General features: G+C 49.5%; 51 protein-coding genes (1 of these 51 cut by a window edge). 14 read left to right on the plus strand and 37 right to left on the minus strand.

Going from position 1 to position 57,671, the window contains the following annotated elements:
* Positions 1-109: 109 nt before the first annotated feature.
* Positions 110-1,000, minus strand: a complete 891-nt coding sequence (locus tag EHT25_RS00550) for a bestrophin family protein (protein WP_124869056.1) — start codon at positions 998-1,000, stop codon at positions 110-112.
* 443 nt (positions 1,001-1,443) lie between these two features.
* Here EHT25_RS00550 and EHT25_RS00555 point away from each other — a divergent pair, with 443 nt between their 5' ends.
* Positions 1,444-2,310 carry a hypothetical protein gene (locus tag EHT25_RS00555; RefSeq protein WP_124869059.1) on the plus strand — a complete coding sequence of 289 codons (867 nt, stop codon included), beginning with the start codon at positions 1,444-1,446 and terminating at the stop codon, positions 2,308-2,310.
* Positions 2,311-2,389: 79 nt separating this feature from the next.
* Here EHT25_RS00555 and EHT25_RS00560 read toward each other — a convergent pair whose 3' ends face one another.
* Positions 2,390-2,599, minus strand: a complete 210-nt coding sequence (locus EHT25_RS00560) for a hypothetical protein (protein WP_124869063.1) — start codon at positions 2,597-2,599, stop codon at positions 2,390-2,392.
* A gap of 401 nt (positions 2,600-3,000) precedes the next feature.
* On the opposite strand from EHT25_RS00560, the gene EHT25_RS00565 reads away from it, so the two are divergent.
* Together EHT25_RS00565 and msrA are read left to right on the plus strand one after the other, a co-directional pair.
* Positions 3,001-3,261, plus strand: coding sequence for a hypothetical protein (locus EHT25_RS00565; protein WP_124869066.1), 261 nt, complete (start codon positions 3,001-3,003; stop codon positions 3,259-3,261).
* A gap of 212 nt (positions 3,262-3,473) precedes the next feature.
* Positions 3,474-4,124 carry a peptide-methionine (S)-S-oxide reductase MsrA gene (gene msrA / locus EHT25_RS00570; RefSeq protein WP_124869069.1) on the plus strand — a complete coding sequence of 217 codons (651 nt, stop codon included), beginning with the start codon at positions 3,474-3,476 and terminating at the stop codon, positions 4,122-4,124.
* A gap of 79 nt (positions 4,125-4,203) precedes the next feature.
* Here msrA and EHT25_RS00575 read toward each other — a convergent pair whose 3' ends face one another.
* The 22 genes from EHT25_RS00575 to EHT25_RS00680 form a co-directional block, all read right to left on the minus strand.
* Positions 4,204-4,509, minus strand: coding sequence for a hypothetical protein (locus EHT25_RS00575; protein WP_124869072.1), 306 nt, complete (start codon positions 4,507-4,509; stop codon positions 4,204-4,206).
* 76 nt (positions 4,510-4,585) lie between these two features.
* On the minus strand, positions 4,586-5,794 hold the full coding sequence (locus tag EHT25_RS00580) for a glycosyltransferase family 4 protein (RefSeq protein WP_124869075.1): 1,209 nt from the start codon (positions 5,792-5,794) through the stop codon (positions 4,586-4,588).
* A 138-nt stretch (positions 5,795-5,932) separates the two neighbouring features.
* A complete protein-coding gene (locus EHT25_RS00585) occupies positions 5,933-6,685 on the minus strand; it encodes a glycosyltransferase family 2 protein (protein ID WP_124869078.1) in 753 nt (250 codons plus the stop codon).
* On the minus strand, positions 6,682-7,257 hold the full coding sequence (locus tag EHT25_RS00590; protein ID WP_124869081.1) for a WcaF family extracellular polysaccharide biosynthesis acetyltransferase: 576 nt from the start codon (positions 7,255-7,257) through the stop codon (positions 6,682-6,684). Before EHT25_RS00590 ends, EHT25_RS00585 begins: the two co-directional genes overlap by 4 nt.
* On the minus strand, positions 7,217-8,140 hold the full coding sequence (locus tag EHT25_RS00595) for a glycosyltransferase family 2 protein (RefSeq protein WP_124869084.1): 924 nt from the start codon (positions 8,138-8,140) through the stop codon (positions 7,217-7,219). The genes EHT25_RS00590 and EHT25_RS00595 overlap by 41 nt, the downstream gene beginning before the upstream one ends.
* Positions 8,137-9,288 carry a glycosyltransferase gene (locus EHT25_RS00600; protein WP_124869087.1) on the minus strand — a complete coding sequence of 384 codons (1,152 nt, stop codon included), beginning with the start codon at positions 9,286-9,288 and terminating at the stop codon, positions 8,137-8,139. Before EHT25_RS00600 ends, EHT25_RS00595 begins: the two co-directional genes overlap by 4 nt.
* On the minus strand, positions 9,285-10,466 hold the full coding sequence (locus tag EHT25_RS00605) for a glycosyltransferase family 4 protein (RefSeq protein ID WP_124869090.1): 1,182 nt from the start codon (positions 10,464-10,466) through the stop codon (positions 9,285-9,287). Before EHT25_RS00605 ends, EHT25_RS00600 begins: the two co-directional genes overlap by 4 nt.
* 61 nt (positions 10,467-10,527) lie before the next feature.
* On the minus strand, positions 10,528-11,883 hold the full coding sequence (locus tag EHT25_RS00610; protein WP_124869093.1) for a hypothetical protein: 1,356 nt from the start codon (positions 11,881-11,883) through the stop codon (positions 10,528-10,530).
* Between the two features lie 294 nt (positions 11,884-12,177).
* Positions 12,178-13,140: a hypothetical protein gene (locus EHT25_RS00615; protein WP_124869097.1), complete on the minus strand. Its 963-nt coding sequence runs from the start codon at positions 13,138-13,140 to the stop codon at positions 12,178-12,180.
* 8 nt (positions 13,141-13,148) lie between these two features.
* Positions 13,149-14,177, minus strand: a complete 1,029-nt coding sequence (locus EHT25_RS00620; RefSeq protein WP_124869100.1) for a glycosyltransferase family 2 protein — start codon at positions 14,175-14,177, stop codon at positions 13,149-13,151.
* Positions 14,161-14,994 carry a DUF5672 family protein gene (locus EHT25_RS00625; RefSeq protein WP_124869103.1) on the minus strand — a complete coding sequence of 278 codons (834 nt, stop codon included), beginning with the start codon at positions 14,992-14,994 and terminating at the stop codon, positions 14,161-14,163. The genes EHT25_RS00620 and EHT25_RS00625 overlap by 17 nt, the downstream gene beginning before the upstream one ends.
* Positions 14,995-15,095: 101 nt before the next feature.
* Entirely contained in the window at positions 15,096-16,079 is a 984-nt protein-coding gene (locus tag EHT25_RS00630; RefSeq protein WP_124869106.1) for a glycosyltransferase family protein, read from the minus strand.
* Positions 16,076-17,170 (minus strand): acyltransferase family protein, encoded by a 1,095-nt coding sequence (locus tag EHT25_RS00635; RefSeq protein WP_229311385.1) that lies wholly within the window; start codon positions 17,168-17,170, stop codon positions 16,076-16,078. The genes EHT25_RS00630 and EHT25_RS00635 overlap by 4 nt, the downstream gene beginning before the upstream one ends.
* Position 17,171: 1 nt before the next feature.
* A complete protein-coding gene (locus EHT25_RS00640; protein ID WP_124869109.1) occupies positions 17,172-18,371 on the minus strand; it encodes a glycosyltransferase in 1,200 nt (399 codons plus the stop codon).
* Positions 18,368-19,021: an acetyltransferase gene (locus EHT25_RS00645; protein ID WP_124869112.1), complete on the minus strand. Its 654-nt coding sequence runs from the start codon at positions 19,019-19,021 to the stop codon at positions 18,368-18,370. Before EHT25_RS00645 ends, EHT25_RS00640 begins: the two co-directional genes overlap by 4 nt.
* 72 nt (positions 19,022-19,093) lie before the next feature.
* Entirely contained in the window at positions 19,094-19,792 is a 699-nt protein-coding gene (locus EHT25_RS00650; protein WP_124869115.1) for a WbqC family protein, read from the minus strand.
* 13 nt (positions 19,793-19,805) lie between these two features.
* Positions 19,806-21,833 (minus strand): glycosyltransferase family 39 protein, encoded by a 2,028-nt coding sequence (locus EHT25_RS00655; protein WP_124869117.1) that lies wholly within the window; start codon positions 21,831-21,833, stop codon positions 19,806-19,808.
* 108 nt (positions 21,834-21,941) lie between these two features.
* A complete protein-coding gene (locus tag EHT25_RS00660; protein WP_124869120.1) occupies positions 21,942-23,015 on the minus strand; it encodes a DegT/DnrJ/EryC1/StrS family aminotransferase in 1,074 nt (357 codons plus the stop codon).
* Positions 23,008-24,279 (minus strand): ABC transporter ATP-binding protein, encoded by a 1,272-nt coding sequence (locus EHT25_RS00665; RefSeq protein ID WP_124869123.1) that lies wholly within the window; start codon positions 24,277-24,279, stop codon positions 23,008-23,010. The genes EHT25_RS00660 and EHT25_RS00665 overlap by 8 nt, the downstream gene beginning before the upstream one ends.
* Positions 24,280-24,382: 103 nt before the next feature.
* Positions 24,383-25,222 (minus strand): ABC transporter permease, encoded by an 840-nt coding sequence (locus EHT25_RS00670; protein WP_124869126.1) that lies wholly within the window; start codon positions 25,220-25,222, stop codon positions 24,383-24,385.
* Between the two features lie 140 nt (positions 25,223-25,362).
* The gene (locus tag EHT25_RS00675) at positions 25,363-26,490 is read right to left on the minus strand and encodes a hypothetical protein (RefSeq protein ID WP_124869129.1); all 1,128 of its coding nucleotides are present in this window, start codon (positions 26,488-26,490) and stop codon (positions 25,363-25,365) included.
* 36 nt (positions 26,491-26,526) lie between these two features.
* Positions 26,527-29,106 carry a polysaccharide biosynthesis/export family protein gene (locus EHT25_RS00680; protein WP_229311386.1) on the minus strand — a complete coding sequence of 860 codons (2,580 nt, stop codon included), beginning with the start codon at positions 29,104-29,106 and terminating at the stop codon, positions 26,527-26,529.
* A 319-nt stretch (positions 29,107-29,425) separates the two neighbouring features.
* On the opposite strand from EHT25_RS00680, the gene EHT25_RS00685 reads away from it, so the two are divergent.
* Together EHT25_RS00685 and pheA are read left to right on the plus strand one after the other, a co-directional pair.
* Positions 29,426-31,324, plus strand: a complete 1,899-nt coding sequence (locus tag EHT25_RS00685; RefSeq protein WP_124869135.1) for a DNA topoisomerase IV subunit B — start codon at positions 29,426-29,428, stop codon at positions 31,322-31,324.
* Positions 31,325-31,441: 117 nt separating this feature from the next.
* Positions 31,442-32,518 (plus strand): prephenate dehydratase, encoded by a 1,077-nt coding sequence (gene pheA, locus EHT25_RS00690; protein WP_124869139.1) that lies wholly within the window; start codon positions 31,442-31,444, stop codon positions 32,516-32,518.
* Positions 32,519-32,588: 70 nt separating this feature from the next.
* On the opposite strand, the gene EHT25_RS00695 is transcribed toward pheA, so the two are convergent.
* From EHT25_RS00695 to EHT25_RS00715, 5 genes are all read right to left on the minus strand, one after another.
* Positions 32,589-33,533, minus strand: a complete 945-nt coding sequence (locus tag EHT25_RS00695) for a bifunctional riboflavin kinase/FAD synthetase (protein WP_124869142.1) — start codon at positions 33,531-33,533, stop codon at positions 32,589-32,591.
* Positions 33,530-34,219, minus strand: a complete 690-nt coding sequence (gene truB, locus EHT25_RS00700; RefSeq protein ID WP_124869145.1) for a tRNA pseudouridine(55) synthase TruB — start codon at positions 34,217-34,219, stop codon at positions 33,530-33,532. The genes EHT25_RS00695 and truB overlap by 4 nt, the downstream gene beginning before the upstream one ends.
* 87 nt (positions 34,220-34,306) lie before the next feature.
* Positions 34,307-35,086 (minus strand): undecaprenyl-diphosphate phosphatase, encoded by a 780-nt coding sequence (locus tag EHT25_RS00705; protein ID WP_124869148.1) that lies wholly within the window; start codon positions 35,084-35,086, stop codon positions 34,307-34,309.
* Complete coding sequence (locus EHT25_RS00710) at positions 35,083-35,286, minus strand: DUF3098 domain-containing protein (RefSeq protein WP_124869151.1); 204 nt, start codon at positions 35,284-35,286, stop codon at positions 35,083-35,085. The genes EHT25_RS00705 and EHT25_RS00710 overlap by 4 nt, the downstream gene beginning before the upstream one ends.
* 76 nt (positions 35,287-35,362) lie before the next feature.
* Positions 35,363-36,238: a cell division protein FtsX gene (locus EHT25_RS00715; protein WP_124869154.1), complete on the minus strand. Its 876-nt coding sequence runs from the start codon at positions 36,236-36,238 to the stop codon at positions 35,363-35,365.
* A gap of 278 nt (positions 36,239-36,516) precedes the next feature.
* Here EHT25_RS00715 and EHT25_RS00720 point away from each other — a divergent pair, with 278 nt between their 5' ends.
* Positions 36,517-37,545, plus strand: coding sequence for a ligand-binding sensor domain-containing protein (locus EHT25_RS00720; protein WP_229311387.1), 1,029 nt, complete (start codon positions 36,517-36,519; stop codon positions 37,543-37,545).
* Between the two features lie 175 nt (positions 37,546-37,720).
* Here EHT25_RS00720 and EHT25_RS00725 read toward each other — a convergent pair whose 3' ends face one another.
* Positions 37,721-38,104 (minus strand): DUF779 domain-containing protein, encoded by a 384-nt coding sequence (locus EHT25_RS00725; protein WP_124869157.1) that lies wholly within the window; start codon positions 38,102-38,104, stop codon positions 37,721-37,723.
* 57 nt (positions 38,105-38,161) lie between these two features.
* Entirely contained in the window at positions 38,162-39,700 is a 1,539-nt protein-coding gene (locus EHT25_RS00730; RefSeq protein ID WP_124869160.1) for an aldehyde dehydrogenase family protein, read from the minus strand.
* A 250-nt stretch (positions 39,701-39,950) separates the two neighbouring features.
* Between EHT25_RS00730 and EHT25_RS00735 the strand changes: the two genes are divergently transcribed.
* Positions 39,951-40,859 carry an AraC family transcriptional regulator gene (locus EHT25_RS00735; RefSeq protein WP_124873414.1) on the plus strand — a complete coding sequence of 303 codons (909 nt, stop codon included), beginning with the start codon at positions 39,951-39,953 and terminating at the stop codon, positions 40,857-40,859.
* A gap of 6 nt (positions 40,860-40,865) precedes the next feature.
* On the opposite strand, the gene EHT25_RS00740 is transcribed toward EHT25_RS00735, so the two are convergent.
* From EHT25_RS00740 to EHT25_RS00765, 6 genes are all read right to left on the minus strand, one after another.
* Positions 40,866-41,300: a DoxX family protein gene (locus tag EHT25_RS00740; protein ID WP_124869163.1), complete on the minus strand. Its 435-nt coding sequence runs from the start codon at positions 41,298-41,300 to the stop codon at positions 40,866-40,868.
* A gap of 181 nt (positions 41,301-41,481) precedes the next feature.
* Positions 41,482-43,527, minus strand: coding sequence for a tetratricopeptide repeat protein (locus tag EHT25_RS00745; RefSeq protein WP_221622228.1), 2,046 nt, complete (start codon positions 43,525-43,527; stop codon positions 41,482-41,484).
* Positions 43,528-43,938: 411 nt separating this feature from the next.
* Positions 43,939-46,632, minus strand: coding sequence for an MGH1-like glycoside hydrolase domain-containing protein (locus tag EHT25_RS00750; protein WP_229311388.1), 2,694 nt, complete (start codon positions 46,630-46,632; stop codon positions 43,939-43,941).
* A 382-nt stretch (positions 46,633-47,014) separates the two neighbouring features.
* The gene (locus EHT25_RS00755; RefSeq protein ID WP_310588707.1) at positions 47,015-48,340 is read right to left on the minus strand and encodes a RagB/SusD family nutrient uptake outer membrane protein; all 1,326 of its coding nucleotides are present in this window, start codon (positions 48,338-48,340) and stop codon (positions 47,015-47,017) included.
* A 51-nt stretch (positions 48,341-48,391) separates the two neighbouring features.
* Positions 48,392-51,553, minus strand: coding sequence for a SusC/RagA family TonB-linked outer membrane protein (locus EHT25_RS00760; RefSeq protein ID WP_124869168.1), 3,162 nt, complete (start codon positions 51,551-51,553; stop codon positions 48,392-48,394).
* Between the two features lie 298 nt (positions 51,554-51,851).
* Positions 51,852-52,097 carry a hypothetical protein gene (locus EHT25_RS00765; RefSeq protein ID WP_124869171.1) on the minus strand — a complete coding sequence of 82 codons (246 nt, stop codon included), beginning with the start codon at positions 52,095-52,097 and terminating at the stop codon, positions 51,852-51,854.
* A 139-nt stretch (positions 52,098-52,236) separates the two neighbouring features.
* Between EHT25_RS00765 and EHT25_RS00770 the strand changes: the two genes are divergently transcribed.
* The 7 genes from EHT25_RS00770 to EHT25_RS00800 all read left to right on the plus strand — a co-directional run.
* Complete coding sequence (locus EHT25_RS00770) at positions 52,237-53,091, plus strand: fumarylacetoacetate hydrolase family protein (protein ID WP_124869174.1); 855 nt, start codon at positions 52,237-52,239, stop codon at positions 53,089-53,091.
* An 85-nt stretch (positions 53,092-53,176) separates the two neighbouring features.
* Entirely contained in the window at positions 53,177-54,001 is an 825-nt protein-coding gene (locus EHT25_RS00775; protein WP_124869176.1) for an amidohydrolase family protein, read from the plus strand.
* Between the two features lie 95 nt (positions 54,002-54,096).
* Positions 54,097-54,879: an L-fucose dehydrogenase gene (locus EHT25_RS00780; protein WP_124869180.1), complete on the plus strand. Its 783-nt coding sequence runs from the start codon at positions 54,097-54,099 to the stop codon at positions 54,877-54,879.
* Between the two features lie 79 nt (positions 54,880-54,958).
* Positions 54,959-56,233, plus strand: coding sequence for an L-fucose:H+ symporter permease (gene fucP / locus EHT25_RS00785; RefSeq protein WP_124869184.1), 1,275 nt, complete (start codon positions 54,959-54,961; stop codon positions 56,231-56,233).
* A gap of 35 nt (positions 56,234-56,268) precedes the next feature.
* Positions 56,269-56,595, plus strand: a complete 327-nt coding sequence (locus EHT25_RS00790; RefSeq protein ID WP_124869187.1) for an L-rhamnose mutarotase — start codon at positions 56,269-56,271, stop codon at positions 56,593-56,595.
* 76 nt (positions 56,596-56,671) lie between these two features.
* Positions 56,672-57,454: an endonuclease/exonuclease/phosphatase family protein gene (locus EHT25_RS00795; RefSeq protein WP_124869190.1), complete on the plus strand. Its 783-nt coding sequence runs from the start codon at positions 56,672-56,674 to the stop codon at positions 57,452-57,454.
* 76 nt (positions 57,455-57,530) lie between these two features.
* On the plus strand, positions 57,531-57,671 hold the 5' portion of the coding sequence (locus tag EHT25_RS00800; RefSeq protein WP_124869194.1) for a (Fe-S)-binding protein. Its footprint extends 597 nt past the window's final position; 141 of the gene's 738 nt are visible here — the first part of the coding sequence; it begins with the start codon at positions 57,531-57,533; its stop codon lies off the right edge, out of view.

Genomic DNA, 57,671 nt, shown 5'->3' on the forward strand with positions numbered 1-57,671 from the left:
GTCGGTCTCTGGAAAACAGGACAACAAGTATATCACTTTTTGCGACATACAACGGTATACCTATTTCTAAAAACCGGTATTAAAACCTAAGTCGCCCGTTTCAGATACATTATAACGCGTAATAATCGTAAGGCGGTATCTTTTCGGGGATCGTCTCAAAACCGGTCATGGTTTTCAGGTTGATCTCGATGTTGCGGGCGATGGTTGTCACCGGTGTATCGGTCGGTGTATTTTCAAACGGATTCTGTAATTGAATACCACTCTTTTCGAGCAGCAGAAACGCACAGGAAATCAGGGTGACCAGCGGTACGTCGAGGTAAAAAAGATCGGCTTCGAAGCAAAAGGGCAGGATAGCGGCAAAAAGATAAATAAATACCCGCAGGTTGAAGGTCGTCGTTCGGGGGAAAGGGGTGTTTTTGATCCGTTCGCAGCGTCCCATTGAGTCGGTCAGGTTATTGAGGGAAGTGCTAAGGTGAAGCATCTGAAAATCAGAAATTTGTCCTTCCCGAAACAACTGACTGATGGCCAAACCGTGGTCGGCCAAAAGAGCGTTGGGAATGTTGTCGGCCAGCAGAATTCGGTCGACGGCGGCCTGCGGCAGAAACTCCAGCAACCGGCTCCGGATTTCGTGCCCCCGCAGGGAGTCGCCCAGCACAAAGCACCAGGCACACTGGCGCAACACGAAGGAATGGATCAGCGTCTGCTGGTTGGGCAGGAACATCTGCAGTTGCCGGATAAAGCTGCGGCTATCGTTGACGATGGCCCCCCAAATAATCCGGGCTTCCCACCAGCGATCGTAAGCCTGATTCATCCGAAAACCCAGCAGCAGCGAAATACAGGTGCCTAACAAAGCCGGGATGGCGATCGGGATGGTCAGGTACCAGAGTTGAAAAAAAAACTTGGTCAGCACAACCACATTGGCAAACAGGAAAACCAGCAGGGCTTCCCGACGAATTCGCCGAATTAAAAACGTAAACGGTATCGGTTTTTCAAGCAGCATACGGTTTTTGTCCAGTTACAACCAAAAACAAAGCCAGACGACCGAAGTCACCTGGCTTTTTACTACCGCATACGAAACGGTTATTTTTCAATCAGGTACTTTTTACAGTATCTCCGTTTAGCAGCGGTCAATGCAAGTAAAACGAAGCCTGCGGGCAATTGTTTAAAAAGTTAGTCCGACTCAAGAAAAAACAGGATGGCTAAGTGATTAACTAGTTTAAAATCAATGCATTATACTCTCATTTTTTTGCTTTTACCCAATTGTTTACGATTGATATTTTTTTGACGTTTACGGATGCACGTTTCTTCTCTTTTCAGCGGAAAGGCGGTTTTTAAAGACCTGGGCGGGCCGTAAAATTGAATTTTATTATTTTTTCATACAACATTCCAACGATTTTTCGATCATCTGTGTCTATGTAGGTAAATCATTTTATCTATCCTACCATGCAAACCATTTTACGATATTTAGCCATTGTCACCCTGATTGCCGTCATCGACTCCTGCGCCGTAAGGGATCATTTGGTCCCCGAAACCAACTCCTGCCAAACTACTGAATTTATGGGCCTGCTGGATTACTACCTGATTCCGCCCGGCGAAACCGTGCAAATTGGCCAAACCGTCACCAGCCATCAGTTCGCTACCATTCCGGTCATTGACATCCTTAAGGTCGGTGATCTTTCTTTTGCGGTCGGATACCCGAATTATTTCATCACGTATGAATACGATTCGGAAGGCCGGGTGAAGAAAAAAGCCTATGGAGGCCCCCTGTACAGCAAAGAACGTTCTACGTCGGAGTATACCTACGAACCGGGTAAGGTGACGGAAACCTACACGGTTTACAATTTTAGGCCCGAACCTTACGTAGAAACCCGGATTCATATGCTGAATAGTGACGGGGTGGAAGAAAAAGATAATCTGACATTTGTGAATGGATTTATCACGGAAGAACGGTATTCCGGGTATACCATACGAAATACGGTACAGAATGGAAATATTGTAAAGAAAGAGTATACCTCGACCGATCCGCAGGGGCAGGTCGGATTAGCGACGTATGAGTTTGATCTTTCCAAACCGAATCCCATTCCCGCCTTTTTCCCGATATTTGCCGCTCCTTCGCCTTTTAAGCTCAATCAAAACATGTTGACCCGGGTGATTGACGACTCCGATACAAGGGATAATGTCGATCCGTATATTATTGAATACCAGTATATTAAAACAGATTTGGGTGTCTATGAAGTACAAATAGTGCACAAACCCAATGACGATCGGATTACTTACAATATCAACGGATACAAGCAGTCCTGTCAATAATCAGATGAGTATAAAACGCAAAGAAGCGCCTTCTGACGGGGCGCTTCTTTGCGTTTAAATGAATTGGAGTAGCGTACATCTATTCTTCCCGAAGCATCGCAATTCCTTTCATGAGCGACGTATAGGCCAGATAGGTAAACAGGATAACACTTCCAATTTTGGCCACGACCGCCATCGTACCGTACTGATCGATCATCCGTGCGGCTTCCTCGTTGGCGTAAACCTGGACCGACATGTAAACGAAAGTGAAAGAGAGCAGGATCAAACCAATGCCAGCGGCTTTTTTCATGACGAATCCGAACAGTTAGAACTCTAAGATAGGATTTAATAGGAACTTACAAGTGGTTTTTATCCGGTTTTGCTTGGAAGTTTGCCCATCTTTTGTGTAACTAGCCCCATGAGAACGAGTGTAAAATCGATCCCCTGAAGGGCTGTTCCGCTTGCTCTACTGGTTTTTAACGAAACGACAGATACTGTCAGAGTTGTGCTTCGTATTGAACTAAACCGTTTGCTCAACGTTTACCATTATTCAATACGAACAGGATGAACATGTTCGGTAATTATTAGTTATATATATAATATACAATGAATTGCATATAAAATATAGGGTAAATTTTGTTGGTTAATTAAGTGAGGAATCAGTGAATAGCTATTTTCAACCTGGGTTATGTATCCCCAATTATCGGTAATATGTGGCTTTATTTCAACGTTCGGTACCCGCACGGAAAACGGCGTTCGTTTCATCTTTATTCTGAAGAGATCGAGCAGTTAATGGAAGCAGTTAATTACGTTGTATCTTCCGGCAGTCGACTGCTTTCGGTTTACCTGATCGATGAAGAAGGCCGACGAACGGACCTTCCGGTAATCGCGTTTGATGGCGCGCCCATGCAGGATTGGATGCGCAAACTGGAAACCGAATACGATCTGGTCCTGACATCACCGCTGGTATGATGTGCCGGATGATCAAATCGCTTCAAAGGGTTACTTCTGGTTGGCCGCTATCATTTTCAGGTATTCCGCCATCAATACGATGCGGTTTCAGGAAACGGATGAGTGAATGAGGGGTTACCCATTGAAAAAATTGGGGAAGAGTGACCCGTGGGCAGCACCAGCGAACGAGCTGGCAAGGGAATTTGTTCAGAAGGAATAAACCAATCTTGGCTATGAAATCCTTCAAAAATGCAGTGTTAGGGTTACTATTTCTGATCGGCTGTACACCGGCGCAGACGCAGGATACAACGCCCGCCAAACTACCGGCCTTAAAACCGGGGGAGGCCGTTGCCACATTTGCCGGCGGTTGCTTCTGGGCGCAGGAAGAAGGGTTCGATCAACTGAAGGGTGTTCGGGAGGTGATCTCGGGCTATGCCGGGGGCTCGGTAAAAAATCCGACGTATACACAGGTGGGAACGGATGAAACCGGTCATGCCGAATCGGTGCAGGTTTATTACGATCCCGGGGTCATCAGTTACAAAGACTTACTCGATGCGTTTTTCGCGGGTCACGATCCGACGACGCTTAACCGGCAGGGGCCTGATGTGGGACGTGATTATCGTTCAGTCGCTTTTTACCGCACACCGGCCGAAAAACAGGCGATTGAGGCTGCCATTCAGCGAACGAATGATTCCAAACACTACAGAAATCCGGTGGTAACGGAAGTGTTGCCGCTGAAGGAATTCTACCCGGCGGAAAATTTTCACCAGAATTATTTCAAACTCCATCCCAATCAGCCGTACATCCGCAACGTGTCGCTACCCAAGGTTGAAAAGCTGCGGAAGGCGATGAAGGGGAAGCTGAAAAACGAAGCCAATTCCTGACCGGGTTTACCGTCTTCAGTGGCTGACGAGTTCTTGTTGAAGCTTGCGTCGGCCACTGAAGACGGTAAACGGAATACGGTCATTTATCCTTCTCAATTTCTATCGTCAGATCGTCGATGTCTCCCTCATAAGCGAGGGAATTGGAGCGGTTTTCTGCCGTGTTAATGGAGGTGTGCGTATCGGTGTACAACATCGTGTCGAGGGCTTCGTCACCACCTTTGTTGTAGGCATCCTCCGGACCTAAGCCCAGGTCGGTGTACATGGGCGCCGTGTCGGCTTCGGAAAGAGGTGGAATTTCGTCCTCATCTTCTACAGCCCGAGGTCGCAGGTTTTGGGCGGCTTGCGGAGATTGGGTGTCACCATCTCCTTTGTTCGGTTTTTCCATACGAGATCATTTCTGATGATGGAAGTATAACAACCGAATCGCTCTATTGTTGGAAAACGCCGGACAACGGATGTTTTTACAAGTACCTCAGAATGTTTTTTCCGGAAAAAGCATTGGCCAACTGGCTGAGGTAGAGTCCTTTCCGTCGTGGTTTGTCAATAGCCTGCACCCGAGCCCGCATTTTCAGGAAAACACCCATGGTCATGTAAAGGAAAAACATCCCAATCAGAATGAACAGTGAAACGGTGTTGGAAATGTCGCGGTGGAAAAGAAAAAACAAAATCGTATTCAACAGCGAAATGGAGCACAGGACGGCCGTAGCGGCTGCGTGCGACAGACCGTTATCGACAATAATGTGGTGCATGTGGTTCCGGTCGGCGGAAAAGGGCGAACGCCCGGCCATGATCCGAACCAGAAAAACCCGCAGGGTATCAAAAATCGGAACAATCAGAATCACAATGGCGATGATTGGCGCGTTGAAAAACGAGGTGGGATCGAACCGGAAGGAATTGTTCAGGTTGATAAACCGTACGGCAAAAAACGACAGCAGAAAGCCCAGAATGAGCGAACCGGTATTACCCATGAAAATCTTGCTGGTGTGCGAAAAATTAAACCGCAGAAAACCAACCAATGCGCCGGACAACGTAAAGGCAAGACAGGCCATGGCAAAGTGGTTCGTGAGCAGAAACCAGCCGCCGAACGTCAGACTCGCGAGGGTCGAAATGGCCCCGGCCAACCCGTCAATGCCGTCGATTAGGTTGATGGCGTTGATAATGGTAATAAAGATCAGGCAGGTAATCAGGATTGAAAACACATCATTGATGTGGTACATTCCAAAAATACCGTATAAATAGTCGATGCGCAGTTTTCCGAAGAAAATCAGAATTAACGACGGTAGGACCTGGAAGAAGATTTTCTTGTTCGGGTCGATGCCCACCATATCGTCTTTGATTCCGATAAAGAACAAAATCGACATGCCGACAATGGAAAGGTTCGTCCGGTAAATGTCGGTCTGGTCGATGGCTGGCCAGAGAAAATAACTGATCAAAATAGCAGCAAAAATAGCAATACCGCCAAAGGTTGGCGTAGCGGTTTTATGGGAACTCCGCACACCGGGCTTCTCCATGAGAAACTTCAGCTCCGAAATTTTAATAACGACCGGAATGGAAACAACAGCGACAAAACAGGCGACCAGAAAGGAAAGAAGACATTGATAAAGCCCCAACTGGAACAGATCGTCCGTCAATTTATTTTGGATATAAGAAAGAAGCAATTCCAGATTCATAATGGCAGGTGTGATGATACGTTAGCTATAAAATCACATAGAGAGAGTATAAATGTTACCGTTTAAAGCTTTTCGTACAATCAAAAATGACTTAATGGTATAGAAAATTTATCATGCGGTGCAAAAGACGGTTATTTTTCACAGCTTTGGTAATAGCTGGTCAATTTTTCTTAATGGTTTAAGCAAAAGTGTAAAAAAGTAAGGACGCAGGCCGTTTAACTTCCATCCCTGGCGATCCTCGCGGTTCGCCCGCCAGCGGTGTTTGAGGGTCGCGTTACTCATGCCGCCCGACCGCATTGTCACCAGTACTTCGGGCAGATAACTGAGTTTAATTTTGTGTTTATGGATGAACCGCAACAGCAATTCATAGTCTGATGAACTTTTAAGTTTGAGCGTGTAACCACCCAATTCTTCGTAAACCGACCGTCGGATAAAACAGGTCGGGTGAGGAGGCATCCAGCCCCATAAAAAAGCCCCTTCCTTGTATTCGCCCACTTTCCAGTAGCGGTCAATTTTCTCCTTATTTTGCTGATTTACGTAAATCACATCACCGTATACGGCATCGCAATGTGTGCGCTCAATTAAGGAGACAACTTTTTCGACCACCTGGTTGTGGGTATAAAAGTCATCGGCGTTGATTAACCCAATAAAATCGCCGGTTGCCATCCGAATTCCTTTGTTGATGGCGTCGTATAACCCTTTGTCGGGCTCCGACACAAAACGGGAAATGCGCGAACCGTAGGACCGTACGATGTCGGCGGTGTTATCCTTTGATTTGCCGTCGATGACGATGTATTCAATATCGGAATAAGTCTGGTTCAGCACCGATTCGATGCTGTCCCGAATCGTAGCCGCGCCATTATACACAACAGTTATGATGGTGATTTTCATGAAATTTCGCGGTTTTTAACCCAAATGGCGGGATTCCCCTGGTAGATCCCGTAGGCTTCGAGGGATTTTGTGGCAACGGCTCCCACCGAAAGAATGGAATGAGAATGGCAGGTTATGCCGGGGCAAACCACGGATTTGGCTCCAATCCAGACGCCATTTTCCAGATGTATGGATTTAACAAACAAATCGAACGTCCGGTTTCGGTAATTGTGGTTACCGGTTTCCAGCATGGCACCCTGCGAAATACAGACGTGATTACCGATGGTCACGGGTGCTAGGTTGTCGATCCAGACGCCTTCGCCGATCCAGACATAATCGCCGATGGTCAGCATCCAGGGAAATTTGATAGTTACAGCGGGTTTGATGGCAAAACCGGCACCGATTTTAGCCCCAAAGAGCGTCAAAATCCACTTTTTAATCCGCACGGGGATCGGTGCATAGGAGTTGATGAACACAGAACTGACCAAAAACCACAGGATGATTTTCCATTTCGGTCCCGGATTCCACCAGCTATTGTCGTAAACCGAGAGGTCAGTGCTGGCCCGGCCGTTCGGCCAGGAGGTCTTTTCCATATTCTGTTCGGAAAAAATCAATAATTGCTTGTTTATCAGTGCCTACACGGTAGTAGACTTCGTACAGTTTGGCGTCGACCAGAAACCGGTACCAGAGTCCCTGCAAAAAGTGCCACATCAATCCCGGACGTCCGTCGATCAATCCGAGCCGGACAAAGTACCGGTAGAAAAAGTACAGAAACGGCCGGGTAAAGAGCGGTAACGACGCATACCGCAGCTTCAGATACCGCTTTCGCTGTTCCTGCGTACCGAACAATTTGGGTTCGACCCGAATGGATTGGTCAAAGTTAAAGCGAATGTTTAATATATCGATCACCTCCCGAATGGCGTACAGATTATGTTTTTGTGTCCACCAGGTCAGGTTGTTGAGATTGTGATCTACAATGTCGTGTTCGAACCGGATCGGATGCCCGGCCGAAAGCTTGATGTGCTCGTCCATCCAGGTTTCTTCGCAGATGCCCTGGCCGCTGCGCCAGAGCCGCAGCAGCCAGGTCGGATAATAATCTCCGTGGCGCATCCAGCGGTTCATAAACATCACCCGGCGTTTGACGTACACCCCGCTGACATCATCGGGCAGGGTAGCCAGGCGGTTTTTAATTTCCGTAGCCAGTTCGGGCAAAACGTATTCATCGGCATCCATGCGCATCAACCAGGTGGAGCGGAAGGGAATATGCCGGATGCCGTAGTTAAACTGCGTGGCGTAATTGACCCAGGGATTCTGCACGACCACAGCCCCCATCGCCCGGGCGACTTCAACAGTTTGGTCGGTCGAAAACGAATCGACGATAAAAATCTGATTTGTAAACGGCAGCAGGCTGGCAATGCAGCGTCCGATGTGCTTTTCTTCGTTGTGGGTCAGAATGATTACTGAAATGCTGCTCATACCTGCTGGGGAACAAGTTGATGGTAGGCATCGAGAACGCGATTGGCCACGACGTTGATATCACACACTTCACTCACCATGCGCCGGGCATTCTGAGCCATGAGAGCGGCTTCGGCAGGATGATCGAGCAGATATGCCAGTCCGTCGCGTACCGACTCCACGGTGGTGTCACTAATGTAAGCGGCTTCATACGCCCGCAGGTAATCGCTGAAACCGACGTGGTCGGTCAGCACCGCAGGCACACCGCAGGCCAGCGCTTCCATAGCCGCCACCGAAAACCCTTCGGAATACGACGGCAAGGTAAACACATCAGCGTCGGCAAAGGCGGCCAGTTTGTCGGTATTGATCAGCATGCCTGGTAGAATAATGCTTTTCCGGAGCTGATGCGTTTCGATGAACTGCTGAACATCCGGCAAATAACCGTCGTCGGGCCCGGCCAGCACCAAAACCGCATTCGGATGGGTTTTCTGAAGCAACCGGAAGGCCGGTAACAAGATATCAACCCCTTTTTTAATGTGAATCCGGCTCAAAAACAGAATCATCTGCTGGTTATTTTCAATCTGATGCTGTTGCCGAAACGTTCCTTTGGCGGGTAAATTCTGGTATTCTGAAATGCGTAACCCGTTGGGAATAATCTGAACGTTCGGATGCTGGTAGCCCAGATACCGGCGTACGTCGTCGTCTTCCCGTTTATTATTGATCAGAATCAGGGGTGTTTTTTTGAGCAGCTGCTTCTGAATGACCCATGACATGATTTTCTTTTTCCAGTACCCGTGTTTTAAAGTCCAGCGGTCGAGCAGCCCGTGAATGGTTACCACTTTGGCCGCGCGAAGTTTGACAAAATACGGGGCAACCGCCCCAAAATGCCAGATTCCGTGAATATGAATGATGTCGTATTCGTTGCCGTGGTCGCGGAGGTAGCGGTACAGCCCGGGCGAAAATTCTGGAAAAAACCGGGCAAACCAATGCCGTTTGACCTGAACTACCCGTACTCCCGGCGCGGTGGTGTAGAGCACATCGCCTGCGGACATTGGGGTTAAAATCGTTAATTTTTCACCCTGAGGGGCCAGCACACTGGTGTAATCATAAATGATGCGGGGCGGCCCGCCAATGTCCCAGGAATAGGCGCAGATGTGGAGAATGTTCATAAAGAAGGCTGAAATAACGACCCACGACGCACTTTTACAAATCCTTCCATCATTTTCTGTCCAACGACCTGCGGATCAAATTCCGCAATGATTTGTTCCGACCGCAGGCTCATGGCCTGCTGATTGGCCCGGCCGTCGATGAAGTTGAGCAGCGAGGTCGTCAGTTCGCCGGGCTGAAGCGGATCAAAAACATACCCATTCTGGTTGTGCTGGACCAGGTCCTGGGCGCAGCCACAACGGTTTGAAACCACCACCGGCATCCCGCAGGCCATTGCTTCGTTGACGACCAGCCCCCAGGGTTCCGATAAACTGGGCAACACCAGCACGTCGGCCAGGGCCAGGGTTTCGGGAACCCGATACCAGGGCTGATTGGGTAAAATCTGAACCGAATCCTGCAGATGAAGCCGATCAATTTGAGCGAGAAGCGTGGCTTTCTGATTGCCGTCGCCGAGCAGGATCAAACCCCAGCCGGTTGAATCTTTTGCCTTTTGTAAAGCCTGATGAAAAGAGTCAATCAGAAGCGTTATGTTTTTTTCCGGGGCCAGACGTCCTACGTAAATGAAATTGGCCGGTTTTAGACCGGCTTCAGTTTGTTTCAAAAACCGGTCGGGCAGGACGCGATCGTGGATGTGCCGTAATTTGGAGTTGTCGACCACCGCGTTTCGATGAACCAGAATTTTTTCGGGCCGAACACCCAACTGAATCAGGTAGTCGGCCTGGGGTGTTCCGAAACAGAAAAAACCATCGGCCATCGAGATGATGCGGCTTTTTAGCCATTCTTTGGCTCCGCTGCGGACCAGATCAACGGGTGTCGATTCGGTTTGGATAATGACTTTGATACCGCTCAGTTTGGCAACCGTCATCAGGGCGATCTGGGCGGGGTCGTAATACCCTGTAATTAAAAGCATGTCGGGGCGGTAGGCCCGCATCCGACTTACCAGCGCTTTCATTTTGGGCAAGGTGCCGACCTGTTCGACAACCGTATCAAAAAGCAATTCGTAGCTGTACTGGTCCGGTAGTTGATCCGGTTTCCCGAATAAAACCCGCGACTGCTCGGTTTGGGCAATCTGCAAAACGTGCACCTGGCAATCATAAGCCGGGGCCAGCCGATGGAGTTCACTGAAAACCGTTGCCTTGTAGTGTGCCCACAAAATATTGTGAACAATTAGAATTTTCATAGAGATGGTAACCTGATGGAGCGCGTGACCATCTTATCAAATGCGTTACAAAATAAGGTTGTCAAGCGAGCAGTTGCGACTCCAGTTTGTCCGGGTGGTTTAACAAATGCCTCGGGAAAACACGATCCATTCCGATGAACCTCATAAGCATACAGAACGGTTGCCAGTGCGCCATCTCATACGGTCGTCCGACAGTGAACATCTGGACGAACATATAAATGTAAAAATAGGCCAGAAAGGTGGAAAGTGGGTCGGGGTTGTCTCGCATGGCTTTCAGGCTGTATACCAGCATCAACAGGATAAAACAGGCGAACAGGAAGAAACCGACAAACCCGTGGTTGACGAGTGCTTCCAGTATTGGGACATCCAAGTAGGTGGACTTATAGCCCTGCCCGTATAATATGACGTGAAGGTGGCCTTCAAGCAGGATTCGTAGATAGAGAAAACTGGTGGCCCGGTTTCCGGCGGAAGCATCCAGCGAAGCGGCAAAGTTATCCTGCCCTTTCAGCCCGAATACGGCGAAAACGTTTTCCATATTTCGCTCGATAAACGCAACGGCATACCCGTATAAAACCGCATAGAGGTCGATGTTCCGACGGATAAATAATGAGATACCAATAAACACCACGGCAATCAACAACAACGAAGTAGGCCTGATTAATGTCCTCGCAAGTAACTTGATCTGAGCGGGCCGAACGTTAAAAAGCAGAAAACAGAAGATGATGATGATGAGCGCCAGAATACTCGATCGCACCTGCGTCAAAACGAGAATCCCCATGCTGAAAACGCAGGAAAAGAAGGCGAAAATCCGAACAAAGAAGTTGGTTTTGGGCTGAGTTACCCAGATTCCGCAAGCCACGACGCAGATTAGGGCATTGCGGGCAAAAACGTGCGGGTTACCGGTTCGGTACTCACCTTCCCCGTATTGAATGGCAGCCCGTTGTCCAATGGTCCAGGTAGGGTCGGTCAACAAGGCGTAAACAAGACCCAGGTTTGAAACAACCGCAAACAATACCGTAATCGGGATAAAAACCTCGATGATATCATTCGGTGTATTGATCAGCAGAAACAGGAACGCGAAGATATAGAGGTAATAGAGCATGTCCTGCGTATAACTTTTGAAAAAGATAAACGGATAGACATACATGGAAACAATGGAAAATATCAGAAAGATGATTCCAAACCGCAATAAAACCGTATTGCAGCGGTACAGCTTTCGAAAGATGGTGGTCGGAATCATCAACAGGTAACCCATCGCCAGGACGGCAGCCGTAAAGGCGGTACTTCCCGGCGCCAGCTTCAGGGATTCTTTGAAAAAAAAGATGAGTGGATAACCGTCAATAATTATTAAAATTCCGGTTACCATCCGCATTAAATCGAGTCTCCTGAGGGTGAAATAAGACAGTATATCACGCATCGAATAAACTGGTTTATGACAGAGCACTGGTGGATTGCAGGCTCCATAAAGTTAATTTTGACAAATTTAACGGCCTGGCCGAAGGCATTTTTCTTCGGAGTATCCCAAAGCCGGGTTCCATGACCACATTGACTCGCAAAAACCGGCGGTTTTAAAAACATCTGATACAGCTGCTTCGAATCCCAACCAATTGTATTTTTTTAATATCTGGACAAATATAACGAAAAGAATAGTGAAGACGGAACGATGATGTCGTAATATCAGCGTACGGCGACCGGTTTCCGATCGGAATCACTACATTTTTCGGGGAATATCAACGGTATCAATGAACTCAATCGTCTGATACAGACTCGTGACGGTCTTTTTTCTCCACCCCTTCAGCGGTGGTCTGAACGGTTGAAGACCATAAGCAGGCAGCACGCGCATCAAACCAACCTGATCGAATTGACTGAGCCGGTTCTGATACGCCCGCAACCGGTTTTTGATCACCGGAAACGAGGCCAACCGGTTTCGGGTTTGCGCCTGAAAATAGCCTTCCTGATCAACCAATCCTTTGTAATTCAGGAAAATAACGGCTTCGGTTTCTTCGGTAGGGCGTTCGTGCAGATTCCACAAGCCGAGGTGCCAGCCCGGCTGTTTAACAATCGTAACACCCTCGAACAAGCCGGGTGTCAGAACGAGCCAGATCTGGTCGGTATACTGGCCTTCGCAAGGACGGGCAAACGCCCGCTCCGGCACCCGACTGCTCCACCAGTCCAGAAAGCGGGTTGTTTCGGCCGTCTGTCGGAGGGCGAGAAAACCGGAACTGTATAAACCAACATTCTGAATGTATTTTTCGTCCGGAAATGCGTTGTCGGTCAGGGGTTTGAGTAAATGGGGGGTCAGCAAAACCGTGGCTTCGGCATACCGGGCTTGCAGATCCGACAGCGGTTGGAAAAAATAAATCGACGGGTCGACGTAAATCAGCCAGTCGTTTTGGGCCAGATTTTTATAAATCTGCTTGATAAACAACGGCTTACAGGCTGCCAGAAATTCGGCAGATGTATACTGTTGCGACAACGACGCGCGATCCGGAATGCTCAGGTCATTGATTGAAACGACCGGATACGGAAATTGAAAACCGGTGGGCAAATGCGAAACATCGTCGCAAAGCCCGATTACGAAGGCGTCGGCAGGATGTTGCTGCTGCAGGCTCTCGCCCAGCGCGAGCGCCTGGGGCAATTGACGGATGGTGCAAACGGTCAGAAATGTAATCATAACTTTGGTTACTCGAGTAAATCGCCAACGGCCGCCAGGTACGGCGCTGCCGCGTTGGCTTCCTGATCGACGTAGCGATGGTAATTCCCGGAAAATAATTCCCGAACCACTCCACCAAGGCGGGAAAATCGCCCGTCGGGCAGCGTACTCCGTCGGGCATAGTGGGCCAGTCGGCGTTTGAACTGGCGGATTCCGGGCGTTTGATCCGGTACGCGTTGGCTCACTAATTTATATAAATCACTTAAGTTCTGGTGTTTACGGATCAATGGGTCTAATTTCTCACGATGAGGGCGCGAAAACCGGTCCATAAACCGCACTGGTTTTCCAGCTGCCGGAGGACGTGTTCCCACCTGTTGTTTTTCGTGGGTTCGGTACCAGATCAACGGTTTTTCGTAAAAATCAATCGTACCTTTGGCCGCGGCCACCAGGCCCATCCAGCCGTCGTAAATGTAATTGGGCAGGTTTGGAATGGGCAAAAAATCCGCCAGCAGTCGCCGGCGAAGCGCCGACGTACAGCCCATGACCCGGTTTCCGTCCAGCAAAACTTCCATCGCTTCGCCCCGGCGCCACCGCTCCCGGATCGGTTCCGTAAACCGCACCGTGTCCCAGAACAAGCGACCGGTGTCGTTGAGTTGCGTATCGGCAATGTGAGCGTTGCTAAACACCAGATCGGTTGCGGGATGTTGCACCAAATAGGTCGAAAGGGTTTCGATTTTTTCGGGTAGCCAGCAGTCATCCTGGTCACAAATAAAGATGAACTCACCGGTGCAGTGCGAAAACGCTTTTTCAAAATTCTTGTTGAAACCCAGCCGCGTCGGGTTCCGGAAAATCCGGACGGGGAAGGGGGCACGACTGGCAAATGCTTCCAGAACCGCCCGGGTCTGATCGGTCGAGTCGTCGTCACACACCACCAGCTCATCGGGTAAAAGGCTCTGTTTCAGGATACTTTGAAGCTGTGTTTCCAGATAGGCTTCTCCGTTATAGGTACAAAGCGCCACGGAAATGGTCGGGCGGGTCGGATCAGATGGTGTAGCCATAGGTTGCAAAAATGGGCCGCCAATAGTCGGTTCCGTGGATGTCCCAGGCGTGGCAGCCAAACGGCAACTGGCCCTGATTATAGTTCTGGATGGCGCGTTCGGGGTAAAATTCGACCGAAAACCGCAGGGCCGTCCGGAAATCCGGGACGTTAAGAACGGGGAAATAGCGGTTTATTTCGATGCCCCAGAACACATCTTCGTTGTATTGATGGGCGTGAATTTTTTCGTAATTGGCGATCTTTTTCTTGAAAAACCGGATCCAGCGCAACAGGGAAGACACTTTTCGGAGCGAAAAACCACCATTGCCAACCCCATTGAGCGAGGTAATTTCCCGGGGAGTAATCCCGTCTTCCTTTTTCAGATCGAACCAGATCGCAATCTTTTTCTTGACCGTAAAAACCGCTTCGTCCTTCCAGCCGGAAAAATCGCGGTCGCGGAGCCAGGGAGCGCCGATGTATTCGTACCCGCTGCGGCACCAGTCAACCAGCTCATCCTTGAAAACGAACGCATCCAGTTGGTGAATGAGAATGAATTCAAAATCCGTAAACGCCTGGTAAAATTCTTCCGACAACATCAGCCGGTTATAGGTCTGCACATTCAGAAAGTACGAATCCGCAAACTCCCGAACCTGAAGCTGCGGATGGGGTTGGGTCAGAAAAGAAACATCCAGCGAATGCGGTTTGATCAGTATAATCGGATGTTTCCCCAAAATGCGCAGGCACTGGTCGAGGGCAATCTGTTCGTAACGCGTCAGCGACGATTGATAAACCGGAATGACGACACCCGCCAACTGCGGATTCTTACGTTGTTTGTTCATTTTACGGTTTTCAGTTTACGGTTTTCAGGGTATAGTTGGCGGACGCAAGCTTAGGAACGCGCCAGCAAACCGTACTCTGAAAACCGTAAACCGTATTCTTGTCACCTGTTTTCCAACGCCGAAATTAATGCATTGATCGGAGATTTCAGCGATTGTCGAACTCGCTGGTAATACAGGGTTTTGGGTGGTTTGATGTAATAACAGGGATAATTTCGGTACGTTTCGTTCATGTTATCCAGCAGGCGCTGTCGGTATAAGTCAAAAAGCGGAACCACGTCGGGCCGGTCGGAAAAGGTAAATCGGTTTTGGTATTTGGATATTTCCTGCGGTTTATGGACGCCGTAGCCGCTGTAGTGGAAAAACTGCAGATCGGCCGAATCGTTGACTTTCCAGACCCCATTCTGCTCCGAGAAAAACCGCTCGTGCAGGTTCCAGTAGGCGGCATTATACCCGGGATGTTTTTCAATCCAGACCTTGTCGTAGTAAATTGGTGCGAAGTTAACCCAGTGTTGATCAACGAATAAACCGTTGCACAGATCAATCCGGCATTCATGCACCAGCCGTTTTTTCCACCACTGCACAAACCGGTTCGATTCCTCGGTTTTTTGCAACCCGATAAACCCCAGGTTGAACGTACCGGTATTGAGGTGGTTCAACTCATTCGGAATCAGCCAGTCCGTAATGGGTTGGCAGATATGGGGCGTCACCACCAGATTGTATTCCCGCAAACGCTGTTTCAGCTGAGTAAGCGGCTGATAAACAATGATATCCGGGTCGAAATAAATGACTTCGGAAGCGTCTGGGTAATGCCTGAAAAAGTAATCGATGTAGAACGGTTTGACGGCGGTGTTCAATTCCGTAATGTCGTACCGGTCGCACATGCCCGCAAAATCCTCGATTTCGATCTGATCGACTTCCAGCATCGGATAATCGGGGAGGAGCGAGGCCGGTAAATTAGCCTGATCCAGTTTATCGACCAGACCGATGACGTACTGCCAGTCCGGATTGGTTTGCCGCAACGAATCGCCCAGCGTTCGGGCCTGCGCCAGGTAATTGATCGAACAAATCGTGAACGCTAACGTCATGCCGGTGATTTTGAGTACGTAAAATACCGCTTTAGATTATTGGCCGGTTTTTCAATCAGAAACCACGACAGGGAGGCCACGATCACCAGAAGACCAAAACTGGTGAAGCGGTGAATCCAGGGATTGTGCAGGGAAATGGGCGAAAACCGACTCAGGACATTCAAAACCGGTCCGGTCAGGAAGCCCGAAACCACCATGTGGTAAACGTACATGCCGTAACTGATTTTGCCAAGGTACGTCAAAACCGGATTTTCCAGAACCTGACCGCTCAGCCCGCGAAACCCGAACGTCGCGTGGACGACGAAATACAAGGCCAGTACCGATAAAAGCGTTCGTTGGTACAATCGGAAAAAGCTGGTGTAGGGCTGCATCAGCATGAAAATAAAACAGGCTAGTGCCAGCAGCGTGGCCCAGAGCAGTTGTTTCCGGAAGGTCGGAATTAGTTCGGGTTGTTCAACCACAATGTAACTCCAGAGTGCGCCAATTCCGAACGAATCGAGGCAGGTCAGCGTCAGAACGCCCTCCCGATTGCCCATTAATCCCCACCAAATGCGGGTTCCGATACCCAGCAGAATCGTAAAAATGATCACTCCGCGGAGTTTCGTACGGGGGGTTAGCAAGATTACGGACGGCCAGACGAGGTAGAATTGTTCCTCGACCGATAGCGTCCAGAAAGGCGAGAGCAAATCGCCCCAGTTGCCGGTTTTATGCAACAGGAAGTTATAGCCGTAAAGGTAATAATAGGCCGGATACTTGCTGACATCGGAGGTGTCGGGCAAAACGAAATAGATGAACGTCAGAAACAGGTAATAAATCGGGAAGATGCGCAGCGCCCGACGGATGATAAAGTTCTTATAAACAGCCGTTTGGGTATTTTTGCCCGCCAGAATCTGATTGCGGTTTTTGATCAGGATCTGCGTAATCAGAAAACCGCTGAGGACAAAAAACAGCGTGACGCCAATGGAGCCATTGGGCAGTTGATTGATCAGTGCATCCGGCGGAAACCAGTGAAAAATCAGGACAAAGACGATGGCAAATGCCCGTAAGCCATCTAACTGGGGCAAATGGCCGGCTGGTTTACTCAAACTCATATCAGGTTGGTGTTGTGGTCAATTGATTGACAATTGCCAGAAAAGAGTCCATGCTTTGGTCCGAAGAATGTCGTTCGATCACTTTACGCCGAAGAGCTTGGCCCATGGTCCTGCGTTTGGCCGGGTCGTCGATCAGCGCTCCGATCGCGTTGGCCATCGCCACCGTATCGAGGTACGGAACGACAAAGCCGCCATCCGTTTCAACCAGCTCGGGCGCACCTCCCGCGTGTTCAAAACAAACGACGGGCGTCTCGCTCAGGGCGGCTTCCAGCACCACGAGCGGATACGGATCTTCGCGCGAACAAAGTGCAAATATATCAAAACGAGTGGTATACCGGAACACGTCGGGCGTGGGTTCGATCAGCAGCACGCGCTCACTTAAACCGGCCTTTTTCAGGTCCAGCGCCAGATCTTCGTACAAACCGTGGCGCGGCATTCCGACCCAGACAAAATAGATCGGTCGATCGCTATAGCGGCTAATTACCAGTTGGGCAATGACGTTGAAGAGGTCGTTGCCTTTGCGCCACTCGGCGTTGCCACAACCGCCAACGATGATCGCGTTTTCGGGAATGTGGTGTTGCGCCATCACATCCGGGCGGTGACGGGCCTGGTCAATTTTTTGGAGAAGATTCGGAATATCAATGAGTTGAAACGTACTGATCCGGGCGGGGTCAAACCCGTAGGTATCCACGTAAAACCGCGCCACCGCTTTCGAAACCGCAATCAAATGATCGGAATGATCGAGCAAAAAACGCAGATTAGCCGGTTGTGTGTACATCCGGACAGCCATTTCCAGTTCGTGTACAAAGAGAATAACCGGAGTTGATTTCACCAGCTCATAAATCGGTTGATACCCCTTTGCACTCGTAACGGTATTGACCATCACCAAACCAATGTTCTGCGACCGGATTTCGTCGGCAAAGTTCTGCCAGCGTCGTTGCTCTTCACGCCGGTGCAGCCATTGACCAATTCGCAGCAGGTACAGCAACTTGTCGATCCGGCGGCCGATTAGTCTTGTGACCGGTTTTGGAAAAAAGGTAACAGAGCTAAGCTGGCGATACTCGTCCTCCAGTGGACCGTCTCCACAGAGCAGCAAATGGGTGGGGACATTTCGCTGTTTCAGCATCTGGAGCATCTGCAACAACACCAATTGTGCCCCCGCACGGTTGGCGTCGTGGCCGATGAAAAGGATCTTTTTCAATACACTTTATGGCTTGGTATCGGCTTCTTTTCGGCGGGACTGCCCATGTAAACGCCCCAGGGTTCGGTGGATTTGGTGACGGATGCGGACATGGCCACCAGCGTTCCTTCGCCGATGTGGAGGTAGTCCCGAATGGTGCTGTTGACGCCGAAAAAGCTGTACGAATCGACGACGCAATGGCCCGACAGTACGACATGGGAAGTAAAAAAGACGTGGTCTTTGATCTGCCCATGGTGACCGATGTGGTTGCCGCTCCACAAAACAACGTTGTTTCCAATCGTCGTAAAAGGCTGAATCGTGTTGTCTTCCAGAATGAAGCAGTTTTCGCCAATCGGGTTGTTAAAAACCGTGGCTTTGGAACTGATGTACGAGATGAATTCGTATCCTTTGGCCTTGGCGTCCAGGTATACTTTTTCGCGGTTTTTGTTCATTTTTCGTCCGGTCATGGGGGCGAAAAACTTGAATTCCTGCGGAGGAAAAATCGTTTCCACTTCTTCGAAGGCCACCACCGGCAGTCCTTTGAACTCCGTTTCCTTCAGATACTCGCGGTTCACGGTAAAAGCCACCACTTCGTCCGCCGAGTCGTGGGTGAGGTAATAATGGGCTAATTCGGCCGTATCCAGAACGCCAAAAATGATAACTTTTGCCATTGTTAATTGTGAATGAGTGAATGAGTGAATGAGTGAATGCCTTTTCCGGTTTATTCACGCACGCATTCAAAATTAAATTAACTCAAATTCGTTCAGCATGTCCTGCACTTTGGGGATGTCGTTGAACATCAGCACGTCGGCGATGGAAAGCCAGGGTACAAATTCATTTTGAAACTGCGGATAGTCCACACGCTTCGACTGGATGAAGAACAATTCGATCCCTTCATTCGCAAAGCGTTGCCGATCGTAGAGCTCCTGCCCACCGATCGGGTTGATATAGCGGTTTGCTTTTTCCCGCAGACAGATGTCCAGAATTCGCTCCTGCGCCTTCAGGTCGTCGTTTCCGTATACGGTTGACGACGGAACAATCTCCGTCTGAATGCCCAGATAATCGTTTAGCAGAATCAAACTGCCGCCGATCAGGTCCGCAATCGTACGCGCTTCCAAGTTTACGATTTTTTCCAGCAAAGGATAAACCGTTGTATAAAAAGGCGCTTTTCGATACGATTGTTCAATTGTCTTCAACATTTTTTGCCGCCATTTCGGATCGTCACCCAGTTCAACATCACAGATTCGCTTGTTCTGGCTGGCATCTTTCAGCGGAATGGTAAACAAATGCTCTTTGCCGTTCACCAGCAGCCGGTTGCGGTTGATCCAGCCCCGGTTAATAAAAGCAACATCGTCGTAAATAATGAACTTATCCACGGCCTTGATCAGTTGGAGATATCCGATGTAAGGCAGAAAATAAGGCTGCATGATGGCAATGGTCATATCAGTAAAACCGCTACTTCAGTTTGCGTAAATAATAATCCTCACCCGGCACAATCAGCCCCTTCATCGTCGTGTCGGTTCCCAGCCGGATGTCGCCTGGCTGGGGTTTAATGACGTTTTTTGAAAAGAACAGGTAATTGGCTTCTTTCGGAATCGGTTGAACGCCTTTCTCAAATGGATTGATCGGGATGAGCCGGCGCGATAGGTGTTTTCCGTACAGCGGATATTCAAAATCGTCGTTGATAGTTCCTAACGCAACGGTTGCATTCTCCGGGACCAATTGATCGAATCGTTCGTAAGGCACGTAACTATCCGGGCGGAACATCATCTGGAGGTACATCCGTTCGGACGAAAACGCCGAAGGCCGACCGTATGCCGCAAAAGGTAAACAGCGTTCGTTCAGAAAAACCGCAAAAAGGGCCGACAAACAACCAACCAGAACCACAATGCCCACATAGGTTTTGACCAGCAGGTGGCGCGGTTGGCTAATTGAAATGAGGCTATTCGTGAACAAAAGCGATAGAAACAGCGAACCGATCAGGCCGGTTTCAATGAAGTACCGCCCTTTGAACGGATCGTAGGGGGCCGAGTAGGAGAGAGCCAGAAAATGCAGCGCCACCGCAACGGCCAGAAAAAAGTGCGCTTTCGACCGCATCATGCCTACCAGGCTCAGCAAAACCAGCGGTAAAATCAGGGCAAACCCGATGATGCCCCAGTACGGATTGGCGTTGAAAAACTCAAACCGGCGGCTGAAGCTGAACGGCTGAATGGAGAAGTCGGTTTCTTCGTCGAGCCGGAGCTTGGTTACTTCCTCCAGCTTCACCAGCGGTTTTCGCATGAGCTGGTTCAGGTCGAGGCCCCATTGGGTATTCCGGAGGCCATCCAGATTGACGTGGTCGTAGCCGTACCGAATGACGTTGCGCGTGCCCTGTTCGAGCAAATTGGACAGTGGCCCGGCCCGCTCGACCGACTGGTGCCGGAGGGCGGTCGGTGGGCCAATCGGGTGACCAAAAACCTGAATGTTTTTCAAATAGCCGGTCGGCAGCATGAACACACAAACACCAGCGATGATCGCGGGCGTCAGGTATTTCAGGCGATTCAGGAAAACCGGAAGGCTCGGCGACCAGAAAACCGTATAAACCATGACCATAAAAACCGATGGCAGCAGCAGCGTAAACGTGACTTTGTGGCCGTACGCCATGCCGAACGCCATACCGGTCAGGTAGAGGTACCGGTTGTCGCGGGTTTCGGAAAAGGCAAACAAAAAGTAGAGCAGCGAACCCAGATAGGCCGTCAGCACAATGTCGGTTTCGGTCGTAATGGCCTGCATCAGAAAATCGGGGAGCAGGGCGTAGCAGAAGGCGGCAAAAAAGCCGGCAGTCAGGCTCTTGCTGATGATTCGGGTGATGCCGAAAACCGCAACGAGCGCCATCCAGTACGACAGGTGATGAACCAGCTTAAAGGCGTTTTCGAACCGGCCCGTGATCAGAAACGAATAGATCTGAATCGTACAAACGCTTTTCGGGTACGTATCCATATTCCAGTTCGTGCCGCCAAAATGCCGCATCGTTCCACGCTGGATATACTGCATGACCCGGTTCAGGTGGCCGGTCATGCTGTCCCATTCGTTGGGGGGCGTAAAGAGAACGAGCAGGAGGTTCGTGACGGCAATGATGCTTAATGTGGCCATCAAAACCGTAAACAAACCCTTGAAATAGGGCGAAAGCGAGCGAAACCAATCGCGGAAATCTTCCCGCCGTTCCCGCAGCAGTCGGTTGACCGACCAGCGTTTCTGATCGACTAACCGGCCAAAAACCAGCCTGAAAACGGTGGTGGTGAGAAAAACGGCGAAAGCCCAAACGGGCGTTGATGCTGTCAGGTATAATGCCGACAGGCAATAACCGGTCAGGATGATGCTACCGGTAAACAGGATGAAGGAAACCAGTAACCACTCGGTCAGCGACCGTCGGCTGATACCGGCTGCGGTGTTGCCAATGTAAACAACGAACAGGGCAAACGTGACCAGGTAAAACAGAGTCATGACGTAATTCTGGCAGTGGATTAGATGGCAATGAATACTGTAAAAGCGGTTTTCTCGCCTACACCTGAACCCGTTTTAGCAAACGGCCTTTTACACTATTCATTCTTTTTAAACGTGTTGATTGACAATTCGGCAAACCGTATCGATCACCTCTTCTTCCAGATCGGGGTACATGGGCAGACAAAGCACGCGGAGCGCAATGTCTTCCGAAATGGGGCAGGGCTGGGTGGTTTTCAGAAAAGATAAGGTATTCAGGGACGGGTAAAAATACCGGCGGGGGTTGATCTTTACCTGTTCCAGAGCGGTTTTCACTTCCAGTAATTTCGCTTCCGACTCAAACACCACCGGATAATAGGCGTAGTTATAACCGGTTTCGGGCTGAATCACGGGACGGCTCAGTTTGGATAAGTCCAGTTGTGCGTCGTACCGGGCAAAGCGGTTTTTACGCGCTTCGATCAGTGTGTCAACCACGGGCAGGTTACAAAGTCCCATAGCCGCATGAATTTCGGAGTTTTTGCCGTTGATTCCCATGTCGATGTAGTCATCGAACCGGTGACCAAAGCTGCGGTATAGATTGAGCTTATCGGCAATCGCATCATCGTTACAGGTCACCAAACCGCCTTCTACGGTATGAAAAACCTTGGTTGCGTGAAAACTACAGGTGCTGATATCGCCGTATGACAAGGCCGATTTGCCCTTATACGTAGCGCCAAACGAATGGGCTCCGTCGTAAATGACCTTCAGATTGTGTTTTTTCGCCAGCGCTTCGATGGCATCAATCTGGCAGAGATTTCCGTAAACGTGGGTCGCCAGAATAGCTTCCGTGTTTTCGTTGATCAACGGTTCGATTTTCAGCGGGTCGATCGTAAAATCATCTTCGCGAACGTCGGCAAAAACCGGGGTGCAGTTTTCCCACAGTATGGCGTGCGTACTGGCGCAATACGAAAATGGGGTCGTGATGATCTCTTTGGTAAGCCCCAATGCCTTGATGGCCATCTGCAAAACGATGGTGCCATTGCTGCAAAAGAGCAGGTGTTCAATCCCCAGGTATGTTTTCAGGTCCTTTTCGAGCTGTTGGACGAGCGGACCGTTGTTGGTCAGGTAGACGCGGTCCCAGATTCCCTCAAGATACTTGACGTAATCTTCAAGAGGAGGCAGGTACGATTTTGTAATGTTAATCATTCAGAATGTTTTCTTCCATCATTTCGGTATGGAACGAGAGTTGTGGACGGACAAAACCCGGCCATTTGCCATACCAGGCCACACCATCGCGGTAATCAGCCACGTCAAAGATAAGTCCTTCTTCCATATTGTACAGAGGAGTGACCGTATCTTTTACAATCATCATGGAAACATTATACGTACCATCGTTTAAAAAATGGCCCGGTATCAGGCATTCTCCCGAAATCAGCCCGCGCGAGTACGGTTGAGAAAGCGTTCCGACGTTAAAAATACATTCGCCGGTCATTGAATAGAGATGAAGGCTCAGGTTTAGGTTGGCCCGGTCCATCATATTCCAGAATTCAAACCGGACGCGAAACGGAGTTCGGACGTCGATAAAAATCTGGTTATCAACATATTCTGGCAAAATTTCAATCTTCTTTACACGAACCAGGTCGTTGCCGGGAGCCTCTTCGGGCGTATTCCATTCACGCAGCAATTTGGTTTTGGAGATTTTACTCAGGTAGGAAGCCACCACCTGATTGGTTTCACCCTGCTCAATCAGCCGTCCGCGTTCAAAATACAGCGTTCGGTTGCAAAGCGCCTGCACCGCCGTCATGTTGTGGCTGACGAAGAGGATGGTTCGGCCGCTGGCCGACACATCGCGCATTTTGCCCAAACTTTTTTTCTGGAATTCGGCATCACCAACCGCCAGTACTTCGTCGATAATGAGGATTTCGGGATCGAGGTGGGCGGCAATGGCAAACCCCAGCCGAACGTACATCCCCGATGAATACCGTTTAACGGGGGTGTCCAGAAATTTCTCAATGCCACCAAAATCGACGATGGCATCAAATTGTTTCCGGATTTCTTCGCGGGTCATGCCCAGAATCGCTCCGTTGAGGAATATATTTTCGCGGCCCGTCAATTCCGGGTGAAAGCCGGTCCCTACTTCCAGTAAACTCGCAATACGGCCGCGAATGTGAATGCGGCCGGTGGTGGGTTCGGTAATTTTGCTGAGAACTTTCAGAAGCGTTGATTTTCCGGCACCGTTGTGACCCACGATGCCAATCCGATCGCCTTGTTCAACTGAAAAATTGACATCCCGAAGGGCCCAGAAATCTTCGTGTTCGATGTGCTCATATTCCGGGTGTTGCGGTTTCTTACCACCAAAAACCTTCTTGAGCTGATCGCCCAGTGCGTCTTTTATGCTGGTACTGCCTTTCCCTTTTTTATGATCGATAATGTATCGTTTGCTAATATCTTCTGCTGTGATAACCGCCATAGCTTACTGTGTTGCCCGTTGTAAGTTGTTTGTTCTCAGTTACTTTTTTTAAGTAAATAAACATTTTCTGTTCAAAACTAAAACCGCTAACCCACAACTTATTTTAAATATCGTCGACGAAGGAGTTTTCCCGTTGCCGGAAAAAATAAATGGAGACGAAAAGAAATAGAATAACTACTGCAACCGAATTAATGACGCTGGCGGGGTTAAAGAACGCTTTTTCACCCAGCAACGACCATTTGAACCCATCGATAATGCCCACCATTGGGTTCATGTAATACAATGGATGCCACCATTCGCCGGCATTTTCTTCCACCAGCCGGCTGCTGTACGCAATCGGGCAGGCATAAAAACCGATCTGAACGATAAAGGGGATCAACTGGCCAATGTCGCGAAACCGGACGTTTAATACCGCAAAGATAAGACCAAATGCAAAGGATGCCAGCAGGGCCAGAATGATAAAGAAAGGAAGGAACAGGATATGCCAGTCGGGCCAGAACTGATACCAGATGGTCAGGACAACGAATAGGCCCAAAGCCACCAGAAAGTCGATAAAACTGACAACGGAAGAACTGAGTGGCATAATCAGCCGGGGAAAATATACTTTCGTCACCAGATTCGAATTGGCAGTAATGCTGGTGCTGATCTGGGTGAAGGCATTCGAAAAAAACGTCCAGATGGTTAACCCGGCCAGGATCATCAATGGATAGGGAATACCCGGGTCTCCTTTCAGCTTGGCTACCTTGCTGAAAACGAAGAACATGATCATCATGGTAATCAGCGGACGGATCAGGCTCCAGGAGGTACCCAAAACCGTTTGCTTGTAGCGCACCGAAATGTCGCGCATGGATAAAATGTACAGCAACTCCCGATTCCGCCACAAATCCCGCCAGTAGTTTTTTTCAGACCGGCCGGGTTCAATAACCACTTCGTGTGTTTTCACAAACTATTTGTCAATAATGGATGAGCAAGTTAGAATGAAAAATAAACAATGAACAGTGAATAGCCAGATGCGCTTCTAAAATCGCCGATCCGGCCGTCATTGGTCACTGTTCATTATCCATTGGCATTTTTTTAGCGTCATTAACTCTTCATGATCGTATTATACGTCTGTTTCAGGAAGATGAAGACAAGCCCCAGCATGAGCCCAACGACCAACCCTGCCTGCATGGCATACGGTTCGTGCGATTCTTTATAGAGGGGGAGCGAAACCGGCTCGATAATCGTAAACAAAGGCGCTTCTTTAATCAGCGTCAGGTTCAGGTTATCCACGCTTTGAACGGCCGCGTAGTAGAGAGATTGCAGGAACGACGAGTTGCGCGTCAATTTCGACTGCTGCAACTGCCCTTCAGCCACCACGATCTGCTGATTTTGGTCAATGTAGCGGGCCAGATTCGAGTCATTACGTCCCAATACGCTTCCCAATGAATCCCGACGGGCTTTCATCAGGGTGAGCATTTCGTGGGTTTTTTTCGATTGCTTTTCCGTATAATCCTCCTGGACGGTTTCGAGCATAACTTCCAGCCATTTGGCCGCCAGCAATTCGGCGTGCATTCCGGTTCTCAGCGTCAGGAAGGATGATTTCCGGTCAAGTTGGGTGATCGTTGTTTCGCCCTTAATCCGACTGAATATACCATCCAGAGCTTTGTTTTCCAGCTTCGTGAAATTTTCCGGATTTTTCCCCCGGATAAAACGGAAATTACGCAGGGTATCCTCTTTTTCCCACTCATCCTCCATAATACCACTATGCTGGATGTAATAATTGATCATCAGGTCTTTATTGGTGGTAGCCGCTTTATTGGCGGTTGTTTCCACACCAGTGGTATCGATCTCCTTCAGCAATGCCCGGGCAATGATGGGCTTCGACACCATGTAATACATGAAGTTTTCACCCGTAAATATATTGGCGTCCGGAGCGCCACCGCCCATGCCGAACATACTGGCAATGTTTCCCAGTTCGCCCATGCCTCCCTGGCCCGAACTCCCACCCAGGTTAAATGTGATCCAGGCCGTATAAGTAGGCCGTCGGTCCAAATTGAGGTCAATTATAAAACCGATAATACCTCCCAGGATGATACAGACGACCAGGACTTTCCAGCTGCGGATCAATTGTTCCTTAAACTGAATGGCCCGATTAACAACTTCTTTGGGCGAAATCTGGTCGGGGGGCAGTTGATGTTGATCTGTACTTCTTGAATCAATGGTTTCCATAATGAGTCAAATTACCTTGCCGATGTATGACTTGAATTATTTAAGCAATCGGAATGCCAATACGGTTGTGATCAACGTCATAACGGAGCCTAATATTCCGGTCGTGCTCGAAATGACCTGTAAAGGAGTCAGCTCTCCACGGGTTTGTTGCGGAACGATGATTTCAGAACCGGGTTCAACACGCGGGTAAACGTTGAAAAAGGCAAACCGGCGGGTCCGATCGGCAGAACCGTTGGCATAGACCACATACGCTCGTTTCCGGGCCGACCGGCTGGTGAAACCACCGGCCTGGGAAATGTAATCCTGGAACGTTTGGCCGCTCCGGTATTTTGCGGTCGTCGGCAACAACACTTCCCCACCAACCCGTACGGTTTCCAGCTGCTTCGGAATCCGCAGCAGATCGCCTTCCTGTAAAATCATATCTTCCTGTGAACCGGGGTTTGCCAGAATTTTTTGCAAACTGATCCCGATCAGTTGTTCCGTGGCCTGCTTGGTAGCTTCGGTTTTAACGACGGCTTTCGGGCTATCGTCAGCTAATTCCTGAATGGTTTGCTGGCGGAGTTCTAATTCGGCTTCACTCAGCTGAACCGCTCGGACCAGCGTTGCGCCCTGAACATACGCAAAAGGCGTAATGCCACCGGCCATTTTTACCAGATCCGAAATCCGCTGATCTTTCGTAACAACCGGATATTCACCGGGCATAACCACTTCTCCTTCCACATTTACAAATGTCTGAATTCGATAATTGGGCGACCGCCGAACGATGACCTGATCGTAAGGATACATAAGGAATTGACTATCCGACGGTTTGATGCTCAAATCGCGATCGACGTTGAAGCGGAAAATTTCAGAAACCTGAGCAGATTTAGAATTGACATCCACATCCTTTTTCCGCCGAACGACTTCAATTTGTGCCGAAGCCGCCGATTCTTTAAAGCCACCGGCCCGCAGAATTAAGTCTTCGAGCGTCATATTCGATACATACGGTGTTGCCGGAATGGGTGTAATGACCTCGCCGGTAATACTGATTTCCGCAAATTCGGCCATTTCGAACCGGGATGGAATAATGACCTGATCTTCGCGTTTCAACTCCACATCCGGTTTTACCCCGTTTAGAATATCTGCTAAATTTAAGGAGATATTTTCGATCGCCATGTCTTCGCGCGTCCGAACAATTTGAATACGGCCCGTAAAAGCTTCTCCTTTCAGACCTTCGGCGCTGGCAATCAGTTGCTTCAGGGTTTTGTTCTGATCGAGTGAAAAAACGCCCGGCCGGAAAACCGCTCCCTGAATACCCACCTGGTTTTCGAAACGAACCAGCACCGATTCAACCGCTACCTGATCACCATCTTCCATGGGGAAATTGGCGAATTCAGAATCGATCACATCGATTACTTTCAATTCCCGGTTGGTAAACCGGGTCACCTTAACCCGGGCTTTGTATGCGTTGCTGCTAAAACCGCCCGCCAATTCGAGCAAACGACTCATGGGTTCGCCCGGGAGCAGTTCAAAAATATTGTTCCGGCGGGTGGATCCGTTGATTTCAACGTGCGATTTGAAGGTCGAAAACCGGATGTTGTCGTTGTCCTGCAGCCGGATATCATTCCGTTGAACTCCCGTAGTGACAAAATCATACAAGTCGAGAGATGCTACAACCCGATTGCTGCGAATGACCTGAACATTCCGGAACGAACCGATTTCGCTGGGGCCACCGGCCTGATAAATGACGTTCATGGCCGTTGAAAGCGATGAAACCGTATAAGTTCCCGGGCGAATGGCTTCGCCGGTTACAGTTACCCGAATGCTGCGAATGTCACCCAATGTAACTACCATATACGTATTGGCGGCACCGTATGGCCCGCTTTTCAAACCGACGTAAATTTTGGCTAAGCGATCCAGAATGCGAACTTTTGCCTGCTCGATCGATAAGCCTGAAACATGGATGGGTCCAACGCGCTGGACATAGATGAAACCATCCGGATTGACCACCGATAGATATGTCGCTTCCGAGAATCCGTAAATGTTGATGTTCAGTTGGTCGCCGGGACCTACTACGTATCCTTTCGGGGTTGCAATATTGAGATTAGGCTGAAACATGCCCGAATTGCCCGGATTGTTGAAAAGTTCGTAACCGAATAGTTTTCGGCGTTGAGCAGCGAGTTCACGTTCGCGAAGGAGTTCCGTTTCCGTTTTTTCCTGCGTATTATCGACATCCTGAATGGGGTCATCAGTGGCATTTGAACTTTTTGCCCCGTTCGCATCAGTACCGGATTGCTGGCCTTGCTGCGTGGTACCGGTTCCCTGTTGGCCGGTTTGGCCACGGGTGCCTTGTTGGGTAGTTCCCTGTTGGGTGGTGCCGGTCTGGCCCTGAGACTGGCCGCGGGTACCTTGTTGGGTTGTACCCGTCTGGCCGCCCTGGCCCTGACTGCGGTTGCCTCCCTGGATTGGGGCGGTTTGGCCTGCCGGAACCGTGCCCTGCGTTGGGCGGGGGACGCCGGCGGGGAGTGTGGATGGTGCCGATGTGGGGGCTGAAGGGGCCTGAATTACCTGTGCTGCTGCGTTTAAACCGGTACAGGCCAGTAATACACCCAGAATGGTTTTACGGAAAAATTGCATCGAAGAGAAGGCGAAAAAATTTGAGCTGTACGAATGGAAATGTGGAGTTTTTTGCATATTTTTAAGAAAGTATACGGCCCTGGTTAGGCGATCATTCTTAGGTGCTATTGTTTGATATCCGTAATAAATCGTGCAATGAGGTTATTTTACGCACTTTGCGCTACAAAGTAAACGAACTTTTACTACTTTTTAAACATTTTCTCTTTAAAGGTCAAAATTTCATATTTTGCGAACATACAACAAACCGTACCAGGCAGATCAATGCTGGTAAAAACGGTTCTTTCGGCGTATTTGATGTAAAACCAGTTTATATAGTCACATGGCAGATAGTAATGAGGTACAATACACGGAAGACAGCATCCGTTCGCTCGACTGGCGAGAGCACATTCGCCTGCGCCCCGGAATGTATATTGGGAAACTGGGCGATGGGTCGGCGGCCGATGATGGAATCTATGTATTGATCAAGGAAGTAGTAGACAACTGTATTGATGAACACGTGATGGGCAATGGCAAGCTCATCGAAATTAAAGTAAGCGATCACCGCGTTGAAGTGCGCGACTATGGCCGGGGAATTCCGCTCGGAAAAGTGGTTGATGTGGTTTCTAAAATCAATACCGGCGGGAAGTACGATTCCGGGGCCTTTCAGAAATCGGTCGGGCTGAACGGCGTCGGAACCAAAGCCGTGAACGCCCTGTCTACGTTTTTCCGGGTTCAATCGTTTCGGGAAGGAAAAACCGTCTGGGCCGAATTTGAACGGGGTATTCTCGTTCGTCAGGGCGAAGATTCCACCAATCAGCGTAATGGCACACTGGTGGTTTTTGAACCCGACAATACGGTTTTCAAGAATTTCCACTATATCCCGCAGTTTCTGGAAAATATGATCTGGAATTACTGCTATCTGAATGCCGGATTAACCATCAATTTCAACGGACAGAAATTTGTTTCGCAAAACGGATTGCTCGATTTGCTGCGGAACAAAACCGACGAAGAAGCGCTGCGGTATCCGATTATCCACCTCAAAGGGGGGGATATTGAAATTGCGCTGACCCACGGCAATCAGTATGGGGAGGAGTATTATTCGTTTGTCAACGGGCAATATACGACCCAGGGGGGTACTCACCTGGCGGCCCTGCGCGAAGCCTTTGTAAAAACCATCCGCGAATACTTCAAGAAAGAGTACGACGCTTCGGATATTCGGGCATCGATCATTTCAGCCATCAGCATCCGGGTTCAGGAACCGGTTTTCGAATCCCAGACCAAAACCAAACTCGGGTCGATCAACATGGCACCCGATTCCAACAGCACGACGGTTCGCTCGTTTGTGATTGATTTTGTCAAAAATCAGCTGGACGATTTCCTGCACATGAACACCGAAACCCGGGAAGCCCTGAAAAAGCGGATCGAGCAGTCGGAGCGGGAACGGAAAGAGCTAGCCGGCATTAAAAAACTGGCCAATGACCGGGCGAAAAAGGCCAATCTCCACAATAAAAAACTGCGCGACTGCCGGACGCACCTCTCCGATCCCAAATCCGATGATCGGTATAACACGACCCTGTTTATTACGGAAGGGGATTCGGCCAGTGGCTCCATCACGAAATCGCGGAATGTGCAGAACCAGGCGGTTTTTAGTTTACGGGGTAAACCGCTGAACTGCTTTGGGTTGACCAAGAAAGTGGTGTATGAAAACGAGGAGTTCAACCTGCTCCAGCACGCCCTCGACATCGAAGACGGTCTGGAAAGTTTGCGCTATAACCGAATCGTGGTCGCTACCGATGCGGATGTTGACGGTATGCACATCCGATTGCTGCTGATGACTTTTTTTCTGCAATTTTTTCCGGATTTGGTGCGAAATGGCCACCTTTACATCCTTGAAACGCCCTTGTTCCGCGTCCGGAATCCGAAAAAACATGAGGAAACGACCTACTGCTATTCGGAGGAGGAAAAGCAGACGGCTACCAACAAGTTGATCAAAGGCGGTAAAAAAGCCGAGATCACCCGCTTTAAAGGGCTGGGTGAGATTTCGCCGGACGAATTCGGCTTGTTTATTGGTGATAACATGCGGCTGGAACCGGTCATTATGGAGAAAGAAACCTCCGTTCCGAAATTGCTCAGCTATTACATGGGGAAAAATACACCCGATCGCCAGCGTTTCATCATCGACAACCTCCGGATCGAAAAAGACATGGAGGAAGTTGCACTGGTTTTGAATGAACAATGAGAAATTAACAATGAACCGCGCGGGCGGCCCCGATTGAGCAATGAACGGTGATGGCCAGCGCTTTCATTGATCATTCAGGGCCGCCCGCGCGGTTCATTATTCATTATTTATTACAGTATGACCCTCGAATCCCTCCGTACCCAGATCGATTCCATCGACAACCAGATGCTGACCTTACTGAACCAACGCATGGAGGTGGTACGTCAGGTTGGCGAATTAAAAAAATCCAATAAATCGGTTATTTATCGGCCCGAACGCGAAAAGCAGATTCTGGACCGGCTGCACGGGCTGACCAATGGGTTGATGACCCCCGCTGCCATTGATGCGATTTATCTCCAAATTTTTGCGGTTTCCCGCAACCTGGAAATGCCGGAACGCGTGGCCTATCTGGGCCCGGAAGGGAGCTTTACGCACCAGGCGGCCGAAAGCCGGTTTGGTGCCATGAGCGATTACATTGCCCTGCCCAATATTCGGTCGGTGTTCGAAAGTGTTGAAACCGGTCGTTGCCGGTTTGGCGTCGTACCGATTGAAAACAACCAGGAAGGAATTGTCAACGAGACGATTGATTTACTGAATGAAAAGGATTTGCTGATTGCCGCAGAAGCCCAGATTCCGGTCCATTTTACGTTTGCGACCCAGACGGATGTACTGAGCGAAATCACGCACATCTATTCGAAGGACATCGCGTTTGGTCAGTGCAGCAAATTTTTGCGGGATTATTTCGACGGGCACCAAGTGGAGCTGGTTCCGGTTGAATCCACTTCCAAAGCCGCCAAACTGGCCGCTCAACAGCCCAGAGCTGCCGCGATCTGTTCCAATATTGCTTCTAAATTGTTTGGCGTACCGGTTTTGTTCGACAACATCGAAGACACCGATCTGAACCGGACTCGGTTTCTGGTGATGGCCAAAGATTTCACAAATCAGAAAAGTGGTCAGGATAAAACCACCATTGTGGCCCGGCTTCCCGACACGAACAAGCCGGGGGTGCTGGCGCAGTTTCTGCAAGAATTCGACGCCCGAAACATCAATCTGACCAAAATTGAAAGCCGCCCCCTCCGCGACGGAGCGACGTTCCGGTATTGGTTTCTGATCGAATTTGAAGGCCACGCCAACGATCCCGGTGTTGAGGAAATTCTGCAGCACCACGCGGCCGATGTCAAATGGCTGGGAAGTTATGTGCGGTCGCTGGGGTAAGGGATTAAAAATTAATGATGAACGATGACTTGGCTGCCGCAGCGCAATCATTCATCGTTCATCATCACTTTCACATCTTCAAAATCTGTCGGCATCGTTCGACATCCAACTGCATCTGATCCACCAGCGCAGCCAGTCCTTCGAACTTCAGTTCCGGACGCAAGTATTCAATGAACTGAACGGTCAGGTGTTCGCCGTAGATTTCCTGGCTAAAATCAAAAATGTAAACTTCGATTGTGCGGTGCGTGCCGCCAACGGTGGGCCGGGTGCCGATGCTCATGGCGCCACCGAGTTTTTGCCCCTTGTAAATGACTTCAGCGGCATAAATTCCGTTGGAAGGGATGAGTTTACTCGGGTCGTCGACCTGGATATTGGCGGTGGGAAAACCGATGGTTCGGCCCAATTGCTGCCCTTTTACGATGGTGCCGCTCAAACTGTAAGGTCGTCCGAGAAATTTGGTAGCGGTTTTTAAATCACCTTCCAGCAGCGCCGTTCGGATTTTGGACGAACTCACGCCCACATCTTCCACATCCTGACGCGGAATTTCCTCGATCTCGAAACCGTATTCGTTTGCGTGCTGTTGCAGGTATTCAAAGCTTCCTTCCCGGTTGCGGCCAAAGTGATGATCGTAGCCAATGACGAGCTTTTTCGTACCCATTTTTTCGACCAGAATCTGCTGGATAAATTCCGCCGACGTCAGTTCGGAAAACGACCGTGTAAACGGAATAACCACCAGGTTGTCAACCCCCGCAGCGGCCAGCAGTTCGGTTTTTTCTTCGAGCGTGGAGAGTAATTTGAGCCCCTGGCTATCGTTGGAAACCACCGTTCGCGGGTGGGGCCAGAAGGTGAGCACAACGGTCTCTCCGCCCGAATTTGAAGCATCACCCCGACGGGCGATTTCGGTGAGCCGGTCTAAAATTTTCTGATGGCCTAAATGAACGCCGTCGAACGTTCCGCTGGTAACAACGGCGTAGGGTATGGGTTGAAAGGTATCAGTTCCGTGGTAAATCTTCATGAATGTAATGGCTCAACGGGGCGGTTTTTGCTGATAAACCCCTCGATCGTTTCGGCCTCTTCGATCCGGAAATCACCGATGCGCGTCCGGCGGAGGGATTTCAGGTAAGCCCCATTTTGCAACAATAGCCCCAAATCGCGTACTAAGCTACGGATGTATGTCCCTTTTGAGCAAACAATCCGGAAATCAATTTCAGGAAATCGTTCCGAACGGACTTCAAAGGTAGAAACCGTAATGACACGTGATTTAATTCCCCCATCCACTTGATCGGCGGTTTCGCCCCGACGCGCTTTTTCGTAAAGCCGCTCGCCATTGACCCGAACGGCCGAATAAATGGGTGGAATCTGGTCGATGACGCCGGTCAGTTGCTGAACGGCGGTTTGAATGGCTTCGGGAGTTATGGCGGAAACATCAAATTCAGCATCAAATTCGGTTTCCAGATCAACGGAAGGAGTAGTTTTTCCCAGCACCAGTGTTCCGGTGTATTCTTTTTCCTGTGCCTGGTAACTGTCGATTTGCTTGGTCATTTTACCGGTACAAAGAATCAGTAAACCGGTCGCGAGCGGATCAAGCGTTCCGGCATGACCGATTTTTTTGAATTTGCCGGCAAATTTAAGCTTTTTGACGACGTCGAATGACGTCCAGGTAAGCGGTTTATCGATGAGGATCAGTTGCCCTTCTTCCATATATTCCGTCCTGAATCGGGATTACACTGATTCAAGGATTAACTAAGATTGATCCTCTTAATCCTTGTAACCCCGGTTCAGGAATGTTCAGACAATATCTAATTTTACGCCGGCCGCAAGTAAACCCAGCAGTAGCAAACCGAGGGCAATGCGGTAATAGCCAAACACTTTAAAACCATATTTGGTCAGAAAACCGACAAAACTCCGAATGGCCAGCAAGCCGACAATAAAGGCAATCAGGTTGCCGATGAGCAAAATTTGTATTTCGTCGGATTGAATGGTTTTGTAGGTTTTCAGGAGTTTATAGCCCGTAGCAGCTGCCATAGTCGGAACGGCGAGAAAGAAGGAGAATTCCGCAGCCTGTTTGCGGGTAAGTCCCTGGGTCATGCCACCAATGATGGTAGCCGCTGATCGGGAAACGCCCGGAATCATAGCGATGCACTGGAAAAAACCAATCTTGAGCGCTTCGGGGAAGGTAACGTCGTAATCGCGGGGAAACTCTTTGAAAATCCGGTCGATGTAAATCAGCAGAATCCCACCCAAAAGGAGTGTGATGGCAACAACGGTTACGTTTTCCAGCAGGGAATCGATGAAGTCGTTCAGCAAAAAACCGATAACGGCGGCTGGCAAAAACGCAACGAAAAGTTTAAAGTAAAAATCGGTGGTTTGTAAAAACCGGCGACGGTAGAGCACCAGAACCGATATGATACAGCCAAACTGAATATTAACGGTATACAGTTTCGTAAATTCCGCTTTGCTGATGCCGACCAGTGACGAGTAAATAATCATGTGGCCCGTCGACGATACCGGCAAAAACTCGGTCAATCCTTCAATAATAGCAAGAATAATTGCGTGGAGGAAACTCATTGATTCGTAGGTCGGCGCAAAATGGCAAAAAATTCAAGAATAAAACCGCTCATGACAATCAACGGGCCAATGGTGAGACCCAGCGCGCCAAAGCCAAATTCTTCCGTATCGAGGCTCATGACAATGAATCCAAGCAGAATGATGACCACGCCGATTACCATCAGGGTGTAATTTGCGCGTCCGAAGGGTAATTTACTCATGTACGTCTTACGGGTTGAATGGTTAAAAAATGGTGGTATGGGCAAAACATATGACTGATTTTACCCGTTCAACAAATCAATACAAGTCGTCCAGCGACAACCGCAAATACCGGTGAACCGCCTGAAACGTGCTGATCAAGCCGATAATAATGCCGAGAATAACAATTGCTCCCAGCAAATAAACGATTTTTTCGGGCTCCTGTAAGGTGGCCAGGCCGTCGATGTTCCGAATGGCGACCTGCAATAGGATAAATAATAAAGCTGCCGCAATGATTCCACTGATCAATCCCTGGGTGATTCCACGACGGAGAAACGGAAGCTGAATAAAACCGTTCGTTGCTCCCACCAGCTGCATGCTCCGGATCAGCAGACGTTGCGAATAGAGCGCCAGCCGGATCGTGTTGTTCATCAGAACGATGATAATCACCAGCATGATCGCGGCAAAAACCGACATGATGATGTAAATTTTGGTGATGTTTTTATTGATTTCGTCAACGATATTTTCCTGGTAAATCACTTCAAAAACCCCGTTGACACTCTCCAGATCCGCTTTGACTTCCTGAAGACGGGATTCCTGAAAATAATCTTCCTGTAATTTGATGCGGTAGCTGTCGCGCAGTGGGTTTTCGTTCAGGAAATTGGTGAAGTTTTCTTTTGTATCGGCCATGAACTCCTTGGCGGCCACATCTTTACTGACAAACGTAACCTGGGGTGATGTGCCATTGTACAGCACGTACGGTTTTTTGATGACCTCCGCGTGCAGCTTTTCGAGCTTATCCGAATCCAGATCCTTGTCTAAAAAAACCCGCACTTCATTGTTCTCGCGAATATAACGCACCAGCTTTTTGGACTGAAGCACCAGCATCCCGCAAAAACCGATCAAAAACAAGGCCGAAGTCAGGCTGAAAAGAATCATCCCGCTCGGATAGGCACCCACTTTCTTTTTTGCCATATAAAACTCGGTCGGGTCGGGTTATCGTCCCATAGCGACGTCGGTTACAAAAATACGGATTTTGCCCGAACACCAACCCATTCCGTTAAATCGGTGCGGGAGATTTAGGAAAAATTAAGAGTTTGGCTGAAAAACAGGGTTTTTAGGTAAGTAGTATGTCGGATAATACCAGCGGAAGGCCAATAAATCCCAACAACCAGTAAAAGCCCCATTTGCGTTTCGTTAACACTCATTAACAAGCCATTAACTTAAGCATAGCGCAAAGACCATTAGATTTGTTGAAATCACTTGGTGTCAAAAAAGGAAAAATGATGAAATACGCATATGCTTTGTGCTTGCTGTTCGTTTTTTACACTTCGTGTAAAGGACAAAACAAAACTAACCTGCCATCGGATAGTGTCAAGTCCGAATCCCAAGACGTAACTACCTCCTATGGACCTGACCGGATTACGCGTACGATCAAGCAGGATAGAAAGGGAAACATTTGGATGGCAACATTTGGTGGTATTTTCCGGTATGATGGAAAATCGTTTACTAATGTAACCGATAAAGTGAGTCCGGCCCGCTTTTTTTCGATTTTGGAAGATCGGAAAGGTAATTTTTGGTTTAGTACTGTCGGTTCAGGAGTTTATTATTATGACGGAAAAACCTTTCAAAACTTTACAACCCGGGATGGGCTTGCCAATAATCAAGTTATTGATATTTATGAAGATAAAACCGGTACCATTTGGTTCGGCACCCTGAGCGGAGCGAGCCGCTACGATGGGAAAACCTTTCGAAATTATCGGATGAATGAAGGGCAGAATTTTACAACGAAAGAAAAAAACGATAATGATGTTAATTCGATTATTGAAGATAAAACCGGGAAATTCTGGATTGCTACGCGGGGTGATGCCTGCCTGTTTGATGGGAAAACAGTTACGGTTTTAACCCATGACGGCCAGCCTTTTACGAATGTCCGTACGATAATCGAAGATAAAAAAGGCAATATCTGGCTCGCTGGCAGTGATGGCCTGTGGCGCTATGACGGCCGGGTATTTACCAATATCACCCGGAATTTTGTTGGGTATGTCCACGAAGATAGAAAAGGAAATATTTGGACTACTTCAGAAGCCAGCCTGGGCTGGATCCTTTCCCGTTATGATGCAAAGACCTTATCCAGTCTAAAGCCCATGGTAACCGAAATAAATCCCAATGAAGGAAAAATGCTTTTTGGGATTTTAGAAGATGATAAAGGCAATATCTGGTTTGGTGCCGATGGCGTGTATCGGTATGATGGGAAAACGATTACTGACTTTAAAAAGTAAAAAGAAGAATTTGGAAAGGAAAAACAACCGAAAAACCGCTCCGATCAGTCATTCGTAAACTTCAGATTTCCCTTTCCCGGTTTTGACCTGAATTTTAGAACAAACTCATTGGAGCGGTCCGTCATTGCTGATTGATGGGAGTGGTTTTTGATCGTGACCCGCATCGTTATCGTTTTTAGACCTTAATTGGCCCGACCTGAACGGGCGTCAACTGATCAAGCTCTTCCAGCTCAAACAACCGGGAGCGAATAAAAAACCGTATGCCCAGCGGTATTTCAAGTGAAAAACTCGCTCCCCGGCCGGGCGTTACGTCGATGGTCAGCTGGGTGTGTTTCCAGTATTCGAACTGATCTTCCGACATGAAAAAATCACAGCCGTGAATTTGTCCCAACCAGACGTCGGAGGAGCCGATGATGAAGTCGCCTTTGGCAAAGCACATGGGCGAAGACCCATCACAGCAGCCTCCGCTCTGGTGGAACATCAATTCGCCGTTCGCTCTTTTGAGTTTGTTGATGATGATGACGGCGGCATCCGTAACCTTAACACGGGAGATTGCCATTTGCAGTTGTGATTGAGTGAATGAGCGCGGGCGGCCCCGTCGCTCATTCACAATTGGTCAAAAGAATCCCAGTTTATTCTTGCTGTAGGAAATCAGCAGGTTTTTCGACTGGCGATAGTGATTCAACATCGAGAGGTGGTTTTCGCGGCCAAAACCGGATTTCTTATACCCACCAAACGATGCGTGCGCCGGGTAGTTGTGGTAGCAATTGACCCAGACCCGTCCCGCCTGAATCGCTCTTGGAACCTGATAGAGTTCATGCGCATCGCGCGTCCAGACACCCGCGCCCAAACCGTATAGCGTGTCATTCGCCATTTCGATGGCTTCATCGACGGTTTTGTAAGTCGTAGCCGAAACCACCGGCCCGAAGATTTCTTCCTGGAAAATCCGCATGTTGTTGTTGCCCCGGAAAATCGTCGGTTCAATGTAGTAACCGTTCTCCAAACCGCTATTCAGTTTGGCCGGGCCACCGCCGGTCAGGATTTCGGCGCCTTCCTGCTTCCCAATGTCGATGTACGACAGAATTTTCTCATACTGATCGTTGGAAGCCTGGGCGCCCATCATTGTGGTTGTATCGAGCGGGTGGCCCAATTTAATGGCCCGGGTGCGTTCGACAACGCGCTCCATGAATCCATCAAAAATGCTTTCGTGAACGAGTAAGCGCGACGGACAGGTACAAATTTCGCCCTGATTGAGCGCGAACATGACGGCACCTTCGATGCATTTATCAAAAAACGCATCGTCGGCATCCATGATCGAGGGCAGGAAAATATTCGGTGATTTACCACCCAGTTCCATTGTCACCGGAATCAGGTTTTCCGACGCATATTGCATAATAAGCCGACCGGTGGTGGTTTCGCCCGTGAAAGCCACCTTGGCAATGCGTTTCGATTGGGCCAGTGGTTTTCCGGCTTCCGGTCCAAAACCGTTGATGATGTTGATGACTCCGGGAGGAATCACATTTTCGAGTAACTCCATCAGCACCAGGATCGAAGTTGGCGTTTGTTCGGCGGGTTTCAGCACCACGCAACAACCCGCGGCCAGGGCAGGAGCGAGCTTCCAGGTGGCCATCAGCAACGGGAAATTCCAGGGAATGATCTGAGCCACAACCCCGATCGGTTCTTTGATAATCATCGAAACCGTATCCGCATCCAGTTCCGAAACGGAACCTTCTTCGGCACGAATCACGCCCGCAAAATACCGGAAGTGATCGACCACCAGCGGTAAATCGGCGGCCATTGTTTCGCGCACTGCTTTGCCGTTTTCAACGGTTTCGACCCGGGCCAGAAACTCGAGGTTTTTCTCGATGATGTCGGCAATCTTAATGAGTATGTTGCTGCGTTCGGTGGCCGACGTCCTCGACCAGCTGGCAAAGGCTTTGTGGGCCGCATCGATGGCCAGTTCGACATCAACAGCTTTTGAACGGGGCATTCTGGAAATCAGGCTGTCGTCGATCGGGGAGTTGTTTTCGAAGTATTCACCGCCAACGGGAGGTACCCATTTGCCCCCGATAAAATTCTCATACTGATTTCTGAATTGTGGTCGTTCCAATTGAGTAGCCGAGCGGGTGGCCACGGGTGCTTCTAAGGTTTCCATGGATTAGTGACTTTGTTAAACTGATCGCTTGAATTTGAATTGTGACAAATTTTGTCGAAATCGTGCAAGAATATTTTCGGTATTGTCTCAAAAACTTACGATATTCTCTCTTTCTGACTTTTGCGATTGGGCCTTATTGAAAAAGTGCTTTCTTCGAAATGGAATTAGACTTTTCCGGGAATAAACCCAACTGAAGCCAGATTAGCGAACGAACCAGCACCAGCAAGCCATGACATCGGGAATAAAAGCAATGCAACATTCGGACATTATTCCAGCCTGGGGAGGTCGGCTGGATGCGCTGGTGGAAAATAAACTGACGCTGAGCCACGAAGTGGCGGAATTACACCTGTACGAGACGTTTCAGCGCGCCCAACTGGTTGAACTGGAGTTTAGCTCACCGGTTTTGACGAGCATGCTGACCGGAAAAAAGGTGATGCACATCGATCAACTGAAACCGTTCGATTATTTACCGGGCGAATCACTGGTTTTACCGGCTAATATGTCCATGAAGATTGATTTCCCCGAAGCAACGATTCAGTCGCCAACGCGATGTATTGCCCTTACGCTTTCGGAAGAATTCATTCAACAAACGGTCAATCACCTCAATGAAGAATATCCGCGAACCGAGCCGAATGAACTATGGGAGGTTGATACCAATAATTATCACTTGCAGAACAACTTTGAAATCAGTGCGTTGATCGATAAAATCATCCGGCTTTACCGGGAAAACAATGTCCTGAAACCGTTTTTTATTCACAATTCCCTCGAAGAACTGGTTGTGCGGCTGATGCAAACGCAAGCCCGGCGGGTGCTGGTCGATCAGGCCCGGAAATACATGAACAACCACCGGCTGGCGTTCGTAGTAGAATACATTCGGAATAATTTGACGAAAGCATTGGCCATTGACGATCTGTCGAATCAGGCCTGCCTGTCCAAATCTCATTTCTTTCGGTTATTCAAAAACGAACTCGGGATTTCACCGATTCAGTTTATTCTTCAGGAACGCATCCGGCTGGCCAAACAGATTCTGAGCAATCCGTCCAAGTCGATCACGGATGCTTGCTTCGAATCTGGATTTAATAGTGTAACGCATTTCAGCAATGCGTTCCGAACGGTCGAGCACATCAGCCCCCGTCAATACAAGCAGCAATTGGGTTAGACGGTTTTAGTGTTCGTGCCGACTCATCCAGTCGTCCATCGAAAACTTTCCCGAACCAACAACCAGGAACATAATCATCAGAAACAGAACGACAACCGAGAGCCAGAGTTCGGAATTCAACGCGGAGAATCCTCGGCTGATGTTGACGAAAAAAACCGCTCCAATTAGAATGGGCAATTGAAGGGCAATTGCCAGTCGGGTCAGGCAGCCAGACGCAATCAGCAAACCGCCGACGAGGTGGGCAAAGGCGACGTAATGAACGAGAATAACCGGCGTCAGCCCAAACTTGCTTCCGCCGACGAGTGAGGAAAGGTAGGTGGTGTCTCCAATAAAACTAACTCCTTTCAGGAACAGAATGATTCCCAGCATAATGCGAAGTGCGTCAATCCAGGCGGGGTGATGCGTATCACCCCAATGCTCAACACGTTGTAGAACGTTCATGACTTAGCTGTTTAGGAAATAACTAGCCTAAGGTAGTCAAAAATTAGATAAAAGCAAGAATTTGTTGGAGAATTTATTATTGAGTGATTGTATGATCGATCGATTGAGTGAATAAATCAGAGATCATTCTTTTGTATTCGCACCATCACTCATCCACTTAATCGATCTATGAACTTACCGATTAAATGATTTTCGGGCATTTCGTGCTGCCGGCCAGCCGCGTCCGGCGCGGTTTGGGCATGCGCTTGCTGGTCACCCGGATGGTCTCCGGCACGACGGCTTTGGAAGGATTCGATACGACTTCCATGGTTAGAAGGTCGTCAAGGGGGCGGTAATCCGGTGGGGTAGGAGTGTCGGTCTGGATGGGGAAATAGTGGTCGCCGGGGAATTCGTAGCGGTCGAAATCGTAGTCGTAGAGGTAAATATTGATGTAGCCGTCTTTGCTATACTTCGAACTAATGGAGTTGGTGGGCATCAAATCCTGCGCCCGAATGATGTCAGGACGATGGGCCAGGGAGTCTTTAAAATACTCTTTATAAACTTTGTAGCGGTTAAACTGATACACCAGACTAGCCGAATCGATTGTCAGGGCAATGTTCAGGTAATGTTTGCCAAATTCCCCTTTTCCATTCCGGGCGTAGAGAACGCCGAGGTTGTTGATTGCACTTTTATCGAGATGACCCAGATAACTTTTAACGGCCTTGTCGTATTCTTCGGTGTTTTTATACACGTTCCCCAGGTTATTAAAGAACGTTTTGTGGGTCGAGTCGAGGTCGCGCGAGCGCTCATAATCCCGGACGGCCCGGTAATAATACTGTTTCGCGTTGTGTAAGTCTTTTTGTTTCTCGTATTTCAACGCCATGTAGGACCGCACGATGCCCAGGTTGTTATACAAAAAAGCTTTGTGATGGCCCCGGTTTATGACACTGTCCAGCACCGATTCAGCCTGTTCAATGCGGTCTTTTTCCAGCAACGAAATGGAAAGGCCGTTCAAGGCATTGATGTTTTGAGAATTATGGTGGAGCGCCCAGGAAAAGTTATCGTAGGCTTCATCCATATTCCCCGACTTCAGGTACATATTCCCCTTATTCGTCAGCATTTTATCATTTTGCGGAGACAGCCGGATGGCTTTTTCCAGATAAGCCAGCGTGTAGCGGTAGCTGTCTTTTTTGCGATACACTTCACTGGCTCCCGCATAAGCCGCCGGATGGTCTTTGTTTAAGCGCATAACCGTGCTCAAATTAACCAAGGCTGTGTCTAACTGGTTCAATTCCAGTTGGGTAAGTCCGCGACTAAGGAAGCAGTCCGCCAGATTTTTGTCTTTATCATCGAACAAATCCGGTGCTTTTGTGAAATGCTCCATCGCTTGTTCGTACAAGCCCTGCCGGTAACTGATCACCCCCAATCCGAGGTGGATGTGCGGGTTTTCCGGTTCCAGAGCCAGAGCTGCTTCAAACTCGATGCGGGCAGAGCGATAGTCCCGAATGCTGCACAGGGCATTTCCCAAACCGGTCCGGGCCTGAACCCACTGGGGACGGAACTGGACGGCCCGGCGAAATTCGGCGACGGCTTTCGTAAATTCTTTTTGTCCATAATATGCGTTCGCCAGACCGAATCGGGCGGGTGCCTGGAAACTTCGGTCGCCGGAGAGCAGGTATGTCGTAAACTTCGTGGCCGCTTCTTCGTATTTTTTTAGACCCAAAAGGGCATTTCCAATCCGAACTGGCAGCATTTTTTCGACTTCGGGTTCTTTTTCGATGGATTCGTACAGGTTAAGTGCCTCCCGGTATTTTTCCAAACCGAGCAATGCATCCCCTTTCGTCAGCCGGTACATCGGTTCGCCGGGCCGCATGCGCACGGCTTCGGAAGCGGCCCGGTGGGCTTCGTCGAATTGCCCCGCCTGCAGATGAGCTACTGCCCGATTAAAAGCAATTTTGTCGGCACCTTTTCCACCAGCGGTATTTTCCAGTAAAGCCAACCCCACTTTAACATCACCGCTGAGACAGAAAAAAACACCTTGATTCGCCTGGGCGTGCGCAAAGGAAGGAATCTGTTGCAGAAGACTACTGGCTTCTTCAAACCGTTTCAAACGACCCAGAATAATGGCCTGATTGTAGAGAAGTGTATCGGAAGGACGGCCTGCCGCGGCCCGTTGCAGGAGCTGAAGCGCACCGGAGTAATTCTTGTTTCGGGCCAGTTTGAGCGCCGTATTATTTAAACGGGGCACCGAATCGTTGTCAGTTTTTAAGTCGGGGGTCAGGTCAACTGTACGCCCTGCCACTGGTTGAAAAGCGATAAAGCACAACAACAGAAAGACAGAGCATAGCAATCGCAACATTAGCGGCATTTGTTAGGACGGGCAGGTGAAGATACGGTTTTTGGTTAAACGAGCCAAAGAAAGTGAGTTGCCGGTCAAATTTTGTGAGTATTTGGACTAATAAATAAAGTAAAAAGGCGTTTCAACGAAATTTCATAAGGGTTTCATGCAGAAGCATTTCGCATGAGTTTCTCGGGAAAAACATTAAATAGTACAAGTTTTTATTTTTGTTACACCGGCAAGCAGAAACCCATTTAATTGGGTAAGAAACCTTTATCTTCGATATAAACGAAAAAGCCGGGACTTGCCCGGCTTTTTCGTTTATAAGACTTTGGCATGAACCGGTTCTTTTTGTAACTGGTGTTGATACAAAAATTCGATCAAATCGGCCACGAGGCCCGTCCAGCCGGTTTGGTGATTGGCACCGAGGCCACTGCCGTTGTCGCCGTGGAAGTACTCGAAAAACAGGTGCAAATCCTTGAAATGCGGATCATCCTGGTATTTCTCGTAGCCGTTGTATGCCGGAATTTTGCCCGATTCGTCGCGCCGGAAAATATTGACCAGTCGTTCGGCTACCAAAACCGTAGCTTCCTTGATGCTCATAATCTGGCCGGAATTGGTCGGGTATTCAATCTCAAAATCGTCACCGTAATAGTTGTAGAATTTCAGCAATGAATCGATCAGCAGGTAATTAACCGGGAACCAGATGGGCCCGCGCCAGTTGGAATTACCGCCAAAAAGACTCGTTTCGGATTCGTTCGGGACGTATTTTACCTGGAAGATTTCACCGTTCAGATTGAACTCATACGGTTTTTCGCCGTGGTATTTCGACAGCGCCCGGATGCCATAATCAGACAGAAATTCCGTTTCGTCGAACATGCGCTTGAGCAACATCTTCATCCGATGACCGCGCAGCAGCGAAAGCAGGTGCGTGGCGCCTTTGCCCGGTTCGTGCCAGCGCGAAATCATCGACGCCAGATCCGGGCGGTTGGTCAACACCCACTCCACCCGGCGCTTGAAATCCGGCAGTTTTTCCAGCAAATCGTCATCCAGAATCTCAACAGCAAACAGGGGAATCAGGCCCACCATCGAGCGGATTTTCAGCAACATACTGGCGTTGTTGGGGGTATGCAGCACGTCATAATAGAACTGATCGTCCTCGTCCCACAGGCTAATGCCCTGTCCACCCAGGTTTTTCATGGCGGCCGCGATGTGCAGGAAGTGCTCGAAAAACTTGGAAGCCATGTCCTGGTACGTCGGCCGGGTCAGGGCAATTTCGCAGGAAATCCGGAGCATGTTCAGCGTGTACATGGCCATCCAGCCCGTTCCGTCGGCTTGCTCAATGTGTCCGCCCATCGGCAAAGGCTGGCTGCGATCGAATACGCCGATGTTATCGAGACCCAGGAAACCGCCCCCGAATACGCTGTTCCCACTGATGTCTTTCCGGTTTACCCACCATGTAAAGTTGAGCAGCAATTTATGGAACACCCGCTCCAAAAAGTTGATGTCGCCTTTGCCGTTCATATCCCGGTCGATTTCGTATACTTTCCAGGTCGCCCAGGCATGGACCGGGGGATTTACATCACTAAAATTCCATTCATAAGCCGGAATCTGGCCATTCGGGTGCATGTAATATTCGCGCAGAATAACCGCCAACTGACGCTTGGCGAAATGCGGATCGAGCCGGGCGAGCGTCAGGGTATGAAATGCCAGATCCCAGGCGGCAAACCACGGATACTCCCATTTATCGGGCATCGACAGAATGTTGGCAGTGTACATATGCCGCCAGCCCGAGTTGCGCTGGTAGGCCCGTCCATGAAACGGTGTGGGCATTTTAGGATCGCCCTTTAGCCATTCGTTAACGTTGTAATAATAGAATTGCTTGTTCCACAACATGCCCGCGTAGGCTTGCCGCTGGATAACCCGAAGCTCCGGATCGGTTATATTACTTTGCAACTGATCGTAAAACTCGTCCGCTTCGAGCAACCGCTGGTTAAAAATGGTGTCAAAGTCGGCAAAAGGTTGCCCGTTGTGGGTATCCTGACTAAACCGCAGCCGAATGGTGGTCGATTCGCCGGGCTGAATTGTGCGGGCGTAGCGGGCCGACGCTTTTGACCCGATTTGATTCGGATTAACGAATTTTTTCTCGCCCGACGTGATGTAATCGTTGATGCCGTCCTTGCAGAAGAGTGATTCATTGGGAATGCCGTAAAGCCGCTCCGTGTTGGTCTCGTTTTCGCAAAATACCAGTTCATCGGCGTCTTCACAATACAGTTTGTATTTTCCCAACAGCTTGTGATCGACCGCAATCTGGGTGGTCGAAATTCCGTTCAGGATCGGTTTATAGGCATATTGCTCGTACCCCCACGACCAGGTATTGCGGAACCAGAGGGTCGGCAACATCGTCAATTTGGCGGCTTTGCTGTAGCGGTTATACGCCGTAATCTTGATCAGAATGTCGTTTTCGTCGTTTTTGGCGTATTCGATGAAGATGTCGAAGTACTGATTCGAATCAAAAATACCGGTTTCGACCAGTTCAAATTCGGGCTCCAGGCGGTTTCGACGGCGACCTTCGTCCACCAGGCGGGTATACGGAAACGGTTGTTGCGGATACTTGTACAGCATCTTCATGTACGAATGGGTCGGCGTACTATCCAGGTAATAGTACAGTTCCTTCACATCCTCCCCGTGATTCCCTTCGGGACCGGTGAGGCCAAAAAGCCGCTCTTTGATGATGCTGTCATTGTGGTTCCAGAAGGCCAGCGCAAAGCACACGTGGCCTTTGTTGTCGGACAGACCGCCGATGCCGTCTTCGCCCCAGCGATACGCCCGGGAGCGCGACATGTCATGCGTAATAAACCCCCAGGCATTGCCGTGTACGCTGTAATCTTCGCGAACCGTGCCCCAGGAGCGCTCCGACAAATAAGGTCCCCACTTTTTCCACCCTTTGTTATCGGCGCGGGTATAAATTCGGTCGCGTTCGATGCTATTTCCCATCTTGAGGTTGTATTCCATGTGAAGCTTCAGGTACAGGTTGCGTCAAAATTCTATTTACACCCATTAGACGAGTAAACTGTCTTGAAGTCATTTATCGCCTTAATTTAGTATTCAGTTACAAGAATGGTGTCAAAACAAGCGTATAAATTTTATTTTTTTGCCCTGGAAAACACATCGAAAAGTGTCGATGTATCCATGTGATGTCGGATTGGCCCCGAATTGCCAGACAGAGAGCGGGAGGGTTTTCGTACTGAAAAGGAAGCAGCACATTATTCGCGCCACACTGAATGGTAACTGCGAAATGTTCTTATTCGGTCAAAGCGGTATTGTAATTCGACGACAAAAAGCAACGGGCGATATACTGTATACCGCCCGTAAAACGCTACTGATACGTTCTCCTTCAATCCGGATCTTTGGCGGGCGTATTGGTATTATTATCCCGTTCCGTTCGGGGATACGGCATAAAATTGCGGTTCCGTTCGCCGGTTACACTTGGCCCCGACCGACCGAAACGGCGGCCGTCTTCCAACCGAAAACCGCTGTAAGCCAGTTCAATCGCCCGGTTTTTATAAATCTCGTTGAGTACGTCGGCCGCAACTGCCGGACCCGCATAAGCCGGTAACCCGGCCCCAACGCCCCACACATCGGTGGCAGCGGTTTTGGTTAATACCTTGTTCAGTTCCGTAATGGCAGCGTTTACGTCGGTGGGGGCACCACCCGAACTAATCCCCCGGATCAGTGCTTCGGCCCGAATGAGCAACATTTCACCGGGTAAATAAACCGGGAGGGGAGCGTTGTTGGCCGTGGCAAAACCGGTTCCCAGATTGAGCGTTGCGCTGGCGGTTGGCCGCACATAAAACGGGATGCGTTTATCGGCCGGATCGGGGGTTAAACCGGCGGGCAAACCCAGCGTTGCACTAACCGGTTCGATGACGTTCCGATTGCTAAAGGCGGTTTCGTAAATTGGATTCCGGGTATTGTCGTCGAACGAGAAAAACGATTTTTTGGTCAGATCAACTTTGGCGGCTGCCGCTGCGGCTTTTGCGTAATCACCGGCAAATAAACTATTCCGGGCAATCAGTGCCTGAAGCGTATTCGGAATGTCGATACCGGTTACGATGCTGGTCGTAAATTTAACCGACAAAGGATTCGAGGCTACCAGGGTAGCGGCTGCTTCCAATTGCGTGACCGATTCTTTCAGTAATTGAACCCGCGGAACAAAGGGAGCATTTTCTCCTGCCTTGATGGGGGCCTGCTCGAAAAACTGCGCCAGCGTTCCCAATGAAAGCGCCTTGAAAATGGCCGCATAGGCAACAACTCCGCTTTTTGTTCCGGCTTCGGTTATTTTGTCGGCATTGGCCAGAATGATGTCTGAATTGGCATTGGTAATCAGGCAACTGGTCCAGAGTTGACGCACCACGGAGTTTGCGTTGGTCACGTTGGCCAATCCGGATTCCAGGGCGACCTCATCGACGTTTCCAGCGTTGAGTACGCGAAATTCGCGGGTGGTTAAACCGCCGGTTGCTACGGCATTGTATATCGCACCAAGCCGACCGGCCGTATACCGCGATTGAAGGCCATTCGCCATGGCAATCAAACCGTCGGGCGAATTGATGACCTGCTGTTCACTGGCCGAACTGGGGTTCAGGTATTCTTCGCGGCAGGCATTCTGGCTGAGCAGAATCACCACCAGACAAGCCATTAATTTATATTTTTTCAGGATCATGATCGTAAAAAGTTAGACAATGAATCGACATTCAGCACTTTGTCAGATTGATTAAAACGTCGCGGAAAGCTGTACCTGGTAGGTTCTCGGAATGGGTACGTTACCAAAATCGAGTCCCCGCACCAGATCCGACGTTCCGCCCGCGTTGGTTTCGGGATCAAAACCGGGGTATTTATCCCAGGAAATCAGGTTCCGACCAATCAGGGCAATGCTGAAATTGCTCATGTTTTTGACCAGAGCAGGCAGTTTATAGCTTAGTGAAAGCTCCCGAAGTTTGACAAAGGAACCGTCGTCGATGCGCCAGGCTTCGGTGTTGTAAATCGAGAAAATGTAACCACGGGGCAATTCACCTTTCAGCTCTTTCTCGGCGTAATCGCCAATTCCGACGCCCTGACGGGTTCTTTTATCCGCATTATAGACATCGAAGCCTTGAACGGCATCAAGCAAAATGCGCAGCGACAGCTTTTTGTAGGCCAGATTGCTGGAGAACGAGCCAGTCCACTTGGGGTTCGGGTTTCCAATAACCGCACTGACCGGCGTTCCTTTTGGTTGCCCATCGGGGCCGGTATGATCCACTACGTAATCGACCGATCCGGCCGTTTGCGTTCCGCGCTCAACCTGCGAAAATCCCTGCGCCGTCAACAACAGCGAACCGTCGGGATTTCGGGCGTAAGTCGTCCCGTAAAAAACACCCGCCGGTTGGCCTTTCAGCAAATAAACGGAACCGGCTGCGGTTCCGATGTTGATAACCGGGCTACCCAGTTCGAGGACTTTATTGCGGTTTCGGTTATACAGCAGGGAGAAATCCCAGCTCCAGTCCTTATTTTTGATTGGTGTCACATCCAGCGCGAGTTCGAAACCCCGGTTTTCCATCTTTCCGACGTTGTTCACGATGTTCGTACCGCCGTAGGAGGGAGCAAGGACCCGGTTTACGACCAGGTCGTTGATTTTCTGGTGATAAACCGTCGCCGTTACATTGAGTCGGTTGTTGAAGAAGGACAAATCGGCACCCCCTTCCAGTTCGGCCATCCGTTCCGGACGAACGCGCGGATTGGCCAAAACACCATTCGGAATAATGGTATTTTTTCCGAGGAAAGGAGTGGGTGAAAACTGCCAGAACCGGCTGTAGGTACCCAAACCGGATAAGTTACCGGATTCGCCGTAGGACGCGCGAAGTTTCAATCCGTTCCAGACGTTGTTAAACGAAACATCTTTCCAGAAATTCAAATCCGATACGACGAAGGAACCGCTGAATTTGGGGTAAATCTGGTTGGTTTCGGAGGGTGAAAATTTCGAGGAGCGATCGCGCCGAACGGCCGCCGTCAGGAAGGCCAGGTTTTTAAAACCGAGGGTTGCCTGACCAAAATAACCGCTCAGGTTATACCGATCGGGGGTGTAAGTGGCCTGAACGGTGGTGCTGGCAGCCCCGCTGACGGTTTCGATGAAAGGAGCGAGATTCTGCCCATTGGCTACCGATAAATCCTGCTGACTGTACTGGTAGTTAAAACCGGCAATGGCATTCAGTTTGAAATTTTCGTTGAACTGCCGCTCGTACGACACGTTGAAATCCGAGTTGAGCAGCATCACCTGGTTGTTGGCCGTTGCGGCAAAACCGGCCGGATACCGTTCCAGCGGCAAACCGGCAGCGGCCTGGTAAGGATAAGGCCGGATGTAATTTTGACCCACCTGCGAGTAGGAATCGACACCCAGAATCCAGTCGACGCTCAACCCTTTGACCGGAGTTAGATTCAACTGAACATCGCCAATCGTGCGGTTGGTGCTTTGCGTCGAGCGCATATCTTCGATGGTCGACAGCGGGTTGACCCGCGTCGGCTCAACGGCCAGCAGGTTTCCGGCCGCATCCCGTTTGGTGATGTCCCAGATGTTGTTGGTGATCGTAACCGAGTTGATCGGGCTGTAAAACACGTTACCGTTGGGTTTCTCGTTGGAAAAACTGTTGCTGTAACTCAGTCCGGCGGTCATTTTGGCCCAATTCGTCAACCGTTGATCGAGACGGGCGCGGAGGTTATATCGCTGGAAATCCGTGCCTTTCAGGATGCCCTGGTTGGATAAAAAGCCGAATGAAACGTAGTATTGCGTGTTTTCGCGGCCACCGGAAACCGAAATGGAGTTGTCGGTGCCGGTGCCGGTGCGGAATATTTCGTCAAAATAATCGTAGCGCGTCACATCGACCAGGTTGGACGCCAGGTTGGTGGTCGTTCCGTCCCGCACGACGGGCGTGGTTGTAACGCCGGGGTTAGCCGCGAGCTGCGCAGCAGTCGGAGCGCCGATGGTGTGCAGTCGCAGATCGGCAAAACCGAATTGCTTGGGGTACTTGGTGATGTATACTTTCTTACGCAGTTCGTTGATGTTGAAACTCGTCGAAAAGGTGACGCGCGGTGCGCCGGTATTCCCCCGCTTAGTTGTGATGAGAACCACACCATTTGCCGCCCGCGAACCATATTGAGCCGCGGCCGCTGCACCATTTAACACGTTGACGGTAGCAATGTCGGCGGGATTGATGTCCGCCAACCGGTTTTGGCTCGGATTGGCCTGGCCGATTTGATTGCCGACTGCCAACTGGGATACGTTGGTGCTGGCATTGCTGACAATGACCCCATCGACGACGTAAAGCGGGTCCGAAGAGCCGGTCAGGGATTTAATTCCGCGTAACCGAACCGAAATGCCGCCCGACGGGTCGCCGGAATTTTGGGTGATCTGGGCACCGGGCACTTTCCCCTGCAAGCTGTTGAGCAAACCACCCGTACCGGTTTGGGACAGGCTTTCGGCCCGAATCGTACTGATGGCGTTGCCGAGTTCGCGCCGGGAGGTTTGGGTGGTGGAGCCTGTGGCCACCACTTCGTCCAGATTCATGGCGTCTTCTTTCAGGGAAGCATTGGTTGTGATCGTTGGCTGACTACCCAGTGTAATGGTTTGCCGGATGGGCGCATAGCCAATAAAACTGAAATTGAGGGCATAGGTTCCGGTTGGGAGCGACACTCCAAACGAATAATTTCCGTTTTCATCGGTAGCCGAACCGATGGTGGTTCCGACAATGACGACGGTTACCCCGGGCAGGCCCTGAGCATTTGCGTCGGTGACGCGGCCGGTTAGTGTGTAGCGCTGATTCTGGGCTAAAGCAACATCCGAAAAACTCAGAATGGCGAGAAGGAGCCCGATGCAATGATAGCGGATCAAATAGATCTTTTTCATACGGTGGCAGAAAAAAGTGGTTAGATTTGGTCATAATTTCAACATTCTCCTCAACTTTCACAAATGAGAAAGCCGCTTCCGTTAAAGGTCCTGTTGAAAATGAGATGAGTGCAACGGGGGATACTTCTTTTGGGGCAAAACGGGGGAAATACCGGCAATGAACAATAATCACTCTTTTCGCAGCTGGTTTAATCGTTACAAAAAGAGATTTTCCCTGAGGTTTATTCGAAAACCGCTCACGACTTCTGATTCCAGAAAACCGTCTTTTAATTTTTGCGCCAGTTCGATAACATTTCCATTACGTAGGTATTGCTCGAACATACGGAATCAGGTAGCCCAAAAGATTCGTCGAAGCCATCCAGTGCCGACCGTAAACCGGTGAATGATGGACGATTTCGCCCAAAATAAATTCGACTTTCTGAGATTCATCTACGTCCGCCCAGAATTGATGACGGCGACGTTGCTCTTCCTGCCAGGAATTTTCAAGTTCATCCAGCCATTCGCGCAGATTAGGTGCTTTCAGTAAGTCATCGATGGGCGTCATGGGCTATTCGACATCCATATTTACAAATATAATAAGATTTCACCGCGACTGTTAGAATCCGGTTCCTACACTTTATTTTTGCGCACAAGGTTATAAGCCACCGGTTTTTCTCTTTATTCAAAAAAGTAAACCCTCCATAATGAAACTATTCCGCTTTGGCTCGCCGGAAAACGAGCGCCCAGGTGTCATGCTGCCTTCAGGAGGCAGCCTCGATGTATCGGCTTTTGGACAAGATTATGACGAAACGTTCTTTGCAACCAACGGTTTGGAGAAACTGGCTAACTGGTTGGAAACCAATGCCGCAAGTTGCCCCAATGTGTCGGGTAGCGTTCGTCGGGCGTCGTGTATCAAACGACCTTCCAAGATCGTCTGCGTTGGGTTGAACTACGCCAAACATGCTGCCGAAACCAATGCCCCGGTTCCTGCCGAACCCATTTTGTTCTTTAAATCCACAACCGCTCTGGTAGGCCCTGATGACAGTGTCGTGATTCCGAAAAAGTCCGAAAAAACAGACTGGGAAGTGGAATTGGCCATTGTGATCGGTAAAAAAGCCACTTATGTTTCCAAAGAAGATGCTTTCGAATACATCGCAGGCTATGCGGTTCACAATGATTACAGTGAGCGGGCGTTCCAGCTCGAACGCGGTGGTCAGTGGGTGAAAGGCAAAAGTGCCGATACCTTTGCACCCCTCGGGCCGTTTATGGTCACGAAAGACGAAGTGCCTAACCCCAATAAATTAGGTCTCTGGCTGCGGGTCAATGGCGAATTACTTCAGGACTCCAACACGGACGACATGATTTTTGACGTTCCGACCTTGGTCAGTTACATCAGCCAGTTCATGACGCTGCTTCCCGGCGACGTCATCTCAACGGGAACCCCCTCCGGCGTCGGCATGGGCCTTAAACCGCAGCGGTTTCTCAAACCCGGCGACGTTGTCGAACTCGGCATTGAAGGACTCGGAACTCAAAAGCAAACCGCACTGGCTTATAGTTAAATGAACAATTAAAAATGAACAATGAACAGCCTTTCGGTGCGGGTTCATTGTTCATTTTTAATTGTTCATTCTAATTAATAAAAACATGACAATTGATTCTCACCAGCATTTCTGGTTCTACAATCCGGAGCGGGACAGTTGGATTACGGAAGACATGCAGCGAATTCGCCGGGATTTTTTGCCTGCTGATCTGGAACCGGTTTTGAAACAGAATGGAATCGATGGCTGCGTGGCCGTTCAGGCTGATCAGTCGGAATCTGAAACCTTGTTTTTGCTTCAAATGGCCGAAGCCTATTCCTTCGTCAAAGGGGTGGTGGGCTGGGTTGATTTGCGGGCCGAAAACCTCTACGAACGGCTGGAGTTTTTCTCGCAGTTTGAGGAGCTGAAAGGATTTCGGCACGTTGTGCAGGGCGAACCGGAAGACTTTATGATGCGCCCGGAATTCATTCGCGGTGTTCGGCAATTGGCGGCTTTTGACCTGACGTACGACATTCTGATCTACCCCAATCAACTGAAAGCTGCCCTGCATCTGGTGCGGACGGTTCCCGAAGTCTCGTTCATCATCGATCACCTCGCCAAGCCGTATATAAAGGAGAATAAGATCAATACCTGGTCGAATTACCTGACCGAAATTGCCAAAAGTCCGAACGTGTATTGCAAAGTATCGGGAATGGTGACGGAAGCAGATTGGCACAATTGGAAACCGGATGATTTTCGACCGTATCTGGATGTGGTTTTCGAACAGTTTGGCCCCGAACGGATTGCTTTTGGCTCCGACTGGCCGGTTTGTCTCGTTGCCGCGGAATACGACCAGATGAAAAGCATTGTCGAGGACTACGTAAAACCGTGGGGCGAAGAAGTCCGGCAGAAAGTGTTTGGCGGCAACGCCGTTAAGTTTTATAGTTTATAGTAATTACGGCCGGAGCTACGCTTAAATCCGTAAAGTTTCCGGAATTGTTGACCCACATGAATTTAAAATCACGGACTAAAGTCCGTGGATACATTATGAACCTGAACCTACAAGACAAAATAATCATCGTTTCGGGCGGAGCGAAGGGCATTGGCGAGGGAATCTCGACCGTGCTGGCTGCCGAAGGGGCCATTCCGGTTATTATCGGGCGGAATGAAGCGGACAACCAGAAGGTCGTGTCGGCCATTACTGCATCGGGTGGCAAAGCGTTTCAGGTCGCTGCTGAACTAACCAAACCGGAAGAATGTAAAAAAGCCGTTGAGCAGACGCTGGCGCAGTTTGGCCGGATCGATGGCCTGGTGAACAATGCGGGCGTTAATGACGGTGTAGGGCTTGAAAAGGGTGATTATGAGCGGTTTATGCAGTCGTTGCATAAAAATATGGTTCATTATTATTTGCTGGCCCACCACGCCTTGCCCGCTTTGAAAGAATCCAAAGGAGCGATTGTCAATATTACGTCCAAAACCGCCGAAACCGGTCAGGGAAATACCTCGGCCTATGCTGCGGCTAACGGCGGTCGGAATGCCTTGACCCGCGAATGGGCGGTTGAATTACTGCCGTACAGCATCCGGGTCAACGCCGTTGTGGTATCGGAATCCTGGACACCCTTGTACGAAAACTGGATCAAGACGTTTGATAATCCGCAGGAGAAACTGGACAGTATTGTATCAAAAATACCGCTCGAAAAACGGATGACCACACCGGAAGAAATCGCCAACATGGTGGTCTTTTTGCTGTCCGATAAATCCAGCCATACGACGGGGCAATTGATCTATGTCGATGGGGGATACGTGCATTTAGATCGGGCATTGACGTAACCAATTTTAAACGTGATTGAGTGCTTCACCGTGCAATACATCGCAGGCAAATACAGACATCCTAATCCCCTGATTTTTCATGGCATCCGTACCGACTACATCTACCGCCCACTCCACGGGTACACGCGGTTATGCACTGGCATTTGCGCTGGTGACGAGCTTGTTTTTCCTGTGGGCATTCGTCCATAATCTGGAGCCCATTCTGATTCCTCACCTTAAAAAAGCCTGCCAACTAACTGATTTACAGTCGGCCTTGATTGACTCGGCGGTTTATTTGGGGTATTTCATCATGGCGTTGCCTGCCGGGTATGTCATGAAAAAGTATGGTTATCAGCGGGGCATTATTGCCGGGTTGCTCATGTACGCAGCGGGCGCTTTTCTGTTCGTTCCGGCGGCCGATACGCGGATGTACGGTTTTTTTCTGGCGGCTTTATTCATCATTGCGTCGGGCTGTGCGTTTCTGGAAACGGCGGCCAATCCGTACGTAACTATTTTAGGAAACCCGGCTACCGCAACAACCCGTCTCAATTTCAGCCAGTCGTTCAATGGGTTGGGTGCGTTTCTGGCCCCGGTTGTGGGCGGAAAAGTGATTCTGAGCGGCATCGAACATTCCGAAGCTGAACTGACGGCCATGTCGGCCGAGCAACTCAATACGTACCTGCAATACGAAGCCAATCAGGTCAAAATGCCGTATGTCGTTATCGGCCTGGTGGTGGTAGCCGTAGCTGCCCTGTTTATGTTCACGAAACTGCCGGACATCAGCGAAAAGGAGAAAAAAGCTCCCTCGTCGCTGGGCTCCGTATTTCGGCACCGGCATTTGCGACTGGGCGTCATTGCCCAATTTTTTTACGTCGGGGCACAAGTTTGCGTAACCAGCTTTTTTATCCGGTTTGCTAAATTTTCCAGCGATGTACCCGAAAAAACCGCGGCTGAATGGCTGGGTTGGGCCATGCTCGGCTTTCTGATCGGACGTTTTATCGGGACGTATCTCATGCGGTTTATACCGGCCAATCGGCTGCTCACCATCTACTCGCTCATCAGTGTGCTGTTGCTGCTGGTGGCGATGACCATGAAATCCGAAATAGCGGTTTGGGCCATTTTTGCGGTTCCCTTTTTCGAATCGATCATGTTCGCAACCATTTTTTCGCTGGGAATCAATCGCCTGGAAGAAGATACGGAGTTAGGCTCTTCGCTTCTCGTGATGGCCATTGCCGGTGGCGCTTTGTTTCCGGTCGCCATGGGATTCATTTCCGATCAAAGCAATATCAAAGTCGCTTACATTGTCCCGCTGCTCTGCTTCCTGGTTGTAGCGTATTATGGCTGGAAAGGATACAAACCGCAAATCAATGAATGAGTGAATAAGCAATTGCTCATTCACAATTAAAAACTATGCGCTACTGCTTCGCCCTTGACCTCGTCGACGATCCGGTTTTGATTGCCGAATACGAGAAGTACCACGAAAAATTGCGGCCTGAAATTGAGGAAAGCATCCGGACGGCTGGCATTACTGAAATGGAAATTTACCGAATCGGCAACCGGCTTTACATGATCATGGAAACCGATGAGACCTTTTCGTTTGATAAAAAGGCGGAAATGGACGCTGAAAACCCGAAAGTTCAGGAATGGGAAAACCTGATGTGGACGTATCAGCAGGCCCTGCCTATGGCAAAACCGGGCGAAAAATGGCTGTTGATGAAGAACATTTTTAAACTATGAGGTCGCGAAGTGGTTCGAAATCTGTCAGAAACAGGAATTGTACGTATTTTTGACGAAAATCAACCGTTGCGAATGTATGCGTGAATGTCTTTTTCTTGTCCTGCTATGTATTGGATTTTTTCAGGAAACGACGGCTCAATCCACTCTTACCATATTAACATACAACATCCATCACGGCACCAATACGTCAGAACACAATACCATTGTTCAGATTGGTCGATTGATTCGGGAATACAGTCCCGACATCGTTGCCCTGCAGGAAGTAGACAGTGTGACTGTCCGCAGCCGTAAACAGGATCATCTGGGCCAACTGGCGCGGTTGACTTCCATGTATCCTCTTTTCGGCAAAGCCATCGATTTTCAAGGAGGTAAGTACGGGACAGCTATCTTGTCGAAGTACCCTATCATTGCCAGCCAGAAAATGATGTTACCAAATCCGGATAAAACCGAACAACGGATTTTGCTGTGTGCGTATGTCGAAATGCCGAACGGGAAGACAATCCGGTTTTGCAATGCGCACCTCGACAGCGAATCGCCGTTGAACCGGAATCTCCAATTGACGTTTGTTGATAAAACCTTGGAAAACAGCATTCAGCCCGTTTTATGGTGCGGTGATTTTAATACTGATCCGGACGATCCGGAGGTTGAAAAACTCATGGATCACTGGGTCGATGCCGGAAAAGATTCCCACACATCCACGCTGGTGGGTACGGGGGCGCGGATCGATTATGTGCTGAGTCTGAAAAAAAGCGAGTTGGAGTTGACGCGATACCGGGTGTTGAATGTTCCTAAATTGTCGGACCATCTGCCGGTTTTGGCGACGTATCGTTTTCGAAAACCCAAAAAAAGCGGAAAGTAACTGGTTTCCGGACAACGGAAAAATTGATCCAGTTGTTATCAGTCTAAACCGCCCGATGTAAACTGCTCACTAGAAAATGAAAGTTGCTCTTTTTTTGCCGTGCTATGTCGACCAGTTCTACCCGAAAGTTGGCATTGCAACGCTCCAGCTTCTCGAAAAACTGGGTTGTACGGTGACGTATCCGCTTAACCAGACCTGCTGCGGTCAGCCAATGGCC

The sequence above is a fragment of the Larkinella rosea genome (genome assembly GCF_003858635.1).
GTDB lineage: Bacteria > Bacteroidota > Bacteroidia > Cytophagales > Spirosomataceae > Larkinella > Larkinella rosea.

Excerpts from the sequence above, each read along its gene's own strand:
- EHT25_RS00595 (WP_124869084.1), bottom strand. The coding sequence starts at position 8,140 with ATGAGCAGCATTTCAGTAATCATTCTGACCCACAACGAAGAAAAGCAC.
- EHT25_RS00585 (WP_124869078.1), bottom strand. The coding sequence starts at position 6,685 with ATGAAAATCACCATCATAACTGTTGTGTATAATGGCGCGGCTACGATT.
- EHT25_RS00620 (WP_124869100.1), bottom strand. The coding sequence starts at position 14,177 with ATGGCTACACCATCTGATCCGACCCGCCCGACCATTTCCGTGGCGCTT.
- EHT25_RS00605 (WP_124869090.1), bottom strand. The coding sequence starts at position 10,466 with ATGAAAATTCTAATTGTTCACAATATTTTGTGGGCACACTACAAGGCA.
- EHT25_RS00560 (WP_124869063.1), bottom strand. The coding sequence starts at position 2,599 with ATGAAAAAAGCCGCTGGCATTGGTTTGATCCTGCTCTCTTTCACTTTC.
- EHT25_RS00705 (WP_124869148.1), bottom strand. The coding sequence starts at position 35,086 with ATGAGTTTCCTCCACGCAATTATTCTTGCTATTATTGAAGGATTGACC.
- EHT25_RS00635 (WP_229311385.1), bottom strand. The coding sequence starts at position 17,170 with ATGAGTTTGAGTAAACCAGCCGGCCATTTGCCCCAGTTAGATGGCTTA.
- EHT25_RS00770 (WP_124869174.1), top strand. The coding sequence starts at position 52,237 with ATGAAACTATTCCGCTTTGGCTCGCCGGAAAACGAGCGCCCAGGTGTC.
- EHT25_RS00625 (WP_124869103.1), bottom strand. The coding sequence starts at position 14,994 with ATGAACAAACAACGTAAGAATCCGCAGTTGGCGGGTGTCGTCATTCCG.
- EHT25_RS00550 (WP_124869056.1), bottom strand. The coding sequence starts at position 1,000 with ATGCTGCTTGAAAAACCGATACCGTTTACGTTTTTAATTCGGCGAATT.
- EHT25_RS00655 (WP_124869117.1), bottom strand. The coding sequence starts at position 21,833 with ATGACTCTGTTTTACCTGGTCACGTTTGCCCTGTTCGTTGTTTACATT.
- pheA (WP_124869139.1), top strand. The coding sequence starts at position 31,442 with ATGACCCTCGAATCCCTCCGTACCCAGATCGATTCCATCGACAACCAG.
- EHT25_RS00590 (WP_124869081.1), bottom strand. The coding sequence starts at position 7,257 with ATGGAAAAGACCTCCTGGCCGAACGGCCGGGCCAGCACTGACCTCTCG.
- EHT25_RS00780 (WP_124869180.1), top strand. The coding sequence starts at position 54,097 with ATGAACCTGAACCTACAAGACAAAATAATCATCGTTTCGGGCGGAGCG.
- EHT25_RS00765 (WP_124869171.1), bottom strand. The coding sequence starts at position 52,097 with ATGACGCCCATCGATGACTTACTGAAAGCACCTAATCTGCGCGAATGG.
- EHT25_RS00610 (WP_124869093.1), bottom strand. The coding sequence starts at position 11,883 with ATGCGTGATATACTGTCTTATTTCACCCTCAGGAGACTCGATTTAATG.
- EHT25_RS00775 (WP_124869176.1), top strand. The coding sequence starts at position 53,177 with ATGACAATTGATTCTCACCAGCATTTCTGGTTCTACAATCCGGAGCGG.
- EHT25_RS00580 (WP_124869075.1), bottom strand. The coding sequence starts at position 5,794 with ATGAATCTGGAATTGCTTCTTTCTTATATCCAAAATAAATTGACGGAC.
- EHT25_RS00730 (WP_124869160.1), bottom strand. The coding sequence starts at position 39,700 with ATGGAAACCTTAGAAGCACCCGTGGCCACCCGCTCGGCTACTCAATTG.
- EHT25_RS00715 (WP_124869154.1), bottom strand. The coding sequence starts at position 36,238 with ATGGCAAAAAAGAAAGTGGGTGCCTATCCGAGCGGGATGATTCTTTTC.
- EHT25_RS00645 (WP_124869112.1), bottom strand. The coding sequence starts at position 19,021 with ATGGCAAAAGTTATCATTTTTGGCGTTCTGGATACGGCCGAATTAGCC.
- fucP (WP_124869184.1), top strand. The coding sequence starts at position 54,959 with ATGGCATCCGTACCGACTACATCTACCGCCCACTCCACGGGTACACGC.
- EHT25_RS00790 (WP_124869187.1), top strand. The coding sequence starts at position 56,269 with ATGCGCTACTGCTTCGCCCTTGACCTCGTCGACGATCCGGTTTTGATT.
- EHT25_RS00575 (WP_124869072.1), bottom strand. The coding sequence starts at position 4,509 with ATGGAAAAACCGAACAAAGGAGATGGTGACACCCAATCTCCGCAAGCC.
- EHT25_RS00795 (WP_124869190.1), top strand. The coding sequence starts at position 56,672 with ATGCGTGAATGTCTTTTTCTTGTCCTGCTATGTATTGGATTTTTTCAG.
- EHT25_RS00760 (WP_124869168.1), bottom strand. The coding sequence starts at position 51,553 with ATGAAAAAGATCTATTTGATCCGCTATCATTGCATCGGGCTCCTTCTC.
- EHT25_RS00735 (WP_124873414.1), top strand. The coding sequence starts at position 39,951 with ATGCAACATTCGGACATTATTCCAGCCTGGGGAGGTCGGCTGGATGCG.
- truB (WP_124869145.1), bottom strand. The coding sequence starts at position 34,219 with ATGGAAGAAGGGCAACTGATCCTCATCGATAAACCGCTTACCTGGACG.
- EHT25_RS00710 (WP_124869151.1), bottom strand. The coding sequence starts at position 35,286 with ATGAGTAAATTACCCTTCGGACGCGCAAATTACACCCTGATGGTAATC.
- EHT25_RS00555 (WP_124869059.1), top strand. The coding sequence starts at position 1,444 with ATGCAAACCATTTTACGATATTTAGCCATTGTCACCCTGATTGCCGTC.
- EHT25_RS00600 (WP_124869087.1), bottom strand. The coding sequence starts at position 9,288 with ATGAACATTCTCCACATCTGCGCCTATTCCTGGGACATTGGCGGGCCG.
- EHT25_RS00665 (WP_124869123.1), bottom strand. The coding sequence starts at position 24,279 with ATGGCGGTTATCACAGCAGAAGATATTAGCAAACGATACATTATCGAT.
- EHT25_RS00685 (WP_124869135.1), top strand. The coding sequence starts at position 29,426 with ATGGCAGATAGTAATGAGGTACAATACACGGAAGACAGCATCCGTTCG.
- EHT25_RS00750 (WP_229311388.1), bottom strand. The coding sequence starts at position 46,632 with ATGGAATACAACCTCAAGATGGGAAATAGCATCGAACGCGACCGAATT.
- EHT25_RS00740 (WP_124869163.1), bottom strand. The coding sequence starts at position 41,300 with ATGAACGTTCTACAACGTGTTGAGCATTGGGGTGATACGCATCACCCC.
- EHT25_RS00630 (WP_124869106.1), bottom strand. The coding sequence starts at position 16,079 with ATGACGTTAGCGTTCACGATTTGTTCGATCAATTACCTGGCGCAGGCC.
- EHT25_RS00725 (WP_124869157.1), bottom strand. The coding sequence starts at position 38,104 with ATGGCAATCTCCCGTGTTAAGGTTACGGATGCCGCCGTCATCATCATC.
- EHT25_RS00675 (WP_124869129.1), bottom strand. The coding sequence starts at position 26,490 with ATGGAAACCATTGATTCAAGAAGTACAGATCAACATCAACTGCCCCCC.
- EHT25_RS00650 (WP_124869115.1), bottom strand. The coding sequence starts at position 19,792 with ATGACCATTGCCATCATGCAGCCTTATTTTCTGCCTTACATCGGATAT.
- EHT25_RS00755 (WP_310588707.1), bottom strand. The coding sequence starts at position 48,340 with ATGATCCTGAAAAAATATAAATTAATGGCTTGTCTGGTGGTGATTCTG.
- EHT25_RS00680 (WP_229311386.1), bottom strand. The coding sequence starts at position 29,106 with ATGCAATTTTTCCGTAAAACCATTCTGGGTGTATTACTGGCCTGTACC.
- EHT25_RS00615 (WP_124869097.1), bottom strand. The coding sequence starts at position 13,140 with ATGATTACATTTCTGACCGTTTGCACCATCCGTCAATTGCCCCAGGCG.
- EHT25_RS00565 (WP_124869066.1), top strand. The coding sequence starts at position 3,001 with ATGTGGCTTTATTTCAACGTTCGGTACCCGCACGGAAAACGGCGTTCG.
- EHT25_RS00695 (WP_124869142.1), bottom strand. The coding sequence starts at position 33,533 with ATGAAGATTTACCACGGAACTGATACCTTTCAACCCATACCCTACGCC.
- msrA (WP_124869069.1), top strand. The coding sequence starts at position 3,474 with ATGAAATCCTTCAAAAATGCAGTGTTAGGGTTACTATTTCTGATCGGC.
- EHT25_RS00660 (WP_124869120.1), bottom strand. The coding sequence starts at position 23,015 with ATGATTAACATTACAAAATCGTACCTGCCTCCTCTTGAAGATTACGTC.